This window comes from Brevundimonas naejangsanensis DSM 23858, assembly GCF_000421705.1.
Taxonomy (GTDB): Bacteria; Pseudomonadota; Alphaproteobacteria; order Caulobacterales; family Caulobacteraceae; genus Brevundimonas; species Brevundimonas naejangsanensis.
On the sequence record NZ_ATXN01000008.1, the window covers coordinates 109772 to 165630 of the forward strand.

A 55859-nucleotide genomic window follows, 5' to 3' on the forward strand; every position below is an offset into this window, starting at 1 on the left:
AGGCGCGCTCTTCCGGATGGTCGGGGAAGGACAGCTGGGCCACCGCGACCACGCCGTCGAGGTCGTCCGGCGTCATGGCCCGCCAGGTCAGAGGGGACAGCGGGCGTTCAGCTCCGCCCTGTTGAATCGCCATTGCACGCTCCGGTTCTCGTCGTCGTCCGCCCCTTCGATCCGGGCGGTCAGTATCTCCCCCAAAGGGCCGTCGGGGCGTTCATAGATGATGCGGTGCGGAAAGTCGTTGTCCGGATTGGCGAAAACCGCCCGCTGCGGGCCGCTGTCGATCAGACGGAAGGAGGTCGCGGGCGCCCCGTCGGGCTGGGCGAAATAGGCCAGGCCGCCGTCCTTCATGGGGGCGATGCGCGCGCTCTCGAAGCCGCTGCGGCCATTGCGCACAGTCACCGAGTGGCCGACGATCAGCCCCGCGCGCGGGTCGCTCCAGGTCTCGGACGCCTCGCGCCCGCCGGAGCAGTCCAGCCAATAGCCCGCCAGCCACGACAGGTCGGGCGCAGGCGCGGCGGTCTGCAACAGGGCGGCGGCCAGCAGGCTGGAAACGGACATGGGTTCTTCCCTCCACAAGGACGGAGGAAGGTTACGCCGCCCTCACGGCGCAGGCTTGTAGGAATGCGACGCCAGCCGTCGCGCCAACTCTGCCTGTTCGCGCGCCCAGGCAGTGGCGGTGCAGCCCAGGAAGCGACGGAAGTCGCGCGCCATCTGCGGCTGGTCGAAATAGCCTGCGGCCAGACCCGCCTCCAGCCAGGAGGCCGCGTCGGCCTCCTCGCCCATCGCATGATCGAAGATGCGGCGAAAGCGGAAGACCGAGCGCAGGGTGCGCGGCGCCACGCCGACGCGATCGCGGAACCGGCGTTGCAGGGCGCGGCGCTCGGCGGGACTCAAAGGCGGCCCCTCAAGATCGCTCTCGGCGGCGGCGACCTGGGCGCGAACGGCAGGGTCAATGCGCCAATCGCTCGCTCCGCGCTGATTCTCCAGCCAGGCGCCCAGTGCGGCGGCCTGCCCCGCCGGATCGCCCGGCGGCGCCGTGAAACCGTCCAGCCGGGCCACGAGGTCCAGCCGTTGGTCCGTCGCCTCGATCAGGGGGCGGCCGAGAAACTCCCGCGCGCCGTCCGGCTCGAACTTGGCGGCGACGATCTCGACCGGCCCCACTGGACGAATGGCCATGGGCCGGGTCATCTGACCGGCGAAGATCACCGACGGCTGAAGGCGGAAGACGCCGTCGACGTCCTGCTCCTCATAGGGGGCGGCCAGATCGACGATCAGTTCAGGACAGCCGTCCGGCGCGATACGCTGCACCCCGCCGCTGGGGCGCGGCGCGGCGTAGGTCCACAGCAGACGCACGAAAGGCCTCAAGGCGTCGGGCGGGGCGAATTCCTTGTAACGCTCCCCCTCCCCCATCTGCGGTCAGTTCGCCTTCTTGGGGTCGGGCGGCAGGCTGGGCAGCGGGGCGCAGGGCACGCCGTCGTCCTTCAGCTTCTTCACCTCGGCGGGGGTGGCCTCGCCGTAGATTTCGCGCTTTTCAGAGCGGCCCTCGTGGATGTCGCGGGCCTCGCGGGCGAAGGCGTCGCCGACGTAGTCGAAATTCTGCTGGACATGGTCCCGCACCTCACGCGCCGCCTGCATCATCATCGACTGCATCTGCTTCAGAGCTTCAGGTTTCAGGGCGTCGGGCGCGGTCTTCTTCGTGCCGGAGACGGCCGGGGCCATGATCTGCTTTCTCACGGCCGTCGAGCCGCAAAAGGGGCATTCGACCAGGCCGCGCGCCGCCTGATCGTCGTAGTCGGACGAGGAGCCGAACCAAGCCTCGAAGCCGTGGTCTTGGTCGCAGGAGAGGGCGTAACGGATCATAGGGGCAGGTCGAAGTCGCGGTCATGGCGCAGGGCGGGCACGCTGGCGCGCGCCTTCTCCACGGCCTGAAGGTCCAGCCGGGCGTGCAGGACGCCCGGTTCATCGTGGTCGAAGCGGGCGATGACCTCGCCCCACGGCCCGATGACCACAGAGCGGCCCCAGGTCTGGCGGCCGTCCTCATGCGTGCCGCCCTGGGCTGGCGCCAGCACGAAGGCGCCCGTCTCGATGGCGCGCGCGCGCAGCAAGGTCTCCCAGTGCGCCTCGCCGGTCGGGCGGGTGAAGGCCGCGGGAACGGCGATCAGGCCGGCGCCCGCCTTAGCCAGGGCGCGGTGCAGGTGCGGGAACCGCAGATCGTAGCAGATGGTCAGGCCCAGACCGCCCCAAGGGGTATCGGCGACCACCGCCGCCTCGCCCGGCCTGATCGAGGCGCTTTCGCGATAGGTCTCGCCGCCCGGCAGGTCGACGTCGAAGACATGCAGCTTGTCATAGCGCGCCGTGATCGCCCCGCTGGGGTCGATCAGCAGTGACCGGTTGGCGGCGCGCGGATCGTCCGCCACGCCCGAACGGACGATGGCCGAGCCGACCAGCAGCCAGACGCCCAGCTCGGCGGCCAGGGCCTTGAGCCCGGCGACGGCGGGATCGGCGCCCTCGTCCGACAGGGCGGCGTCGCGCAAAGCCCGGCGCTGTTCGAGGAAATTGGTCCCCTCGGGCGTCAGAATCAGTTGCGCGCCTCCGGCCGCCGCCTGACGGATCAGGGGCTCGACATGCGCCAGCCCTGCGGCCGCCGTCGCCGGCGTCCGCGTCTGGATCAGCGCCATGTCGAGCGTGTCGGTCATTTAAGCCGCCAGCAGGGCGTCCAGCTCGCCCTTGCGGTCCAGGGCGTGGATGTCGTCCGAGCCGCCGACGTGTTTTCCGTCGATGAAGATCTGCGGGAAGGTGGCGGCGCCGCCCGAGCGCTCGACCATCTCGGCCTTCTTCTCCGGGTCGTTGGAGGCGACGATGTTGGTATAGGCCGCGCCCTTGCGGTCCAGCAGGGCCATGGCGCGGATGCAGTAGGGGCAGCCGGGTTTGGTGTAGAGAACGACTTCGGCCAAGGGGAGCTCCTGAAGGCTGAGGGGAAGACTTCCCTTCACTTAAGCGGTTCGCGCGCGTTTTTCACCCTCGCGATGACGGCCAGGTCCACGGCGCGCGCTCCCGCCTCCAGCAAGACCCGCGCGCAGGCCTCGGCCGTGGCGCCCGTGGTCAGCACGTCGTCGATCAGAAGCAAGCGTCGCCCCTTGATGCGCCTGCGCCCGGCCTCGGTCACGGCGAAGGCCGCCTTGACGTTCAGCTGCCGTCCGCGCGCGGACTTGCCGCCCTGGCTGGCGGTCGGCAGGGGGCGGATCAGGGCGTCAGGCAGATAGTCGAGCCGCGCCGCGCGGGCCAGCGGCCGGGCGATCTCGGCAGCCTGATTGAAACGGCGCGACAACAGGCGGGCGCGGTGCAGGGGCACGGGGACCACGGCGTCCGCCGTCTCGATCAGGGGCGCCGCCGCGCGGCTGATCCAGCGGGCGAACAGGGGGGCGAACTGCTGCTGGTCGCCGTGCTTGAACTTCAGGATGATCCCGCGCGACGCCTCGTCATAGACGCAGGCCGCCCGCGCCCGGTCAAAGGCGTAGGGACTGGTCGCGCAGGCCGCGCACCGGTCCGCCGCGAAGTCGCCGCCGTCATATTCGAACGCCGCGCCGCAGCCGTCGCATACCGGCGCCTCCAGAAAGGCCACCCGGCTCCAGGCGTCGGGCGACAGGCCCGCAGAAGCCGCCGCCTCGCGGCTGTCGTGAGCGAGCGGCGGCAGCAGAATATCCAGCAGACCCCGGCCCGCATGGCGCGCGCCGGATGCTAAAGGCGAGCTCACGCCTTTCAATCGACCTCGCCAGCCCCCATCCTGAACCGACATGAGCGCCCCCTCTCCCTCCTCCGGTCCCCCGATCATCTTCGACGCCGCCCGCCGCGCCGCGCGTCTGAGCCGCGCCGAGCGACACTTCCCCGACGCCGATTTCCTGCATCTGCGCGCCGCCGACAATGCGGTGAACAGCCTCGAAGTGATCCTGCGCGAGTTTCAGACGCCCGTCGACCTGTCGCCCCACCCCGGCGTCTTCGCCCGCGCCCTGGCCGACAGCCCGGCGCGCGAACGGGTGGCTGAGGTCCGTGCTGTCGGCTCGACGGCCGAACGCGCCGCGCCCGGCGCGGGGCCGCTGGGGCTGGAGGACGGATCAGCCGATCTGATCGTCAACCTGCTGGGCCTGCACTGGGCCAACGACCTGCCGGGCGCGCTGAGCCAGATCCGCCGGGCGCTGAAGCCGGACGGTCTGTTCGTCGCCAGCCTGTTCGGGGCGGCGACGCTGAAGGAGTTGCGCGGCGTGCTGACCGAGGCGGAGCTGGAGGTCAACGGCGGCGCCCAGGCGCGCGTCTCGCCCTTCGCCGACGGCTTCGACGGGGCGGCCCTGCTGCAACGGGCCGGGTTCGCCCTGCCGGTGACGGACGTGGACCGGGTGACCGTGCGCTATGGCGACCCCTTCGCCCTGATGCGCGACCTGCGGGCGATGGGCGAGACCAATGTGCTGGCCGGGCCCATTCGACCGCTGAGCCGCGCCGTGCTGGCTCGCGCGGCCCAGCTCTACGCCGAGCGCCACGCCGAGGCGGACGGACGCATCCCCGCCACCTTCGAAATGGTTCACCTGGCCGGGTGGGCGCCGCACGAGAGCCAACAGAAGCCCGCCAGGCGCGGCTCGGCAAAGACGCGTCTGGCCGATGCGTTGGGCGTCAGGGAGCAGACCGGCGAGGAAGGCTGACCGTCAGCTTCCGGCGGCGAGCACGAACTGGCTGACCTTGCCGTAAATCACTTCCATCCGCCCGGAGAAGGCGCCGAGCGCGGCCAGGACCACCATGCCGATCAGGCCGCAGATCAGGCCGTATTCGACAGCGGTGGCGCCGCCTTCGTCGCGGAGCAGCCGGTGGATGAAACCCTTCACGCCCGGCCTCCCCTGTCGTCGGCCCGTCAGAGCAGATCGCGCAACCAGGCGATCAGCGGTTCATCGGCCGGAGGCATGGGGTAGGCCGACAGCTTGTCACGCTTCACCCAGGCCAGGCCCGCATGCTCGCGCGCCTCGACCACGCCGGACCAGCGCCGGCACAGATATAGTGGCATCAACAGGTGAAACGATTCGTAAGCGTGACTGGTAAACACGAAGGGGGCCAGGCAGGCCTCCTTCACGTCGATGCCCAGTTCTTCCTTCAGCTCGCGGATCAGGGCCGTCTCGGGCCGTTCGCCCGGCTCGACCTTGCCGCCGGGGAATTCCCACAGACCCGCCAACTGCTTGCCCTCGGGGCGTTTGGCGATCAGCACCCGGCCGTCTGGATCAATCAGGGCGACGGCGACGACGAGGACGGTGGGAACGGCGGGCGTCTCGCTCACGAGCGGTAGTCTCCGTTGATCTCAATGTAGCGCTTGGTCAGGTCGCAGGTCCAGACGGTAGCGGAGGCGCGCCCCGAGCCGACATGAACGGTGATGTCGATCTCGTCGTTCTTCATATAGGCGCTCATGACCGCCTCGTCGTAGTCAGGCGACGGCGCGCCGTCGACGGCGGCGACGTGGGGACCGAAGCGGATGGCCAGACGGTCGCGGTCGACCGCCTCCTCCGTCTTGCCCACAGCCATGACGATGCGGCCCCAGTTGGCGTCCTCGCCCGCGATGGCGGTCTTGACCAGCGGGCTGTCGGCGATCGACTTGGCCAGTTTGCGCGCCGAGGCGGGCGAAGCGGCGCCCTCGACCGTCACCTTGACGAACTTGGTCGCGCCCTCGCCGTCCTTGACCAGCTGGTGAGCCAGATCGAGCATGACGGCGTCCAGCGCGGCCGAGAATTCCTTCAGGCGGCGGTCGCCGACGCGGCCGATGCGCGGCGCGCCGGACGCGCCCGTGGCGAACAGCAGGGCCGTGTCGTTGGTGGAGGTGTCGCCGTCTACGGTGACGCTGTTGAAGGTGGTGCGGACGTGCAGGTTCAGCAGGGCCTTCAGCACCGGCGGGGCGATGTCGGCGTCGGTGACGATGAAGGCCAGCATGGTCGCCATGTCCGGCGCGATCATGCCGGAGCCCTTGGCGACCCCGGCGATCTTCACCTTGACGCCCTCGATCTCGCACTCGGCGTAGGAGCCCTTGGGGAAGGTGTCCGTGGTCATGATGCCCAGGCTGGCCCTGGCCCAGTTGTCGGCTTTCAGACCGGCCTGAACCTCGGGCAGGCGGGCGGTGATCTTCTTGTCGTCCAGCACCACGCCGATGACGCCGGTCGAGGCCAGCATGACGTCCCGCTGGCGGCAACCGAAGCGTTTGGCGAACTCCGACGCCGTGCGACGCGCCGCATCGGCGCCCGCCTTGCCGGTGAAGGCGTTGGCGCAGCCGGCGTTGACGATCAGCGCCCGAACCTCTTCGCCGCCCTTGTCGGCGTCCAGCTGGCGCTTGCACCAGTCGACGGGGGCCGAGCCGACCTTGTGCCGGGTGAAGACGCCCGCGCACGACGCGCCTTCGGGAAAGTGAAAGACCACCAGATCGTCGCGCTCATGCTTGTAGAAGCCCGCGCGCGCGGTCGCGATCTCGACCCCGCCGATCGGCGCGATGGCCGGAAAGGGCACGGCCAGCGGCGAAATCATCAGGCCCGGCTTGCCCGGCGCCGAGGCCTTGGACGGCGTCGAGCCGGCCGACTGGGCCGCGCGCTTTAGGGCCGACGCCAACGGGTCCAGCGCCTTTTCGATGGCGGTTTCGATCTTCTTGCCGGTCGAGGCGGACTTGGACGGCGGCTGGCTCATGGGGCGTTTCCGGCGGGGGGAGGAACGGTGACTTTATCGACGGGCGCAGCGACGGCGACGGCGGGCGGCGGCGCCTTCGCGTCATTCAGGCTGATTTCGACCTCGGCCTTGCCGCGAAGTTGCTCCAGCAACTGGCGCACGCCTTCATAGGTCAGATATCGGACAATCTGCGGCCGGGCCTGCTCCAGCGTCGGCGGCGTCTCGACGCGTCGGTCCTCGACCTTGAGCACGGCCCAGCCGGTCTCGGTCTGGATCGGGCCGACGACCTGACCCGGCGTCTTGCCCTGCAGGGCCGTCGCATAGGCCCCCGGCAGAACGTCCAGCGTCGAATAGCCCAGATCGCCGCCGGAATAGCGTGTGGCGTCGTCGATGGAGCGTTGAGCGGCTACGGCCTCGAACGCCGCCCCCTGCCCCAGCACGCCCAGAACGGCGTCGGCCTGCTCCTTGGTCGGCGCCAGGATCAGCCGCACGCGGACTTCTTCGGTGGCGCGCGCCAGACGCTGCTGCTCGGCGTAGAGGCGTTCGACCGCCTGTTCCGAAACAGCGCCGGAGACCACCTTTTCCACCAGCATGTCGCCCAGAATGCGTTCACGCACAGCCTGCAGGCGACGCTGGGCGGCCGGGCTGGAATCCAGTCCGCGACGCTCGGCCTCGGCGGCCAGAAGCTTCTGATCCACCACCTCGTCCATCACCCGGCGGAACAGTTCGGAGGAGACATCGAGAGGATCGTCCTCGCCGATCAGCCCTTGCGCCACCGCCTCGCGCCGCACGTCCGAGGCCCAGACGGCGCGGTCGTTGACCTTGGCCACCACCCGGTCGTTCTTTTCCGGCGCAGCCTCGTCGCCGCCCCGCCCACAGGCGGCCACGCCCATCGCCAGCCCGACGGCGACGACCAGAAACAGGCTTGTGAGGGGACGCCGCGCTCGCATCGGACGCTCCGGGCAAGGGTCTGGGGACAGGTCGCCGGGGCGACCGTTCGCGCCTGCGCGGCGCCGCCTTAAAAAGGCCCTCGCGTTGACAGGGGTAAGGGCGGTGCTTAAGTCCCGCCTGCGCCCAAGTCGAGGGATTTTCGATCGTATGCGCGGCCCTTCGCGCGCCCTGACTGCAGGGAAGGCCTGGGGCTGGCGTGATCGCGGCCTCCCGACCGGGCGAAACCTGTCTTTCTCAGAGCCTTCAGCCGCTCGACCGCCTGACCCGGATCGCCCATGCTCGGCTTCGCCAAGAAACTTCTCGGTTCCTCCAACGACCGCAAGGTCAAGGCCTTCCAGGCCCAGGTCCAGAAGATCAACGCCCTTGAACCCAAGTTCGAGGCCTTCTCTGACGACGAACTGCGCATGATGACGCAGACCTTCCGGGATCGCGTCGAAGCCGGCGAAAGCCTGGACAAGCTGCAGAACGAGGCCTTCGCCGTCGTGCGCGAAGCCTCCAAGCGCGTGCTGGGCCAGCGTCAGTACGACGTGCAGATGGCCGGCGGCATGATCCTGCACGAAGGCGGCATCGCCGAGATGCGGACCGGCGAAGGCAAGACCCTGGTGGCCGTGGCCCCGGTCTATCTGAACGCCCTGGCGGGAAAAGGCGTCCACGTCGTCACCGTCAACGACTACCTGGCCCGGCGCGACGCCGAGACCATGGGCAAGGTCTACCGCTTCCTGGGCCTTGAGGTCGGCGTCATCGTCAACGGCCTGTCGCAGGGTCAGCGCCAGATGGCCTATCAGGCCGACATCACCTACGGCACCAACAACGAATTCGGCTTCGACTATCTGCGCGACAACCTGGTTTACGACCGTCGCGAGATGGTGCAGCGCGGCCACCACTTCGCCATCGTCGACGAAGTCGACTCCATCCTGATCGACGAGGCGCGCACGCCGCTGATCATCTCGGGCCCGACCGAAGACCGCTCGGACCTGTACAAGATCGTCGACGCCCTGGTGAAGGAACTGGTCAAGGACAAGGACACCTACGACCTCGACGAGAAGCAGCGCCAGGCCCTGCTGACCGAGCTGGGCTCGGAACGCATGGAGCAGGTGCTGGAGGAAGGCGGCCACTTCGCCGAGGACACCGTCGACCTGTACGACCCGGCCAATGTCAGCCTGGTCCACCACGTCAACCAGGCCCTGCGCGCCAACACCCTTTATCAGCGCGACAAGGACTACATCATCAAGGACGGCGAGATCGTCCTGATCGACGAATTCACCGGCCGCATGATGACGGGCCGTCGTCTGTCCGAAGGTCTTCACCAGGCCATCGAGGCCAAGGAAGACGTCAAGATCATGCCCGAGAACCAGACCCTGGCCTCGGTAACCATCCAGAACTACTTCCGCCTCTACGAAAAGCTGTCCGGCATGACCGGCACCGCCGCGACCGAGGCCCAGGAATTCCTCGACATCTACAAGATGGACGTCCTGGAAGTGCCGACCAACCGTCCGATCCTGCGCAAGGACTACGACGACGAGGTCTACCGCACCTTCGCCGAGAAGAACCGCGCCATCGCCGCCCAGATCGCCGACTGCTATGTCCGCGGCCAGCCGATCCTGGTCGGCACGGTGTCGATCGAGAAGTCCGAAGAACTGTCCGACCTGCTGAAAACCTACGACTATCAGGTCGAGGTTTCGCGCAAGGTGAAGCCCGAATACGAAGGCCGCGAGAAGGAAGCCCAGAAGGTCGGCGACCTGGCCTATGATGTCGAATACGTCACCGGCCGCGGCATCCCGCACAACGTCCTGAACGCGCGCCAGCACGAGCAGGAAGCCTACATCGTCGCTGAAGCGGGCCTGCCGCACGCGGTGACCATCGCCACCAACATGGCCGGCCGCGGCACCGACATCCAGCTGGGCGGCAACCTGGACATGCGTATCCAGCGCTGGGTTCAGGAACAGCGCAACATGGCGATGGAGGTCCCGCCCGAGGCGCTGGCCGACAAGGAAACCGAGTTCAAGGCCGAGATCGCCGCCGCCCGGGAAAAGGCCCTGCTCGCCGGGGGCCTGTTCGTCCTGGGCACCGAGCGCCACGAAAGCCGCCGCATCGACAACCAGCTGCGCGGCCGGACCGGCCGTCAGGGCGACCCCGGCACCTCGAAATTCTACCTGTCGTGTGAAGACGACCTGCTGCGCATCTTCGCCGGCGACCGCCTGGACGCCATCATGCGCCAGTTCGGCGTGGCCGAGGGCGAGGCCATCAGCCACCCCTGGCTGAACCGCGCCGTCGAGACGGCCCAGAAGCGCGTCGAAGCCCGCAACTACGACATGCGCAAGAACGTGCTGAAGTACGACGACGTCGTGAACGATCAGCGCAAGGCCGTGTTCGAACAGCGCCAGGAGTTCATGGACTCCACCGACCTGTCGGAACTGGTCGCCGATTTCCGCAGCGACGTGATCAACGACCTGGTCGAACGCTATATGCCGCCCAAGGCCTATGCCGAGCAGTGGGACATCGACGGCCTGGACGAAAAGGTCCGCTCGACGCTGGGCCTGGAACTGCCCCTGCATGACTGGGCCGCCGAAGAAGGCGTCTCGAACGAAGAGATCGAAGAGCGCATCACCGTCGCCGCCGACGCCCGCGCCGCCGAGCGTCTGGAACTGATCGGCGCCGATCAGACGCGCGGCCTCGAAAAGCAGTTCATGCTGCAGATGATCGACATGCAGTGGCGCGAGCACCTAGTCCATCTGGATCACCTGCGCGGCGTCATCGGCCTGCGCGGTTACGGCCAGCGCGACCCGCTGAACGAATACAAGACCGAAGCCTTCAACCTGTTCGAGACGCTGCTGCACGACCTGCGCCACAACGTCACGCGCTGGCTGATGACGGTCGAGTTCCAGTTCCAGGCGCCGCCGCCGATGGAAATGCCCGAGTTCCAGGAAATCCACCTGAATCCCGGCACCGGCGAGAACGAGATGGCCAACCCTATGGCCCAGAACCCGGAAGGCATGCTGACCGGCGATGATCGTTCGAAACTGCCGGTCGAGGCCCTGCCCGCCGACTGGGAGCGCACCAGCCGCAACGCCGACTGCCCCTGCGGCTCGGGCCGCAAGTTCAAGCACTGCCACGGCAGCTTGATTTAAGGGCGCGCTGACGCGCGCGGCGCTACGCTCGCGCCGCGGTCGCTCGCTGCTTGAGCGCCGAAGACTGAGTTGAGAGAGGCGGGTTCGCGCAGGCGGCCCGCCTTTTTCTTTGGCCGGTGACGCGGCCCGTCATGCGCGTTAGCCTGCCCTCATGAACTACAAGCCCCTGTTCTCGCGCGCGCTCGGTCTTGATCCCGAGCGCCTGCATTTCGCCGCCCACAGCCACCACCTGTGGCCTGACGCCAGTTTCGACGGCCAGGTCCGGGCCTGGGCCGAGGCCAACCGTTTCGCCGATCGCAAATGGGACCTGATCTTCGGCGAGGTCATCCCCGAGGCTCAGGGACACGTCGCGCGCGAGCTAAGCCTGCCCTCTCGCGACAGCCTGATTTTCGCACCAAACACCCATGAGATCCTGCTGCGCATCGTCTCAGCGGTCGACAAGGCGCCCGTGCGCATCCTGGCCACCGACGGCGAGTTCCACTCCTTCCGCCGCCAGTCGGAACGCTGGGAAGAGGCCGGTCAGGCCGTCGTCACCCGCGTGCCCCTGGCCCCGTTCGAGACATTCGCCGAGCGGTTCGTCGCGGCGGCGCAGGCGGGCGGGCACGACCTGATCTTCGTCAGCCAGGTCTTCTTCCGTACCGGCGGCCTGTTCGATCGCATCGCCGAACTGGCGGAACTGGCCGACCCGGCGGGGCCGTGGGTCGTCGTGGACGGCTATCACGGCTTCATGGCGACGCCGACCGACCTGTCGACTGTGGCGGACAAGATCTTCTATCTGGCGGGCGGCTATAAGTACGCCATGGCGGGTGAAGGCGCCTGCTTCCTGCACGCCCCGCCCGGCTTCGGGCCGCGCCCCGTCGTGACCGGCTGGTTCGCCGAGTTCGGCCATCTGGAAGGCCCGCCCGGCGGGGTTCAGTACCGCACCGACGGCGGCCGGTTCTGGGGCGCCACCTTCGACGCCAGCGCACTTTACCGTTTCAACGCCGTGCGTGAGATGCTGGATCAGCATGGTCTGACCACAGCGATGATCGCCGACCACGCGCGCGGCCTTCAGGCGCGGTTCCAGGCGGCGATTGAAGGCGGAGAAGCGGGCGGCCTGTCACAGGCCGACATCCTGAACCCGGTCGACGGCGATGCTCCCCGCGCCCGCTTCCTGGCCCTTCGCCACGCCGACGCTCCGCGCTGGAAGACGGCCCTGCAGGAGATGAACGTCATCGCTGATGTGCGCGACGACGTCATCCGCTTCGGCTTCAGCATGTATCAGAGCGAGGAAGACGTGGAGCGGCTGATCCACGCCTGCGCCCGGCTGGACTAAATCTTAGAAGAACAGGCTGTCGGCGTCGCGGCGAGCCTCGGGCGGATCGGTACGGCGCGGTTGACGCTCGCGGCGGGGCGCCGCAGCTGAGGCAGGCGGCGTCGCCCGCGCGGCCGGTGCGGAAGTCGACGGCGCCGGATCGCCCGGCAGTCGTGGCGTCGGGGTCGCGCGTGGGGTCGGCGCGGCGGCTGCTGGCGGCGGGGGCGCGCTCGCCTCGGCTTTCGGCGGCGGGCCCAGCGTCGGATATTTCGGTGCAGGCGGCAGGCGCGGGCGGCGCGCGGGCGGCGGCGCAGCCGGGGCGGTCAGCACGGCTTCCGCGTCAGGCGACGAGGCCTCAAGCGCCTGACGCGCCTGTGTTCGCGCGCGGGGACTGTCGCACCGGCACAGAACCAGATCCTCGCCCTCGCGCCACAGGATCAGCGGTCGGCGCGGCGGCTCGGCCCAGCGTTGGGCCAGGCGAGCCAGATCCTTCTCCAGCGCCTCATCGGCGCCGGCCGGGATGGCGCGGACCTCATGCCCCTGCGCCTCCCATAGCGGCGCCGTCTGCGCCAGCCAGTCCCGCCCCGCGCCGTCCGGGTCGTAGACATAGACGGATGTCAGGCCGAAGGCCGCCGGACCCGCCGCCTGCTCCAGCCGCGCCTCCAGCCCTTCAGGCGGCGTCAGGCGTTGAAGATCGTGCCGCGCCACGCCCAGCCACCAGGCCGCCAGAACCACGCCGAGCAACAGCAGACCCAGCACGACGCCGATCAGCGTCCCGAGCAGCAGGCGCGGCCAGTCCGTATGAGAGGATGGGTTCAGGGCGGCGGAGGTCATCGCCGCCAAGGCCTAGCACCGAATGGCGCGGCTGTCAGACCGCCAGATCCAGCAGGGCGTCGCGCGTCAGCTCGACATGGGTCATGGGGAACAGGTGGCCGCCGCCCGCCACGGTCTCGACCTCGACATTCGGGCGGCGCGACGACGGCGCGACGGCGCACAAGGCCCCTGTCTCAGCCTTGAGAATCCGCACGGCGCCCGGATAGCTCGCCAGAGCCCGCCAGGGATCGTGCGCCTGTGCGGCGTAGTTGGACGCCTCCCAGGCCGGAGCGCAGGCCAGCTCCAGCCCGCGATCCGTCTCGACGAGACCGTCGGCCAGATAGTCGGCCAGCATCATGTCCGGCCAGCCCTTGAAAGCGCCGCGTCCGCGATAGGCGCTCATCGCCTGTTCACGGCTGTCGAACAGGGCCCGGCGGCGCAGGGTGTTGGCGACGATGGGAAAGCGCTGGGACAGCAGGCCGGCGAGCGGCAGGTTCATCGCCCACACCATCTCGCGACGCCAGACGACAGGATCGAGCAGCAACAGACGCGAGACCCGATCCGGGCGCTCGGCGGCGGCCATCAGGCCGCTGGTCCCGCCGATGGAATGGCCGGCCAGGGCGACGGGCGGGCCGTCGATCGCCTCCAGAAGGCAGATCAGGTCGTCGCGATGATCCTTCCAACTGCGGCGGCCGTCGGGAAGGGCGGGCAGACGCGTCCGGCCGTGACCGCGCAGATCCGGCGCCCAGATGCGCAGCGCGCCCGACAGCGGCTGTAGCAGGGAGCGGTATGTCAGGGCGTTGAAGCCGTTGGCGTGGACGAAGATCAGGTCGACCGGCCGCTTGGGATCGCCGAAGTCCAGCACGGCCATGTCGCCCGCGCCCCAGCGATTGTCGATCGGCACGCTGATCCGGCGCGGCGCCGACAGGGCCAGGGCGTCCATCGAGTTCAGGCCGCCACGCGGCAGGCGCCGCACCGGCCGTGGCCTTCGATCGTGGTGCGCTCGATCGCATAGCCCGCCTTCGCGGCCGCTTGGGCGATCACATCGGCGCCGGGGACCGCCACCTCTTCGGTGGCGCCGCAGCAGTCGCAGATCAGGAAGGCCGCCGCATGGCCGCCTGGCGCGCAGGCGTCGGCCGTGCAGGCGACGTAGGCGCTGATGGAGGCGATGCGGTGGGCCAGACCTCGCTTCTCAAGGAACTCAAGGGCGCGATAGACGGTCGGCGGCTTGGCCGCCTGACCATCGACGCCATAGCGGGCGATCAGGTCATAGGCCTTGACCGGCTCGGCGGCCGACAGCAGCAGTTCAAGCACGCGGCGGCGCGGGGCGGTCATACGGTCGCCATCGGCCGAAAACCGCGCCTCGACGGCGGCGATCGCCCGTTCGACCTCGGCGGCGCCGGGTCGGCTGTCGATATGATCATGATCGCAGGCGTCGCCCATGAGCTAAGAGCTAGGGGGTCCGGAGCCGCGCCGCAACCGGGACCGCGCGCCGCAGGCTCGATCGGGGCTCATTGTGGCCAAACAGCGGCGTTTGCGGCGGCCCCGGCCTTGGGCTAGAAGAACCGTCCTTTCTGTTCAGAAGACCCTATTTCATGACCGACGCGACCCAAGCGAACAGCCCCCTGTCGGGCACTGTCCTGTTCTATTCCCAGCCCGAGCCGCTGTCGGCTGACGTGCACGGCAAGCTGGGCGTGACGCCCGCGGACAAGCCCTACGCCTTCGTGGCCCAGACCCACGTCGTGCCGCTGACGGTGACGGAGTTCGCCCCGGCCGCCCTGTCCTATCCGATCATCTTCGTCGGCGACGCCAAGCAGCCGGTCGCCGCCATGGGCCTGAACCAAGCCGAGAACCTGTTCATCGAGAACGGCGACTTCCGCCCCGACGCCTATATCCCGGCCTATGTCCGCCGCTACCCCTTCGTCTTCGCCAATGACGAAGAGCAGAAGCGCATGGTGCTGTGCATCGACCGCGCCGCCCCCTTTGTGGTCGAAGGCGGCGAGACGCCCCTGTTCGAAAACGGCCAGCCCAGCGGCTACGTTAACTTCGGCATGGAGTTCTGCAACAACTTCGAGCAGGAGCGCGCACGCACCGAGTCCTTCGTCAACCTGCTCAAGGAACTGGACCTGTTCGAGGTGCGTGAAGCCACCTTCACCCCGCGCAACGCCGACGGCTCGGCCGGCGCGCCGCAAAAGATCGCCGAATACTTCGCCGTGTCGGAAGACAAGCTGAAGGCCCTGCCGGTCGAGAAGCTGGCCGAACTGCGCGACAACGGCGCCCTGGGCCAGATCTACGCCCATCTGGTGTCGCTGCTGGGCTGGGACCGTCTGATCGCCATGGCCCTAACCCGCTCCGCCTCGCAGCCGGCCGCCGCCAACGCTTGATCTAAGTGGGGCCTAACGCGCATTCGCGCTGCTTGAGGCTTCTTTGAAGCGGGCCTACCGCGCATTCGCGCTGCTTGAGGCCCGGATAAAGCGATGAAATGAAAACGCCCCGTCAGGCTGCTGGCGGGGCGTTTTTCGTCCATGCCACATGGAGAAGGGGTTTAGCGGCGGGCCACGAGGGCGCGGGTCAGGCAGGAGAAGACCAGTCGGCCCGCCTCGTCCAGAATGTCCTGCTGGGCGATGACCACGCCCTTTTCGTCACCGACCGGGTCCTTGCCCATCACCGTCAGCCGTCCGCGCAGCAACTCGCCCGCAGGAGGATTGCGCAGGAAGCGCAGGCCATCCACCGCCAGGGTCTTGGACCCCGCCCAGCCGCCCATGCGGTCGGCGGACAGGCGGCTCCACAGGGCGTAGACCATGGCCTCGGGCGCGCCATAGGCGACGTCCCACCCCGGCAGGAAGCGTTCGGCGAACAGGTCCAGCGCCGCCGCATCGACGGCGCAGGCGCCCAGCGGTATGACCTGGCCGATCTCGAGATCCTCGAAATGGACGTGCAGCGGTTCGGTCATGCGCGGTTCTTCCTCGCTCAGGCCGCCGGCTCCTCCGACACCCGGACCATCAGCTTGCCGTCATGGTCGCCGGTGAACAAGCGATTCAGCGAGCCGACCGCCCCTTCCAGGCCGTCGTCGACGTGCACCTTCCACTGGATCTTGCCGTCGGCCAGCCACGGGCCCATTTCGGCGACCATTTCCTTGGCGCGGTGGGCGTAGTCGAGGACCAGGAAGCCCTGCACGTCCAGACGGTGGGTGATGATGCGCGAGAAATTGGGCGAAGGCGGCATCCGCGTGGCGTTATAGGCCGAGATCAGGCCGCAGACGGCCATGCGGCCGTGCACCTTCAGCCGGTTCCACACGGCGATCATGATGTCGCCGCCGACGTTCTCGAAATTGAGGTCGATCCCGTCGGGCGCCAGGCGGTCCAGGGCGTCGCCGACGTCCTCGTTCTTGTAATCGACGGCGCCGTCGAAACCGAGCTCTTCGGTCAACCAGCGGCATTTCTCGGCGCCGCCGGCGATGCCGATGACGCGGCAGCCGCGCTGCTTGGCCACCTGTCCGGCGATGGAGCCGACCGCGCCCGCCGCCGCCGAGATGACCAGGGTCTCGCCCGCCTTGGCTTTCAGCACGTCGGTGACGCCGAAATAGGCCGTCATGCCGGTCATCCCCAGGACGGAGAGATTGGCGGTCAGCGGCAGGCCCGGCGCGCGGTGGACGGGGCGCAGCCCCGCCTCGGCCACGACGGCGTAATCGGCCCAGGCGCCAGACAGAGGCGTGACCAGATCGCCTTCCTTGAACCGCTCGCCGCGTGACTGCTCGACCACCCCCAGCGTCAGCCCGCGCATGACGTCGCCCAACCCCACCGGCGGCAGATAGCCTTCGGAATCATTCATCCACGTGCGGTTCGTCGGGTCGATCGACAGATAGATCGTGCGGACCAGGACCTCTCCGTCCTTCAGGTCGGGCACGACGCTTTCGGCCAGTTCCAGATCACCGTCCTGAATCAGCCCATGCGGTCGGCGACGCAGGATCCACTGTCGGTTGCGCAAGCTCATCAGTCTGTCTCCCATCAGGGTTTTCTTTCAGAACCCATAGTGGCGCCTCTCGCCCGCAGAGCAAGCCGGCGAACGGCGACGCCTGATCATCAGGCAAAAAAGAAGGCGGACCCTTTTTTGGGGATCCGCCAGGAGTCGCATCATCGAGAATGAGGCGAGAGCAAAGACCGACCGTGCGGTCGGCGGGGGAATCGCTCTCGGCGATCAGATAACGGCGCGCAGGCGAGTCAGTTCCCGTCGTCGAATCCGCCTGAACCCGCCGGATTGGAGCGGAACGGCCGGGCGCCCGCGACGTTCGCCTTGGGACACCGCCGATAAGACGAATAGACAAGGACGCGAGCCGATGACGCATCAAGACCCGCACTCCCACTCCGCCGACGCCGTGGAAGCCCATCACGCCGTCGAGGCCCAGTATGTACGCCAGGGCCGGGGCGGACGGCGCATCCTCATGCTGCTGATCATATCGGCGGGGGCGGCCGCTGTGTTGCTGCTCGGCCTCTGGGCGGTGAACAACGCCAGCCTGCGTCAAACCGCCGAGGACGCCAGCATGACGCCTGAGGCGCCGCCCGTCGTGGACACCGACCGGGCCGCCCGCAGCGCCGGCCCGGAGGCGACGCCGCCGCCGGTCGACGCTTCTCCCGCCGCCTGAGCTTCCGCCCGGCAAAAAAGGGCCCCGCCGCAGCGGAGCCCTTCAAAGGCGTCGGGGGCGCCGCCCTGGCTCAGGCGGCCGCCTTCTGGCGCGAGGGATGGAAGAAGAGCGCCTGGCTGATCGCCGCCTTCACCGTTTCCGGCTGGAACGGCTTGGTGATCAGGAAGGTCGGCTCGGGCCTTTCGCCGGTCAGCAGCCGCTCAGGGAAGGCGGTGATGAAGATGACCGGCACGTCGAACTTGCGCAGGATATCCTTGACCGCGTCGATGCCCGAAGACCCGTCCGCCAGTTGGATATCGGCCAGAACCAGCCCCGGCGCATGGCGCGAAACCGCGTCCACCGCCTCGTCGTGAGTGGTGGCGGTGCCGGTGACGCGGTGGCCCAGCTCCTTCACCAGGCTTTCGATGTCGGCCGAGATGATCGCCTCGTCTTCGATGATCAGCACGTCGGTGGCCAGTTCGGCGTCGATGTCGGACTGGGCCTCGGAAATCAGGCGCTCGACCGTGCGCGGATCGACGGCCAGGATCTGGGCGGCCTCGGACGGCGTAAAGCCCTCCAGCGCCGTCAGCAGGAAGGCCTGACGCGACTGAGGCGCAATGCGCAGCAGGCGACGCGATGCATCATCGCCTTCGGCCGCTCCGCCGCTTTCCAACTGGGCCCCGGTGCTGGACCAGATGGTGTGAAAGACGTGATAGAGCGCCACCCGCGGCGTCATGTCGGCGGGCAATTGCCGCTCGCCCGCCGCCAGCGCCTCAAGCGCGACGCGGACATAGTTGTCGCCCGTGCTCTGATCGCCCGTCAGGGCGCGAGCGTAACGGCGAACATAGGGCAGATGCGGCGCAAGTCTGGCCAGAAGACTCATATGTATTTCCCCGACGGCGCCCGTCTCCACTGATGAGACAGGCTTAGAGGACGACAACGTACCAGACACGCCACGGTTCCGTGAGCGTCGTCCAGCTTGAGCATAAAACCGCAACGGCGTAGGAACTCTATTGGCGAGGCGGCGTTCTGCGTCTCTATGAACGACTTCATAAGGCTTGGGCGGCGGCCGACACTCCATGATCGAACCTAAGGACAACCCCGCGCGTAAAAGCGGGTCAACCTCGAACGAACGTGATCTCGAAGAGGTCCGTCTGCGTCAGCAAGCCATCGGCGTGAAGCTGCGCCATATGTTCGACGAAGTCGTCAACGAGCCGGTGCCGGACGAATTTCTGGAAATCCTTCGCCGCGCCGATCAGGGCGCATCCGCCAAGGAGGGGCAGTGACCACCACGACCCCCGCCGCCCGGCCCTCGTCATCAGACGACAACGCGTTCAAAGCTGAACTCGTCACCCTGATCCCCCACCTGCGGGCCTTCGCCCGGACCCTGACCGGCGACCCGACGGCCGCTGACGACCTGGCTCAGGAAGCCATGATGAAGGCGTGGGACGCGCGCGCCAGCTATCAGATGGGCACCAATATGAAGGCCTGGACCTTCATGATCCTGCGCAACCAGTTCTATTCTGAAAAGCGCCGCTCATGGCGCCAGACCCAACTGGACCAGGAAGCCGCGGAGCGCACCCTGATCGCCGTCGACGACCCCGAAGCGCCCGTGGCCCTGGACGAACTGCGTCAGGCGCTGAAATCCCTGCCGGAAGAGCAGCGCGAAGCCCTGATCCTGGTGGGCGCCGGGGGCTTCGCCTATGAAGAAGCCGCTGAAATCTGCCAGTGCGCCGTCGGCACGGTGAAGAGCCGGGTGTCGCGCGCGCGCAAGGCGCTGCAGGCCACGCTGGAGCGCGGGGGCTATGCGCGTGACGGCCAATCGGCGGGCGACGCCATGCGCTCGATTCTGGCCGACGCGGACAGACTAAGCGGCGCCGGGCGCAAATAGAGGTGCGGGTCGGCCGGGTCCTGGGCCGAAAGCTCGGGCGCCGCAGCGTCCAGGGCATCCGATTCCGCCTGGGCCTGGCCATGGCGCTGGGTCTGCTGCCCATCCTGCTGCTCGGCGTGATCCAGACCGAGGCGGAGTTCCGCAAACAGGAGCAGGAACGGCGCATCGACCTGCAGCTGGCGGCCGAACGCAGCGCCTCCGACGCCAAGGCCCGGATCAACTCAACCGTCGTGCTGCTTCAGGCCCTGACGCCTGAAGGGGTCGGCTTCTTCTGCGAAGCGCGCCTGACCGCCCTCGCCGCCCGGATGGACGGAATTACAAGCTTGGCGCGCTACAGCGCGACAGGCGCTCCCGTCTGCGCGTCACGCAACGCCGGTCAGGCGCAAGAGGACGAAAGCGTCCTGGGTCAGGTCTGGCATCAGCGCCTGAGCGAGGGTGAGGACGTTGTGATGCAGCGCTCGGCCGACGGAGAATCCCTGATCGTCGCCGTCCGTTGGGAGCGCCCGATGGGCGCCTTTCAAGGCGCGCTGGCGGCGAGAGTTCCCTTCCGCGTGCTCCAGCCGGACATCCGCGACCCCGCCTTGCCCCCTGGTTCTCAGGCGGCGCTGACGGATGGTGCCGGAAACATTCTGATCGCCACCGACCCCGCGCCCTTCGCCTTGAAACGCGCGCGCCAGGCTGAAGGCTGGACCGAACGGGCGCGCGACGGCGCCGCCGTCATGTTCGAAGCGCGCGACGCCCAGGGACGACGCCATGTCTATGGAGGCGCGCCCCTGGCTGGACAGGACGTCTTCGTCCTGCTGTCGGCTCCGGCGCCGGGACTGCTGTCCTGGGCGCGGCTGAACCCGTTCGGCACCCTGTTGCTGCCTCTGGCGGCATGGCTGACCGCGTTTGCGGCCGTCATGTTGTTGTCCGAGCGGATCGTGGTGCGCTGGCTCGACTATCTGGAGCGGGTGGCCGCCATCTATGCGCGGGGTCGTTTCTCCATTCGCCCGGTCCAGGCCGAGCACGCCCCGGCCGAAATCCGCACCCTGGCCCGCACCCTGGGTCATCTGGGCGAGACCATCACCCGTCGCGACAAGGACATTCTGGACGCGCTGGAGGAGAAGGACGCCCTGCTGCGCGAAATCCACCACCGGGTGAAAAACAATCTGCAGATCATCTCGTCCCTGCTGTCGATGCAGCAGCGGGCGGTGACCGACCCCGGAGCACGCTCAGCCCTGGGCGACACGCGACAGCGCATCACCGCCCTGGCCCAGATCTATCGCGTCCTCTACCAGAGCGAGGACATCCGCGAGGCCGACGCCGACACCTTCCTGCGCGAGTTGGTCGGTCAGTTGATCGCAGGCGAGGCGGTGCGCGGCCCGCTGGTGACCACCTCCATCGAGGCCGATCCGCTGATCATCGACCCCGACAAGCTGGCGCCCCTGGCCCTGTGGCTGGTCGAGGCCGTTTCTAACGCCCAGAAACACGCCTTCGCCGGACGCGGCGGCGAACTGAAGGTGCGCTTCAAAGTCAATGGCGACACTAGCGTATTAGAAGTTGAGGATGACGGCCCCGGCCTGGACGACGCCATTGAGGCGGGCGTCGGCCGCACCCTGATGATGGCCTTCGCCAAACAGCTACGCGGCGAGGCCCGGATCGTTCCCGCGCCCGGCGGCGGCTCGATCGCACGGCTGACCTTCGTCACCCCCGAAGCCCGCGAAGCCGCCCATGTCCGAGAGGTCGCAGCCTTCCGTCTCAGCGGAACCGCACCCCAAGCGTAGCGTTGTATGGAGGACGGGCGCGGAGCCCGAACCAACAGGAGCCTCCTATGCGCAAACTCATCATTCTGGCCGTCGCTGCTGCAGCTTTGACCACCGCCGCCTGCAACACCATTCAGGGCGTCGGCAAAGACACCCAGGCCGCCGGCCAGGCGGTCGAAGGCGCTGCTCGCGACGCCAAGAACTAAAGGTCCCCGCCCGGATCGGGCGAACCCTTTTTCAGCCCCGCGGACGTTTCCGTCCGCGGGGTTTTATTTTTCGCTGGTGCAGCATGGCCCGCTTGTTTAGCGTCCGCCCGCCCCACGTTGGGGCCAGGACACTGAAAGAAAAATGCGCGTCGGTTCCCCCCGTGAAATCAAGACCAATGAACATCGCGTCGGCCTGACGCCGGCCGCCGCCGGCGAATACGTCGCCCACGGCCATGCCGTCCTGATCGAGACGGGCGCCGGTCTGGGCGCAGGCTTCACCGACGCCGATTATGTGAAGGCAGGCGCGCGCATCGCCCCCGACGCCGCCGCCGTCTTCGCCGACAGCGACATGATCGTGAAGGTCAAGGAGCTTCAGCCCGCCGAGTTCGCCCTGCTGAAGCCGGAACACATCCTTTTCACCTATCTGCACCTGGCGCCCGATCCCGAACAGACGAAGGCCCTGCTGGCCTCGGGCTGCGCCGCCATCGCCTATGAGACGGTGACCGACCGCAACGGCGGCCTGCCGTTGCTGGCGCCCATGTCCGAGGTGGCGGGGCGCATAGGCGTCTTCTCGGCGGCTGAAACCCTGCTGAAGCACAAGGGCGGCATGGGCCTGCTGTTCTGCGGCGTGCCGGGCGTGGCGCCCGCGCGGGTGCTGGTGCTGGGCGGCGGCGTCGTGGGGCTGAACGCCGCGCGCATGGCCGTGGGTCTGGGCGCCGAGGTCGTGGTGCTGGAACGCTCGATTCCCCGGATGCGCCACATCGACGAAGTGACCGGTGGGCGCGTCATCACCCGCTATTCCTCGCTGCACGCCATCGAGGAGGAACTGCCCAGGGCCGATGTGGTGATCGGCGCCGTTCTGACGCCGGGCGCAGAGGCCCCGACCCTGGTGCGCCGCGACCAGTTGGCGTCGATGAAGAAGGACAGCGTCCTGATCGACGTCGCCATCGATCAAGGCGGCTGTTTCGAGACCTCGCGCCCGACGACCCACGATGATCCGACCTATGTGGTCGACGGCGTCATCCACTACTGCGTCGGCAATATGCCCGGCGCCGTGCCGCGCACCAGCTCCGAAGCCCTGAACAACACTACCCTGCCCTATGGTCTGGCCTTGGCCGATCAGGGGCTGGACGCTCTGCGCGCCGATCCGCATCTGGCCCATGGCCTGAACGTGCTGAAAGGCCAGATCACCCACCCCGCCGTCGGCAAGGCGCTGGGAATGGCGTGGAGCGACCCCTTCGGCGTCTGGGCCAAAGGCTGAAGACACAGCTAAGATCGCACCCGCCTGTAATTCGTCGCGCTTCTGGGCCATAAGGCGCCCATGAAGTTCCTCGATCAGGCCAAGATCTATATTCGCTCCGGCAACGGCGGCGCGGGCTCCGTCTCGTTCCGCCGCGAAAAGTTCATTCCCAACGGCGGGCCGGACGGCGGCGACGGCGGCAAGGGCGGCGACGTCTGGGTCGAAGCGGCCGACGGGCTGAACACCCTGATCGACTTCCGCTACCAACAGCATTTCAAGGCCCAGACCGGCCACCACGGCCAGGGCCGCCAGATGCACGGCGCCAAGGGCGAAGACGTGGTCCTGCGCGTCCCCGTCGGCACCCAGGTGCTGGACGAGGACAAGGAGACGGTGCTCGTCGACCTTGATGAGGCGGGCATGAAGGTGAAGCTGCTGTCCGGCGGCAACGGCGGCTGGGGCAACACCCGCTTCAAGGGGCCGGTCAACCAGGCCCCGCGTCACGCCAACCCCGGCCAGGACGGCCAGGAGCGCTGGATCTGGCTGCGGCTGAAGTTGATCGCCGACATCGGCCTGGCGGGCCTGCCAAACGCCGGCAAGTCGACCTTCCTGTCGGCTGTCTCGGCGGCGCGGCCCAAGGTGGCGGACTATCCCTTCACCACCCTGACGCCGAACCTGGGCATGGTGGACCTGAGCCCGTCGGAACGCTTCGTCATCGCCGACATCCCCGGCCTGATCGAAGGCGCCAGCGAGGGCGCGGGGCTGGGCACCCGCTTCCTGGGCCACGTCGAGCGCTCGGCCAGCCTGATCCACCTGATCGACGGCACGCAGGACGATGTGGTCGAGGCCTATCGCATCATCCGCGGCGAGTTGGAGGCCTATGGCGAGGGTCTGGCCGACAAGACCGAGATTCTGGCCCTGAACAAGATCGACGCCCTGACGCCCGAAGCCCGCGAGGAAAAGGCGGCGGCGCTGGAGACGGTCGCGGGCCGACGCCCCATGCTGGTGTCCGGCGTCTCGGGCGAGGGCGTCACCGACCTGCTGCGCGCCGCCTGGGCGGAGGTCAAGCTGACCCGCGGCGAGGTCACCGACGAGGGCGAGGACGTCATCCCCGAAACGCCGGGCGGCTGGCAGCCCTAATCCATCACATGGCCGGATGACGGGGGCGTCGCCGCCCCCTATGTTCGCGCTATGACCGACGCGCCCGCCGAAATCCCCGCCCGCCCCCTCACTCAAGACGGGCCGCCCCTGCGGCTGTGGATGATCGACGCCTCGGCCTACATCTTCCGCGCCTACCACGCCCTGCCGCCGCTGACGCGCAAGTCGGACGGCCTGCCCGTGGGGGCGGTGCAGGGCTACTGCAACATGCTGTGGAAGCTGCTGAAGGACATGAAGGGCGAGGACGGCCCGACGCACCTGGTCGCCGTCTTCGACCATTCGGAGAAGACCTTCCGCAACGACCTCTACGACCAGTACAAGGCCCACCGCCCCCCGGCGCCCGAAGATCTGGTGCCGCAGTTCCCCCTGGTGCGCGAGGCGACCAAGGCCTTTGGCGTCCACTGCGTCGAGATGGTCGGATACGAAGCCGACGACCTGATCGCCACCTATGCCTGCAAGGCGCGCGACGCGGGCGGCGAGGCGGTGATCGTCAGTTCCGACAAGGACCTGATGCAGCTGATCGGCGACGGCGTGGTCATGTATGACCCGATGAAGGACCGCCGCCTCGAAGAAGAGGCCGTGTTCGAGAAGTTCGGCGTCGCGCCCGACAAGGTGGTCGAGGTTCAGGCCCTGATCGGCGACAGCGTCGACAACGTGCCCGGCGCCCCCGGCATCGGCCCCAAGACGGCGGCCCAGCTGATCCACGAATACGGCGATCTGGACACCCTGCTGGCCCGTGCGGGCGAGATCAAACAGCCCAAGCGCCGCGAGACGCTGATCAATTTCGCCGATCAGATCCGCCTGTCGCGTGAACTGGTCAAGCTGGACTGCGAGGCGCCGATCCCCGAACCGATCGACGACTTCATCATCCGCGACCCGGACCCCGAAACACTGTCGGCCTTCCTGGAGATGATGGAGTTCCGTTCGCTGGCCCGCCGCGTCGGCGACGGCAAGGCGCCGCAGAAGGAAGGCTCCGCCTTCACGCGCCAGCCGACCGCGCCGGTCGCCACGCCGCGCTATGGCCAGACCGAAGTCGCCACCCCGGCCGAAATCCACGCCATCGACCACGACCGCTATGAGTGCGTGCAGACGCTGGAAGACCTTGACCGCTGGATCGCGCGGGCCAAGGCGGCGGGCGTGGTCGGCTTCGACACCGAGACGGACGCCCTGTCCTCGACCCACGCCGGGCTGTGCGGCGTATCGCTGGCGGTCGGCCCGAACGAGGCCTGCTACATCCCCCTGACGCATGAGCATGAACCGACCGGCGACGGCGGGCTGGACTTCGGCGACGGCGGCGACGCGCGCCCGCCCCTGCAACAGATCGACAAGCCGACAGCCCTGGCGCGGCTGAAGACGCTGCTGGAAGACCCGTCGGTGCTGAAGGTCGGCCAGAACATCAAATACGACCTCGCCGTCATGGCTCGGCGCGGGGTGCGCGTCGCCCCGATCGACGACGTGATGCTGATCTCCTACGTGCTGGAGGGCGGACTGCACGGCCACGGCATGGACGAACTGGCGCGCCTGCACCTCGGCCACGAACCGATGACCTTCAAGAGCGTGGCCGGGACCGGCAAGAGCCAGAAAAGCTTCAAGCACGTCGAGCTGAAGTCGGCCGTCTGCTACGCCGCCGAGGACGCGGACGTGACCCTGCGCCTGCATCGCCTGCTGAAGCCGCGTCTGGCCGCCGAGGGCTTGTCGAGCGTCTATGAGACGCTGGAGCGCGGCATGCCCGCCGTCCTGGCCGACATGGAGCGGGCCGGCGTTCGCGTCGACCCGGACCGGCTGCGCTCCCTGTCCTCGACCTTCGGCCAGCGCATGGCCGAGCTGGAGGAGGAGGCGCACAAGCTGGCCGGTCGCCCGTTCAACGTTGGCAGCCCGCGCCAGATCGGCGAGATCCTGTTCGGCGAGATGAACCTGCCGGGCGGCAAGAAGACCGCCAGCGGTCAGTGGGGCACCGACGCCAGCGTGCTGGAGGAGCTGGCTCAGACGCAAGCCCTGCCCCGCACCATCCTGGACTGGCGCCAGTTGTCCAAGCTGAAAGGCACCTATACCGACGCCCTGGTGGCGGCGATGGACCCGCAGACGAACCGGGTCCACACCTCATACCAACTGGCGGCGGCGACGACGGGGCGTCTGGCCTCATCGGACCCCAACCTGCAGAACATCCCGATCCGCACCGAGACGGGACGCCAGATTCGTCAGGCCTTCATCGCCTCTCCGGGCCATGTGCTGATCTCAGCCGACTACAGCCAGATCGAGCTGCGCCTGCTGGCCCACATCGGCGACATTCCCGAGCTGAAGCGCGCCTTCAAGAGCGGCCTCGACATCCACGCGGCGACCGCGTCGGAAATGTTCGGCGTGCCGGTCGAGGGCATGCCCAGCGAGACGCGTCGCCGGGCCAAGGCCATCAACTTCGGCATCATCTACGGCATCAGCGCCTTCGGCCTGGCCGCCCAGCTGGGCATCGATCAGGGCGAGGCCGGAGCCTACATCAAGACCTATTTCGAGCGCTTCCCCGGCATCCGCGCCTACATGGACAGGACCAAGGCGCTGGTGAAGGAGCAGGGCTTCGTCACCACCGTCTTCGGGCGGCGCATCCACATCCCGGCCATCCACTCCAAGTCCGGCGCCGAGCGCCAGTTCGGCGAGCGCGCGGCCATCAACGCCCCGATTCAGGGCGCCGCCGCCGACATCATCCGCCGCGCCATGATCCGCATGCCCGGCGCCCTGCTTGATGCGGGGCTTCAGACCCGGATGCTGCTGCAGGTCCACGACGAACTGGTGTTCGAGGCCCCCGAGGCCGAGGCCGACCGCGCCATCGCCGTCATCCGCCGCATCATGGAAGGCGCCGCCCTGCCTGTCGTCGATCTCAGCGTGCCCCTGGACGTCGAGGCCAAGGCGGCCCCGAACTGGGACGGCGCGCACTAAACCCCTTCTTCAAGCAAGGATCACGACATGAGCCTGGACCCCGAAATCCGCGACAACGAAGAAGCCAAGCGTTACGAGCTGGACATCGACGGCGAGACCGCGGTGGTCATCTACAACCCCGTCGCGGGCGGGCGCCTGATCACCGAAACCCTCGTGCCGGTCCCGCTGGAAGGGCGCGGCATCGCCAGCCGCATGGCCAAACACGTCCTGGCCGATCTGAAGGACAAGGGCCTGCTGATCCTGCCGACGTGCACCTTCTTCTCCAGCTATCTGAGGAAGCACCCGGAATACGCCGATCAGGTGCATCCCACCTATCGGGCCATGCTGGGCCTCTGACGGTCGCTTCGCGCGCCTTGCCCTGCTAGGGCGAGGCGATGAAGTCTTCAGATATCGACGTCCTGATCGTCGGCGCCGGCGCGGCCGGCATGATGTGCGCCATCGAGGCGGGCAAGCGCGGCCGCCGCGTGCGCGTGATCGACCACGCCCGCGCGCCCGGCGAGAAAATCCGCATCTCGGGCGGCGGGCGCTGCAACTTCACCAATCTGGGGACGAGCGGCGCCAACTTCCTGGGCGAGAACCCGCGCTTCGCCCTGTCGGCCCTGCGGCGTTTCACCCAGCACGACTTCATCAAGATGGTCGATCGTCATGGCGTCGCCTGGCATGAGAAAACCCTGGGCCAGCTGTTCTGCGACGACAGCGCCAAACTGATCATCCGTATGCTGACGGATGAGATGAAGGCGGCGGGCGTGACCCTGTCGCTGCGCCTCGGCGTCAAGAGGGTCGAGCGCGCGGGCGAGCGGTTTCAGGTCGATTTGGACGACGGGTCGCGCGTGACGGCGACCTCTCTGGTCGTGGCCAGCGGCGGCAAGTCCATTCCCAAGATGGGGGCCACCGGCTGGGGCTATGAGGTCGCGCGCCGCTTCGGCCTGCGCGTCACCGACACCCGGCCCGCGCTGGTTCCACTGACGTTCGAGCCGGGGCTGCTGGAGCAACTCAAGCCGCTAGCGGGCGTGTCGGTGGACGCCGTGGTCCGCCACAAGGCGCCCAAGGAGACGGGTCCCGGCCGCCCCGCCAAGGAGACCGTCTTCCGCGAGGGCCTGCTGTTCACCCATCGCGGCCTGTCGGGGCCGTCGATCCTGCAGATCAGCTCCTACTGGCGCGAGGGCGAGGCGATCACCGTCGATCTGGCCCCCGACCGCGACGCAGCGGCCGAAATTCTGGCCGCCAAGACCGAAAACGGCAAGCAGGCGGTCCACACAGCCGTCGGCCGCGTCGTGCCCCGCCGCCTGGCCGAAGCCCTGTGCGCGCGCGAAAACCTGTCGGGCAAGCTGGCCGAGGTCGGCGACAAGAAGCTGCGCGCCCTGGCCGAGACGATCAACGCCTGGACGGTCAAGCCGGTCGGCTCTGAGGGCTATCGCACCGCCGAGGTGACGCTGGGCGGGGTCGACACCGCCGCCCTCGATCAACAGACGATGGAGGCCAAGGCGGTCCCCGGCCTGTTCTTCATCGGCGAGGTCGCGGACGTGACCGGCTGGCTGGGCGGCTACAACTTCCAGTGGGCCTGGTCGTCAGGCTGGGCGGCGGGCCAGCACTGCTGATCGAGTAAGGCCTCAGGCCGCCAGTCCGGCCGCCTGCATCAGGGGACGCAGGGCCTGAACCGCCTGCGGCTCGGCGCTGAGGGCGGCGCGGACGTCGGGGGCGCGCATCAGGCGCAGCGCCTCGGCGCGGGCGCGCTCCGCGACCGGTCCGCTCGGCCCCGTCTCCCCCGCCGCCAGACGCAGAAGGACCGCCAGCTTTTGCGGGACCGGAGCAGGCGCGCGGGCCAGTTGAGCCGTGAGCCGGGCATCGGCCTCGATCGAACCTCCGACGGCCCCGAGGGCCTCCACCACGCCCTGCGTCTCGCGCTCGAACAGTCCGGCCTTGCGCACGCCGCGCTGAAGCTCGGCCAGAGCCATCAGCCGCTGTCCCGGCGGCGTCGCGCCGGGCGTCCGGGCCCGCATTTCCGTCTCGAAACGCAGGGAGGCGACGCAGGCGTCCAGCCAGCGCGCGGCCGCCCGCTTATTGGCGCCGCCGGTGACGTTTTCACACAGGCGCGTCAGCCGCTCGGCTTCCGACAGGACGCTGGCGCAATCCTTGACATAGGCGGCGACGAAATCGGCCGCGACCAGCCCTTTCGACCGCTCGATGAAGGCGGTCTGCACCTCTTCCAGCGTCAGCAGACGCCCCGCCGTGGCCGTCAGCGCCATCGCCAGGACGCGCAGGATCTCGATCTCGCCGACCGCGTCGCCGGGCCGCAGGCGGCGCTGGCTCATCAGTTCGCGCAGCACCATGCGCGCCAGAGAGGCGGCCAGCAGGGGAAACTCGCCCGCCGCCAGTCGTTCGCCCAGACGCCGCACCGGCCCCTCGATCGGCGGGGCCAGAAGGCTGAGGCGCGCGTCCTGCGCCAGGACGGCGTCCACTTCGCGCGGGGCGGCCATGCGCACCACCGCCGCCAGGCTGGCGCCTTGATCCAACCCCGGCCCCAGCACCTGGGCCAGGCCGTGACGGGAGCCCAGAAGCTCGCACAGAATCTGCTCCACCGGCACCAGCACCAGGGCGCGCGGAGCGCCTTCGGCCGGAGCCTGATCGCAGATGTCCATCAGCCGCTCGACCCGCGCCCGCGCGCCGGGCAGGCCGCGCAGGGCGCCCGCCACCGCTCCGCCCATGATAAAGGCCCGGTCCGCCGCGCCCTGAAGCGCCAGGGCCGTCGCCGCGACCGGCCGATCCTCAAAGCTGGGAAATTGCTTCTTGCGCCCGGTGGTCAGCAGCCGCTCGATCGCCTGTTCGGCCAAGCGCTGATAGTGGCGCATCAGGTCGTGCACCGACTGGCCGGGGATGGCCTGCGCCTCGGGCACGGCGATCTTCTGAATCGCGTGCTGAAGCTCGACGCCGGACGCCTCCAGCCGCTCGGCCAGATCGGGGCGGTGCAGCAGTTCGAACGCCGTCGCGCCCTGACGGTTGAGCCAGTCCTCCAGCACCCGGCCGATGGTCTCGCGCGCATGGGGGGCGTACAGGTCGCCGACGCCGCGACAGGCCGGGCCGCGCTGATCGACGGCGGGCGGGCGCTTGCGCGACAGTTCCGGCGCGCCGCGCGTCAGGATGATGACGCTGGCGAACTCCATCGTCTCGGGGTCCAGCGTCTCCTTGGTGACGCGCACGGCGACCGCCTCGCGATCCCGCAGCAGGTCCTCGGCGGCGTCGACGGCCTGACGACGATCCTGCACCGCCTGATGCAGGGACCAGTCGGCCGGCGCCGTGCGGCGGATGTAGATTTCGTAATGAACAGGACCGGCCATGACGCCCTTCGCAAGCACAGACGCCTATCCTGCGCCCCCAAGCTTAAGGTCGGGTTTCGCTTTTGACTCCGGTGGTTGAAAGCCGCGACGACGCGCTCCATTTTGTGTGAACGTAAAGTCACCACGATCGAGTAGAACAGTTACGCTTGCCGTGCGTTGTGCAGACGACGGCGGACCGGACGTTCCCCGCCCGCACTAAGGAGAAGCCCTTGGCCAACATCACTCTGGTCGACGACGACGAGAACATCGTCGCCTCCGTCTCCCTGGCTCTGGAAAGCCACGGCCACACGGTGACCGCCTATCACGACGGCGCCTCGGGCCTGGAAGCGCTGGAGACGACCCCGCCTGACCTGGCGATCCTGGACGTGAAGATGCCGCGCATGGACGGCATGGAAGTGCTGCGCCGCCTGCGCCAGACCTCCGCCCTGCCGGTCATCATGCTGACGTCGAAGGACGAGGAGATCGACGAGATCCTCGGCTTCAACCTCGGCGCCGACGACTATATCCACAAACCCTTCAGCCAGCGTCTGCTGATCGAACGGGTGAAGGCCCTGCTGCGCCGCGCCGGCGTCGAAGGCCTGGACCCCATCGACCCGGCCGCCGCCGAAGCCGGCAAGGCGATCAAGCGCGGCAAGCTGTCGATGGACCCGGCGCGCCACGAATCGACCTGGGACGGCAAGCCGGTGAAGCTGACCGTCACCGAGTTCCTGCTGCTTCAGGCCCTGGCCCAGCGCCCCGGTTTCGTGAAGAGCCGCGACAACCTTATGGACGCCGCCTATGACGATCAGGTCTATGTCGACGACCGCACCATCGACAGCCATGTGAAACGGATGCGAAAGAAGTTCCGCATGGTCGACCCTGAGTTCGACGCTATCGAGACCCTGTATGGCGTCGGATACCGCTACCGCGAGAGCTGAACCTGAAACCGTCCGGGCGCGGCGCCGATTCCGCTTCGGCGGATCGCGCCTGGGCGGATTCATCCTGGCCCTCAATCTTCTCAGCCTGCTGATCCTGTTCGGCGGCGCCCTGCTGCTGAACGAATGGCGGCGGGGGCTGATCGAGGCGCGTCAGGAATCCCTCGGCGTCCAGGCCGAGCTTTTGTCCAACGTTCTGGGCGAACTGGGCATCACCCAGGGCGATCCCTATCCCATGCTGGATGATCGGGCGGCCGCATTGTGGCTGCGCGACAACTTCATTCCGGCGGGCCAGCGCGCCCGGCTGTTCGACGTCGACGGCATCGAGGTGTCCGACTCCTACCGGGTCAGCGACACCATTCCAGGCGCGCCCCTCCCCCCCGCCCATCCGGCCGGGACGGCCCTGGCCTCCGACGAGCCCTCGCCGCGCGAGAAAGCGCGCCTGGCCCGCGCCAACGCTGAACTGTCGGCCGAAGTGGAGCGCGCGCTTACGGGCGCCCCCCAGGCGTCCCTGCGTCGCAATGAAGAAGGCGAGCGCGTCGTCTCCGTCTCCCTGCCTGTGCGCCATGTGCAGCAGGTTCTGGGCGTGCTGACGCTGGAGGCCGGCGACGTCAACGCCACCCTGGACGCCCAGCGCCGCGCCCTAATGCCGTTCGCCCTGGTCGCCCTGGCGGTGAACCTGCTGGCGTCCCTGGTGCTGCACCTGTTCGTGGCCCGGCCGGTCATGCGGCTGTCGGCGGCGGCGGATCAGGTGCGTCTGCAACGCGCCCGCGCCATCTCCCTGCCCGACCTGGAAGACCGCAAGGACGAAATCGGCGACCTGGCCCGCGCGTTGGAATCGATGACCGACACCCTGTCGACGCGGATGGACGCCATCGAACGCTTCGCCGCCGATGTGTCGCACGAAATCAAGAACCCGCTGACGTCGATCCGTTCGGCGCTGGAGACCCTGCCTCTGGTCAAGACCGAGGAGCAGCGCGCGCGCCTGACCAATCTGCTGCAGCAGGACGTGCGGCGTCTGGACCGTCTGATCACCGACATCTCCAACGCCTCACGCCTGGACGCCGAACTGTCGCGCGACCGACCACGCGCCATCGACCTGAACGAACTGCTGGGCGACATCATCGGCGTCTATGAGGCCGGTCGAAAACCCGATGAGCCGACCGTGCGCTTTACGGCAGCGACCGAAAATGCCCGCGTCATGGGCCGCGACGTGCCGCTGGGTCAGGTGTTCCGCAATCTGATCGACAACGCCCGCTCGTTCAGCCCGGCTGACGGCGAGGTGCGCGTCAGTCTGTCTCGCGACGACAGCCAGCCCGATCTGCCGCTGCGTATCCGCATCGACGACGACGGCCCCGGCGTTCCCGCCGAGAATCTGGAGACGGTGTTCGAGCGCTTCTACACCTCGCGGCCCAAGGGCACGGCCTTCGGCGCCAACTCGGGGCTGGGCCTGTCCATCGTGCGCCAGATCGTCGACGCCCACGGCGGCCGGGTTCGCGCCGAGAACCGCAAGGGCGAAGACGGCGCCGTGCTGGGGGCCCGCTTCGAAGTCAGCCTGCCCGCCGTCGGCAAGCGCGCATGACCCCCGCCCGCCAGCCCGTCCACGCCAGCGTCGTCGCCGCCCGCACGTCGCAGGGGTGGCGCGGCGTGCTAATCCAGGGACCGTCGGGCTCAGGCAAGAGCGACCTGGCGCTGCGGCTGATGCAGGACGGGTGGCGGCTGGTCGGCGACGACTGGGTGGATGTCTTCGCCTGTCGCGGCGCCCTGTACGCGGCCGTACCCGACACCATCGCCGGCCGGATGGAGGTGCGCGGCGTCGGCATCGTCACCCGGCCTTTCCGCCCCTCTACGCGCCTGGCCCTCGCCCTGCGCCTGACCCGCGAACCGGTCGAGCGTCTGCCGCAGCCGACCTGGCGGACCATAGAGGGCGTGTCCCTGCCTCAGCTTGATCTGGACCCGCGACCGGCCTCGGCGGCGGCCGTCGCAATGGCCGCCCTTCACGCCGTTTCCGCGATGGCGCCGCCCGCTCTTTGATCCGCGCCGCGATTGCCCTATGAAATGAGGCTTGTCGCTCGCGCAAGCGAGCAGGGGATGTCTTTGGTGAAGCCTATATGATCGGGCTGGTGATCGTCACCCACGGGGGCCTGGCCTCTGAATTCCTGTCGGCGATGGAGCATGTGGTGGGGCCTCAGCGCGGCGTCGCCGCCATCTGTATCGGCCCCGAAGACGACATGGAGCGGCGCCGCCGCGACATCGTCGACGCCGCCGCCGCCGTCGATGAGGGCGAGGGCGTGATCCTGCTGACCGACATGTTCGGCGGCACCCCGTCCAATCTGGCCATCTCGGTCATGGAGCAGACCGGCGCCGAGGTGATCGCCGGGCTGAACCTGCCCATGCTGATCAAACTGGCCAGCGTACGCGGCCGCGAAAGCCTTGAGGCCTGCGTGGCCCATGCTCAGGACGCCGGGCGCAAATATATCTCGGTCGCCTCCTGGGTCCTGGCGGGCGAAAAATGACCGACACGGCCGATCCAGCCTCCAGCGCGACGGCGACCCTGAACATCTGCAACCAGCGCGGTCTGCACGCCCGCGCCTCGGCCAAATTCGTCAAGCTGGCCTCGGAATTCGAATCCGAGATTCAGGTCACGCGCGACGGGGTGAGCGTGGACGCCCGCTCGATCATGGGCCTGTTGATGCTGGGGGCGGGGATCGGTTGCGACGTGGAGGTGAAGGCACAGGGGCGCGACGCCCCGGAGGCCGTGGCCGCCCTTACCGATCTTGTGGCGCGTCGCTTCGACGAGGATCAGTAATCACGTCCGGCGGCGTCCGGACCACGCCCGCGCACTCGCCTTCCAGCGGCACCCTAACGCCGTCGCCTGACCGATCCGTGCGGTCGCGGAACAGAGCCGCACGGGCCAGAATGATCAGCGTCACCGGCGTCGTCGCCGTGAAGAAGACCGCCGCGAGCAGTTCCACCGGCATGAACCGCCCCTCGGCCCCGGTGAAATAGACGACCGAGCCGCACAAGACCGCGAACATGCCCAGCGTCGCCCCCAGAGTCGGGGCATGAACCCGCTCATAGAAGGTCTGCAGCCGCACAAGACCAAGCGCGCCGATGAAGGTCAGCCCGGCGCCGAACAGCACCAGCCCCGCCGCCAGCAGGGCCGCCCAGGCCGGGACATTGGCTGGAAAGCCGCTCATTCGATCACCTCGCCGCGCATCAGAAATTTGGCCAGAGCGACCGAAGAGGTGAAGCCCAGCATGCCGATGATCACGGCCGCATAGAAATACTGCTGGGTTCCCGTCCGCACGCCAAAGGCGACGATCAGCAGCATCCCGGCCTGATAAAGGGTGTCCAGTCCCAGGATGCGGTCCTGGGCGCGCGGACCCTTGGCGATGCGCCACACCCCGATCAGGGCCGCGCCCGCCAGAAACAGCTGCGCCACGACCAGCGCCCAGTAGAAGACGGCGCCGCTCATTCGAAAATCTCCATCAGACGGCGCTCATAACGATTCTTGATGCGCTCCGCCCAGTCGTCCCCATCCTGAAGGTCGAGGATGTGAAGCAGGAGCACGCCGGTCGCGTCCTCATACTCCACCCAGATCGTACCCGGCGTGCTGGTGATGACCACCGCCAGAACCGCCAAGCCATAGCGATCACGCATCTCCAGCGGAATGTGAACAAAGCCCGAGACGCGTTTGTCGCCCGACGGGTTCAGACCCAGTACGACCAGCGCCACCTCCCAGTTGGAACGGATGATGTCGCGCGTGACGACCACGGCGAAGCTCAGCAAAGTCAGCGGCTTTCTTAGCCGCACCGGCTCGACATCCAGCACGCGCATGATCTGAGGCGCCGCCAGAGCCATCAGCAGGGCCAGAGCCAGGGACGGCGGCGCCGTCGAGCCGCTGAGCAGCAGCGAGGCCCCGAACAGTCCCAGCGACAGTATGGGGTGAGGCAGAACCGCCCGGATCATGCGCCGCCTCCCAGCACTGCGCGGATATAGGCGTCAGGCCGCACCAGCCAATCGGCGGTGTGGTCGGCGTAGGTAAAGCCCGCCTCGCCAAAAACCGCCAGGAACAGGCAGGCCGCCAGCAGGCCCGCAATGGCCACGCCCTCGGCGGCGCCGACGACGATCGCCGGCTCAGCGTCGTCATCGCGCGCCCACAGCGCCGCCATGCCCAGCCGCGTCAGACCAATCAGCGCGCCCAGAGAGGCCAAGGACAGGGCCGCGATCACTCCGTACCCAGCCCAGCCGCCGAGACCCGACAGGGCCTCCATCATGGCCAGTTTGCCGATGAAGCCCGCCAGGGGCGGCAGGCCGGCGATCATCAGGGTCGAGATCAGGAAGGCTCCGCCCAAAGCCGCCACCGCCGCGGGAATGACCAGACCCGGCTCATTGCGCTCTTCGTCGTCAAAGGGATCGAAATATTCATCGTCGAAGACGGCGCGGCCCGAGCGGGCGCCCAGATCCTGGCCCCGGTTCAGCACCTCTGCCAGCATGAAAAGGGCGCCGCAGGCCAGGGTCGAGCCGACCAGATAGAAAACCGCTCCCCCCAAGACGTCGGCGTTACCGGTCCCGACCGCCGCCAGCACCGTGCCCGAAGAGACGATGACGGCGTAGGCCGCCGCGATCGACAGGTCGCGCGCCGCGATCAGGCCCGCCGTGCCGAAGCCGATGGTCGCCAGCCCGCCCAGCAGGATCCACAACTGGCCGAACCCGGCCGAGTCGCCGCTGTCGGGCGCGAACAGCAGGAAGCTGAGACGGATGATCACATAGGCGCCGACCTTGGACAGGATGGCGAAGACGGCCGCCGCCGGCGCGCTGGCCGCCGAATAGGTGGTGGTCAGCCAGAAGCCGAGCGGCCACATGGCGCATTTGGTCAGGAAGGCCACGCCCAGCACGGCCGCCCCGACGTGGAACAGGCCCCGGTCCGCCGCGGCGATCTGGGGGATGCGCACAGCCAGATCAGCCATGTTGAGGGTGCCGGTCACGCCGTAGATCAGGCTGACCCCGATCAGGAACAGCATGGAAGCCGTCAGGTTGACGGCGATATAGGCCAGCCCGGCGCGAATCCGCGCCTCGCCCGAACCATGCAGGGCCAGGCCGTAGGAAGCCGCCAGCATGATCTCGAAGAAGACGAAGAGGTTGAACAGGTCGCCGGTCAGGAAGGCCCCGTTGACGCCCATGACCAGCAGCAGGAACAGGGCGTGGAAACGCGGCCCGGCCCGGTCCCATCGCGCCAGGGCGAAGATCATTGAACAGGCGCCCAGCACGCTGGTCAGGGCCACCATCAGCGTCGACAGACGATCCGCCACCAGGACGATGCCGAACGGCGCCGGCCAGTCGCCCAGTTGATAGACGCGGGCGGTGTCGCCGCCGCCCGCCGCCCCGGTCGCGCTTTCATGCAGCAGGGCCAGGGCCATGACCAGGATGGCGGCCATGGCGAACAGGCTGAGGCCGCCCTTCAGCAGACGGCGCCGCTCGTCAAACAGCAGCATGGCCGCGGCGATGACCATGGGCAGAACAATCGGCCCGATGATCAGATGTTCCTGCCAATCGGTCATTCGGGCGTCTCCTGTCCGTCGACGTGGTCGCTGCCCGTCTCGCCGCGCGAGGCCAGCAACACGACCAGGAACAGGGCCGTCAGGGCGAAGCTGATGACGATGGCCGTCAGCACCAGAGCCTGAGGCGTCGGGTCGGCGTAGAGGGCCGGATCCTCGGCGCCCTTGCTGGTGAAGGCCGCCGCGCCCGAACGCAGCCGCCCCATGGAGAAGATGAACAGGTTGACTGCATAGGAGACCAGCGACAGGCCGATGACGACCTGAAAGGTGCGCGGGCGCAGCATCAGCCACACCCCCGAGGCGGTCAGCACGCCGATGGCCAGGGCCAGGACGATCTGGGTCATTGCGCCCCTCCCTTCTGCTCGGCCTCTGCCTCAGCCTCGGCTTCCTCGATGCGCGCGCGGCGCAGCGACTGGTGAGCCAGGGCGACCAGCACCAGAACGGTGGCGCCGACCACCAGCACCACCACGCCCAGGTCGAACAGCACGGCGCTGGCCAGCGGCACACGGCCCAGCAGCGGCAGGTCGGCGTATTGGAAATAGGAGGTCAGGAACGGTTGGTCGAAAATCCAGCCCACGGCGCCGCTGATCGCGGCGATCAACAGACCGACGCCGATCCAGATGATCGGGCGGATCTCAAGCCGCTCCTCCACCCAGCGGGCGCCAGACGCCATATATTGCAGGATGAAGGCGATCGACAGCGCAACCCCTGCAGCGAAGCCCCCGCCCGGCAGGTCGTGCCCGCGCAGAAACAGATGCACGGCCAGAAGGATGATGAAGGGGAAGAGCCAGCGCATCACCACGCCGGGGATCAGCATGGTGTCGCTGAGGGTGTCGCCCTCGCTGCGGCCTTCGCGGGCGCGGTCAGACGCATCCTGGACGCGTTTCTGCATCGGCTGGGACAGGCTGTCGCTGGCCGGGCGGAAGCGGCGCAGCAGGGCCAGCACCGTCAGGCCGACGACGCCCAGGACGGTGATCTCGCCAAAGGTGTCAAAGGCCCGGAAGTCCACCAGGATGACATTGACGACGTTGCGGCCGCCCGCCTCCTCATAGGCCTTCTCGACGAAGAAGCGCGACACCCCCTCGACCGGCGGCCGCACCATGACGGCCCAGGAGATCAGAGCCACGCCCGCCCCGGCGAAGATGGCGATGCCTCGATCCAGCCGACGACGCCAGCGCGCACGGCGCTTCTCGGACTCGGGCACATGGATCTCGGCCAGCCGCTTGGGCAGCCAGCGCAGGCCCAGCAGCAGCAGCACCGTGGTCACCACCTCGACCACCAGCTGGGTCAGGGCCAGATCCGGCGCCGACAGCCAGACGAAGGTCAGACAACTGGCCAGCCCCGCCCCGCCCATCAGAATGACAGCGGCGAGGCGATGGTATTTGGCCTGCCAGGCCGCGGCCAGGGCGCAGGCGCCGCCTGCCAGCCACAGGGCGGCGAAGGCCAGGTTGTGCGCCTGGGGTACGCGGAACTCGGGCCAGGTGAGGACGAAACCGCCCGCCGCCGCCACAGCCGCCGAAAGCAGGGCTGTCAGCAGGATCAGGCGCAGCTGCGGCTGCAGGCGCTGCGCGCCCAGGTGGCGCACGATCCACTGCGACAGGTCCATCAGCATGACCTGGGAGCGCTCGAACAGATAGCCGCCGTTGAGCCGCTTCATGCCCCAGGGTCCGCCGCGCGGATTGGCGTTCAGCGCCTTGCCGAAGACGACATAGAGGCCGATCCCGCCCGCCATGGCGATGACGCTGAGCAGCAGCGGCAGATTGAAGCCGTGCCACAGGGCCAGGCTGTAATAGGGCAGGTCGAAGCCGAGCATGGTCACGGCCGCGCTGCGCAGAAAGGGCCCCACGGTGACCGCCGGGAAGACCCCGACCAGCAGACACAGGGCCACCAGCACCTCGACCGGGCGCCGCATCCAGCCGGGCGGCTCATGCGGGACACGGTCCAGCTCTGTCGGCGGCGGGCCGAAGAAGGTCGTATGAATGAAGCGAAGCGAATAGAGCACGCTGAAGGCGCTCGCCAGGGTCGCCAGCACCGGCAGGGCCTGGTTCAACGCCGAGGTCTGGGTGCTGGCCAGGGCCTCGGCCAGGAACATCTCCTTGGACAGGAAACCGTTCAGCAGGGGCACGCCCGCCATGGCGGCGGCGGCGACCATGGCCAGGGTGGCGGTGATCGGCATGAAGCGGATCAAACCGCTGAGCTTGCGCATGTCGCGCGAGCCGGCCTCGTGGTCGATGATGCCCGCCGCCATGAACAGCGAGGCCTTGAAGGTGGCGTGGTTGATGGTGTGGAAGATGGCGGCGATGGCCCCCAGGTCCGACCCCAGCCCCAGCAGCAGACAGATCAGGCCCAGATGGCTGATGGTCGAATAGGCCAGCAGGCCCTTCAGGTCGTGCTGGAAGATGGCGCACCAGGCGCCGACCAGCAGGGTCGTCAGCCCCAAGCCGCCGACCACGAAATACCACATCTCGGTCTCGCCGAAGACGGGCCAGAACCGCATCAGCAGGAAGACGCCCGCCTTCACCATCGTCGCCGAGTGCAGATAAGCGCTGACCGGCGTCGGCGCCGCCATCGCGCGCGGCAGCCAGATATGGAAGGGGAACTGGGCGCTCTTGGTCAGGGCCCCGATCAGGATCAGACCCAGAGCGACCGGATAGAGGGGGCTGGCCAGGATGACGTCGCGCGCGGCGATGACGGCGTCCAGCTCATAGCTGCCGACGATGCGGCCGATCAGGATCATGCCGACCAGCAGGGCCACCCCGCCCGTGGCGGTGATGGTCAGCGCCATGCGCGCGCCCTCGCGCGCTGAAGCGTTCTGGTGCCAGTAGCCGATCAACAGGAAGGAAAAGAGGCTGGTCAGCTCCCAGAAGACCACCAGTTGGATCAGATTGCCCGACAGCACCACGCCCTGCATGGCGCCCATGAAGGCCAGCAGGAAGGAAAAGAAGCGCGGCACCGGATCCTTCGGCGACATGTAGTAGCGCGCATACAGCACCACGAGGGCGCCGATCCCCAGGATCAGCGCGCTGAACACCCAGGACAGGCCGTCCAGCCGAATGGTGAAATTCACCCCCAGGGACGGCAGCCACGCCAGCGTCAGCTTCAACACCTCGCCGTCCTGGAATCGGGGCCAGAGCACCGCCAGACAGCCAACGCTGATCAGGGCGATGATCCACGACAGAGCAGCCGCAGAGGTCCGCGCGTGACGCGGCAGCCCCGAGGCGATCATGGCCCCGACGAAGGGCAGGACGAGTATAATTAGCAGGAGGAAGCTGGCGGGCACGGGCGTGTCGATCATCTCCGATAGGTTGTGGGACGGCGCTGCGGAGGACGCCCCACGCGCCTCACCGTTCTGCCAGACTTTTTCCTAAGGGAAATGACGCCCTTGCGTCAAAGCGACGAGTTGGCGCGATTGTGACCGTAGCAGGAACGGTTTAGCCCCCGCCGAACCGCAGCGCCGCCCCTTCGGCCGCGCCCCTGCCCTGCCCTGGCGATCAGACGCCTGTTATCGCCCCGTCTGCGCGAATCACCACGACCTGCTTCAGTGCGCTGACCTCGAACGGCTTGGCGAACAGGGTCGAGACCTGCATCAGCGCCGCCTCGGCCCGATCCTCGGTCAGGGTCAGCAGAATGAAGCCCTTGGCCGACTGGTCACAGAAACGCACCTCGTCATTGGCCTGCATCAGGGCCGCGCCGAGAGGGAAGCCGCCGATGGCGTCGCCGATCGAGGGGCTGGAGATCGCGCTGGTCCCGAACTCGATCGCACGACGCGCGCCGCCCGCGTCCTTCAGTTCATTGACCCAGAAGGCGTGGCTGTCGCCGGACAGGACGATGGGCTGCACCCCCGCCTCGGCGAAGGCCGCGTAGAGGCGCTCGCGGCCAGCCGGATAGCCGTCCCAGGCGTCGAGGTTGAACGGCAACCCCATCTTGAACAGGAACAGGGCCTGTTCGAACTGGTCGCGATAAGCCTCAGGAATCCGGGCCATCAGGCCCTGAACCTCGGCCTCGGTCAGGGTGCGCGACACGTCGGGCCCGGCCACGCGCGCCATGACGACCTGATTGCCCAGCACCTGCCACGGCCGCCCCCTGGCCTTTGACGCGGACAGTTCGCGCTTGAGCCAGTCGCGCTGCTGGGCGCCCATCAGATCGCGCACGGGGTCGTTCAGCTTGGCGCGAAAGGCGTCCAGGTCCAGCACCGGCTCGCCGTCCGGACCGTCTTTGGCGGTCAGATCCTTGGCGTAGTCCAGCGGCTCGGTGCGGCCGGTCAGCCGCGTCTCGATCATCATCAGGCTGGCCAGGTCGCCGAAGTGGAAGCTGCGGTGGATCGCCTCCTTCAGCGCGCCGGGCTCAACCTCGCGGATCGGCATCCACTCGTAATAGGCCTTCAGCGCCGCCGCCTTGCGCTGTGCGAAGTCGCCTTCGGTCTCGGGCTGATGGTTCTCGGCGCCGTGCATCCAGGCGTCATTGGCCGTCTCGTGATCGTCCCAGACGCAGATGAAAGGGGCGCGGGCGTGAGCGGCCTGAAGGTCAGGGTCGGTCTTGTACTGGGCGTGACGCAGCCGATAGTCGGCCAGGGTGACGATCTCATGCGACGGCTGCGGCTCGCGACCCAGCTTCGCCCCCGTCGCCATGCCATAGGCGTCGTCTTCCGCCCCATATTCATAGATGTAGTCGCCCAGATGGACCACGGCGTCCAATGACGGCAGGGCGGCGATGGCCTCATAGGCGTTGAACAGTCCGCCGGGGTGCAGTTGACATGACGCCACCGCCAGATTGACTGGCGCCACGCCGTCCGCCGCCAGCGTCCGGGTCCGGCCCAAAGGCGACTGCGTCTCGCCGACAGCGAAATCGTAGCGATAATCCCGGCCCGGCTTCAGCCCGGCCGCATCCACCTTGACCGTATAGTCGCGTTCCGGCCCCGTCATGACGCGGCCCGTGGCGACCACGCGGTCGCCCTCGCCTTCCAGCACGCGCCAGACGACCGACACCGGCCCGGCCTGTCCGATCTCGGGCGTCACCCGCGTCCACAGGATGACCCGATCCGTCGCCGGATCGCCCGATGCGACGCCGTGGACGAAGGCGACGGCGACGTCTTCGCCCGAGGGAAGCGTGGCGCAACCGGCCGCCGCCCCCGCCCCGAACAGGCCCAGCAGGCCGCGACGGTTCATGCTCATCTTCGCGGCCCTCAGTAGCGCAGGGTGAAGGCGACGCCATAGCTGGCCCCGCGCCCGGCGATGAAGGTCGGCAGACCCAGCGCATCGCCGGTATTGCCTGCATCCTTGATGTATTTCTCATCCAGGATGTTGTCGCCGAAGGCCTCGACGCCCCAGTTCCCGCTCGACGGGGCGTAGCGCACCCGCAGGTTCAGCAGGCCATAGCCGTCCTGATACTCGTCCTGGATCAGGTCGGGCACGAAGTTGCCGGTCTGCAGGTCCGGACGGTCGTTGTCATCGTCGAAGAAGACCTTGGACTGCCACGTATAGGTCGGCTGGACCTCGAACGCCCCGCCTTCGACCGGCAGGCGCCAGGTCGCGCCGATCGAAGCCATGTGATCCGGCGACAGGCGGAAGCGGTTGCCCTTGCGCGCCCCGCTGTCGAAGCGCGAGTGGTTGTAGCCATAGGTGGCGAACAGGTCGAACGTCGGCGCCACGGCGAAGGCCGCCTGGCCTTCAAAGCCATAGGCGCTGGCCTCGCCCGCATTGATGGTGACGAAGCGGGTCCCGTCCTGCTCGGTCGTCTGGAAGTTGTCATAGGCGTAGTGGAAGACCGCCGCATCCAGACGCAGGCGCCGATCCATCAGCGCCGTCTTATAGCCGACCTCGAAGCTGTCGACCGTTTCGGCCGCGACCACCTGGAACTGGGGCGCGCCCAGCGGAGCCGAGGGGCCGCGCACTTCCAGCACCTCCGGGCGACGGCCGCGCGCATAGTTGGCGTACAGGCTGGCGTCTTCCGACAGGGCGTAACGGGCGTTCAGCCGCCAGGTGAAGCCGTCGTCCTTGTGATCCGCGTCGATACGGTTCCCATTGCCCGCCGTCGGCTGGCTGGTGATGCCGAACAGAGGAACCATCGTCTCGGGCAGTTGGCCGTACATCGGGTTGGCCAGCGCCGCCAGCAGGGCCGGAACCTGTGCGGGCGGCACGGCCCCCTGCGCCACGGCCAGCAGGCCGCCCAGCGTCGAGCGCCCGTTCAGCACGGCGGCGGAATAGCCCGTCGTCTTGTCGTCGGTGGTCCAGCGCAGGCCGCCCGCGATCTCCAGCCGGTCCGTGACCTGCACGTTCACATCGCCGAACACGTCCCACGACGTCAGTTCGCCGAAGTTGGTCGAGGTCTCGATATGAGCCGACTTCAGATTATCGGCGATCGGGCCGGCCAAAGCGCCTCCGCCCAGCGGCGTCAGCATCTGCGCCAGAGCCAGCCGCGCCAGCGTCGGATAGGCCGCCATCGGCAGGGTGTTGCGCCCCACGTCCGTCGGGCTCCCGTCCAGCAGCCCTGCCAGTTGCACCAGCGCCAGACGTTCGTCGAACTGGGTCGGCATCCGCTGGAAGCCTTCCTCGCGGAACCACCCGGCGCCGACGAAGCCGCTGACGCGCCCGCCGTTGTCGTAGTTCAGGCGCAGTTCCTGGCTCCACTGCTTGCCGTGGGCGTGCTCGGCCGCCGTCAGCAGCGGCAGAGACAGACCGTCCGGGTCGAAAACCTCGGTCGAGTCGAAGGTGCGGTAGGCCGTGGTCGAGTTCAGCGTCAGCGACGGCGACAGCCGCCATTTGGCCAGCCCCGTCACGCCCCACACTTCCCGATCCAGTCCCAGACCCACGCCGCCGTCGAAGTCGGCGCCCGGCGTCAGGGCCGCGCCCTCCCACGGATCACGTCCGCCCAGCACGGCGCCGGTGTTCGGGTCGGCCGGATTATAGGCGATGGATTTGAACGAAGTCGCCGAAGCGTCATCGACCTGATAGTTGGCGATCAGGTCGAACGACAGGTCTTCGGTCGGCGCCCAGGCGCCTGACAGGCGCACGGCCTTCGTCTCGATGGAGTTGTAGTTCTCGCCGCCCAGCAGGTTCTCGACCGTGCCGTCGCGCGTCTTCATCCGCGTGGCCAGACGCAGGGCGCCCGTCTCGCCCAGCGGGGCGTTCACAAAGCCCTCGACCGCGCGATAATCCATGTCCCCCGCCTCGATGCGGGCGGCGCCGCCGTACTGGCCGGGGCGGGCGCGATTCTGCACCAGATTCACCGCGCCGATCAGGGCGCCGCGACCATACAGGGTCGACTGCGGCCCCTTGGCCACCTCGATACGCTCCATGTCGAACAGTTCGACATAGGAACCGCGCGACTTCGAAATCGACACCCCGTCCTGATAGACGGACACGCGCGGCTCGGCCGTGGCGGCGCCCGAGTCCGAGGTGATGCCGCGCATCACAAAGCCCGGATTGTTCGGCGACTGGTTTTGCACCAGGAAGCCCGGCACGAAGGCCGACAACTGATCGAACTCCTGCACGCCCAAGCTTTCCAGGAAGGAACCGCTGTAGGCCGTCAGGGCGAAGGGCACCTCGATCGGATCCTGAGCGCGCAGCTGGGCGGTCACGACGATGTCGTCCACGGCGGTCGTCGCTTCGGCAGGCGATGCGGTCTGGGCGTGCGCGACCCCAGCCGCCATCAAACCAGCGACGGCGACGCCCGCCAGAAATCCCCGCTTGAGACTGATCGGCTTCATGATCCTACCCCTTGAAAAAGCGGGACAGACCTAGAGGCGCGCAATGTCGTAGACGCGACGGCGCCGTCACGGCGCGATGAAGCTGCGGCGGCGGTTAGGCGAAACTCCTTCGCCCCACGGCCTATTCCCGCCGTCCGATCGCCCGGCGATCCGCAGCCTCGGGCGAACGCAAGTCGTCGCCGCGCATTCCATCTGACAATGGAGGATCACATGGCCGCTCGCCCGACCTGGCAAGGACATCTGAAACTGTCGCTCGTCACCTGTCCGGTGGCGCTCTACACCGCGACGACCAGCGCCGCCGACGTGCGCTTTCACCTGATCAATCCGGACACCCACAACCGCATCCGCATGGTGCCGACCGACCCCGACGCCGGGCCGGTGGAGCGCAGCCATCTGGTGCGCGGCTATGAGGTGTCGAAGGACGAATACGTGCTGTTCGACGACGCCGACTTCGACAAGGTGCGGCTGGACAGCACCAAGACCATCGCCATCGACAAGTTCGTGGACGAGGCCGACATCGACCGTCTGTACTGGGACGATCCCTTCTTCGTCGTCCCGGAAAAGGGGGCGGGCGTCGAGGCCTTCGCGGTGATCCGCGACGCGATGCAGAAACAGGGCAAGGTGGCGCTGGGCCAGTTGGTCCTGCGCGGCAAGGAGCGTCAGCTGGCGCTGGAGGTGCGGGGCAAGGGCCTGCTGGCCTACACCCTGCGCGCCCATGACGAGGTGCGCGACGCCGACGACTATTTCGACGACGTCCCCAAGGTGAAGGCCGACGCCGACATGGTCGAGATCGCCGCCCGCATCATCGCCCAGAAGCAAGCCGACTTCGACCCCACCGCCTTCAAGGATCGCTATGACGACGCCCTGCGCGAGATGATCAAGGCCAAGACCAAGGGCGGCAAGGGTCTGGTCGACGTGGCCGAGCCGGACGACACCAACGTCATCGACCTGATGGCGGCGCTGAAGAACAGTCTGAAGGGTTCGGCCGGCGGCGCGCGCAAACCGGCGGCGAAGAAGCCCGCCGCCAAGTCGGCGCCGCGCAAGAAGACCGCCTGAGGGTCAGTCCACGCCCATCTTTCGCAGGGCGGGCCTCAGGCTGACGGCGCCGTCGCGGAAATCGGCCCATGCGTCGGGCCGCTCAAGCAACTCGGACCAGACCCACAGATTGTAGTCGGCCGGGTTCAGCCCCGGCTTCACCTGATCCCACGACAGGGGAAAGGCGATCCCCGCCCCCGGCCGGGCGCGCGGCGACCAGGGCGCCACAGCGGTCGCCATCCGGCCGTTGCGCAGATAGTCGATGAAGATCTTTCCGCCGCGCGCCTTCTTGGCCAGGGTGGTGGTGAAACGGTCCGGCACCTCGGACTTGATGGCCTCGGACACGGCCTTGGCGAAGGCCTTGTTCTGATCCCAGCTCACCCTCGAACGCCCGTCGGCGCGGATCGGGACGACCAGATGCAGCCCCTTGCCGCCCGTCGTCTTGACGAAGGGATTGAGGCCCAACGCCTCCAGCTTCGCCCTCACCACGAGAGAAGCGGCGATCACGTCGTCGAAGTCCAGCCCCACGTCGGGGTCCAGATCGAAGGTGATCTGGTCAGGCGTCTCCGGATCGCCCGGCTTGCAGCCCCAGGGATGCAGCTCCAGCCCGCCGGATTGGGCGATGGCCGCCAAACCGCCGACATCGACGACGGCGACATAGGGCGTGCGCGCCTTGACGTCGATCAGCTTGAGCCGCGGGTTCGACCCGGCCATGGCGTGACGCTGGAAGAAGGTCTCGCCCTCTATGCCGTCCGGGGCGCGGATGATGGAGACGGGCCGGTCCGCCACATGGGCCAGCAGCCGCTCAGCCGCCGCCTCGTAATAGCGCGCCAACTCGGCCTTGGTGATCGGCGGGCGCCCATCAGCGCCGGGCCACAGCACCTTGTCGGGGCTGGAGATGGCGACGCCCGCCACCGTGACCTTGCCGCTCTTGCGCGGCGCCTGCGACGCGGCAGGCGCCTGCGGCGCGTCCGTGACGTCCTCGGCGGCCTTGTCGTCGCGCAGGCCCTTGAACGCCGCCTGCCGCAAGGCGCCGGACTCGGTGTAGCCGCCGTGCTCGATCTCGGCGACCAGCCTCGGCTTCACCCAATGGATGTCCTTGCCGCCCTTGGGCGCGCCGGGACCGACGAAGCGGCTCCTGTCCGCCGCCTCGGCCTTCAGTGCGGGCATGAGCAGCCGCGTGGCCGTCTCGCCGAAACCCGTCCCGACCCGGCCGAGGTATTTAAGCCCGCCCTTCTCGCGCACCCCGACCAGCAGCGAGCGGAACCGGCTGCCGCCTTCCGACGACCAGCCGCCGATGACGACTTCATCGCGGCCCCGGCATTTGGACTTCACCCAGCTTGACGACCGGCCCGCGTGGTAGGGCGCGTCCAGCTTCTTGGAGATGACGCCTTCCAGATGCATCCGGCAGGCGCTTTCCAGCACCGCCTGCCCCGTCGAGGCGAAATGCTCGACGTAGCGGAGACGCGCGGCGCCCTTCGCGCCGATGCGGTCGATGTAGGCCTGCAGCCGCGCCTTGCGGTGCGACAGCGGCAGCCTGCGCAGATCCTCCGCCCCCTCGAACAACAGGTCGAAGGCGAAGTAGACGAGCCGGCCCGTCTCTCCCTCCGATATCGCCGCCTGAAGGGCGCTGAAGTCCGGCATATGATCATCATCGAGTGCGCATAGTTCGCCATCGATCACCGCATCGGGCCAGCCCGCCGCATCCGCCGCCAGCTCAGGGAAACGATCGGTCCAGTCCAAGCCCTTGCGGGTCCGCAGCACCGCCTGGCCGCCGCCGACCCCGATCTGCAACCGATAGCCGTCGAACTTGATCTCATGCGCCCAGCCCGCCGCCGAGGGCGGATGGTCGACCGCTTTGCACAGCTGAATCGGGACAAAGGCGTGCGGCTGCTTCGCCTTGGACGCCGCCCTGGACGGCGCAGGCTTCGGCGGCGCCTTGCGGCGGGTCGGCTTGGAGGAGATCCATTGCGCGTCGCCCTCAGCGATCTGAGCCAGGGAGCGGCCGCTTGTCACCGAGGCGTCGATCTGCGCGAGGGCGTCGCCTTCGCCGGCGACGGCGTGCTCGTCCTTCTCCTTCAGCAGCAGCCAGTTGTTGCGCTTGGAGGGCTTGCCCCGGTCGCTCTTCAGCCGGATCAGCGCCCATTTGCCTTTCAGCCGCTCGCCATGAAGGATCATCTTGATCTGGCCGCGCGCCCAGGCCGCCTCAAGGTCCGGCTCCTGCGGCTTCCAGGTTCCGACATCCCACAGTTGCACCGTACCCGCGCCGTAGTTGCCCGCCGGGATCGTCCCCTCGAACCCGCCGTAGTCCAGCGGATGATCCTCGACCTCAACGGCCAGCCGCTTGACCGCCGGGTCGCGCGACGGGGCCTTGGTCACGGCCCAGGACTTCAGCACACCGTCTGCCTCGATACGGAAGTCGTAGTGCAGCCGCGTCGCCGCATGGCGCTGGATCACGAAACGCCGCGCGTCCTTGTTCCCGGTTCGCCGAGCGCCCTTGGGTTCCGGCGTCTGCTCGAAACGCCGCTTGGCCTGATAGGTCTTCAGTTCGCCGCGCATGGACGCTTAATCCGTCCGCGTGAAAACCGTTGCGATGCGACAGCGTCCGCACCCGGCCTGACGTCAGCCGAAGCGTTCGATCCGCAGGGCGTCGGTCCAGTCGGGAGCAGGCCGGCCCAGCGCCATCTGCTCGATGATTTCCGCCGTTCGCGCCGCCGTCGTCAGGCCCAGGTGCTGGTGGCCGAAGGCGTAATGCACCTGAGGGTGAGCGTTCAGCCGTCCGATGGCGGGCAGATAGTCCGGCAGGGTCGGCCGGGGACCGCACCACCGGTCAGGCTGCGCCGAAAAGGCCACGCCCAGCTCCCACAGATGCGCCTCGATGCTGCGCCATTTTCGCGGATCGGGCCGGGCTGAAGGGGCGCCGAACTCGACATGGCTGGAGGCGCGCAGGCCCCCGTCGAAGCGGGCGACCGCCAGGGCCCGGTCCTCGAACACGGTCAGAGGCAGGTCGTCAGGCCAGTCATGCTGGGCCGACTGCACCGAATAGCCCCGCTCGCCGACCAGAGGCGCGCGCACGCCCAACGGCGTCATCAGACGCTCCGACCAGGCCCCGGCCGCGACGACGACGCGATCAGCGTCGATGACTGTTCCGTCCGACAGGGCGACCTCGGCGGCGTCGGCCACCGGCCGGACGGCGGTCGCATCGGCGTGGATCGTCTGCCCGCCTTTGGCGGAGAAGGCGGCCAGCAGGGCGTCGCGCACCGCCTGCGGTTCGCTGACTTGGCCCGTGCCGGTGAACCGGATTCCGCCTGCCGGGCGTTGACGCAGGACGGCGTCATAGGCGGCCAGTTCCTCAGCCTCCATCACGCGGAAGCGCGCCCCGCCCGTGCGCGCGGCGCTCCAGCCGGCCAGCCCGCGCCGGGCCGCTTCAGGCGTGGACCAGACCACAGAATGGCCGGTCGCCCGGATCAGTCCGTCTGGCGCCTCGGCCAGGGCGGCCAGACGCATCCAGGCGCCGACCGGATCATCCAGCAGATGCGCCAGAACCTCGGCGCCGTGAGCAACCGCCGCCGGACGGGACGCCGCCAGAAACCGCAGCGCCCATGGCCCCCACAAGGACGCATCGCGCGCACGAAAGTCCAGCGGCCCGCCAAAGGCGAACAGCCGCCCCAGGGCGCCCCTGAGGGTCGCGGGCGAGGGCATGGGCTCGCATTGCTCGGCGGCGATATGGCCGATGTTGCCGAAGGAGGCGCCGCGTCGCGGGTCGCCCCGGTCGATCAGCGCGGTCTCAAAACCCGCCGCCTGAAGCCGAAGCGCCGTCGCCGCCCCGACCAGTCCCCCGCCGACGACGGCCCAGCGCCGGGCTGCCGTCATGCCGCCGCGCCCTCTGCGAACGGGTCGTCCAGACTGTGCGACGGCTCGGTGAACCAGACCGGCCCGGCCTCGGTCATGTAGAAATGGTCTTCGAGGCGCACGCCATACCGGCCGGGAATGACCAGCATCGGCTCGTTCGAGAAGCACATGCCGGGCGCCAGCGGCGTAACATCGCCGCGCACCAGATTGGGCGCTTCGTGAATGTCCAGGCCGATGCCGTGGCCGGTGCGGTGGGGCAGGCCCGGCAGCCGGTAATCAGGGCCATAGCCGAGGCCGGTCAGATAATCGCGCGCGGCGGCGTCTACGCTGGCGCAGGTTGCTCCCACGGCGGCGGCGGCGAAGGCGCGGGCCTGCGCCTCCTTCTCATGCGTCCAGACGCGGCGGAAGTCCTCCGTCGGCTGGCCGAAGACATAGGTGCGCGTGATGTCCGAGTGATAGCCGTCCACCAGGGTCCCGGTGTCGATCAGCACCACATCATCCACCGCCAGGGCGCGGTCGCCCTCGCCCCCGTGCGGCAGGCAGGTGTCGTCGCCGAAGGAGACCAGGCAGAACCAGGACCCGCCCTCACCGCCAAGCGCGCGATGTTCGGCGTCGATGAAGGCCTTGACCTCGGACGTCAGGACGCCCGCTTTCAGCCAGTGGCGGGTGCGGCGCTGGACTTCCAGAGTGATGGCCTTGGCGCGGGTCAGAAGAGCGATCTCGGCCGCCGATTTGATGCTGCGCTGGGCCACGATCAGCGGGCCGCCGTCCGTGACGCGATCGGCGCCCAGAACGCGGCTGAGGCCCAGCCAGATGAAGGCCGCCGCCTGATCGTCGATCGCCAGCACGCCGCCCTCGGGAAGGCTGGCCGCCGCCAGCGCATAGGGGCTTTCTTCCTCTTCCCAGGTCAGGATGTCGCCCGCGACCGCGTCCGCCGTCAGCCCGGCCACCTTGTCCAGCTCAAACCGGGGACAGATGTACTGGACCCGGCCATCGGCATGGATCAGCGCGCCCGTCAGCCGCTCGGACGGATGCCAGTCCAGCCCCGTATAATAGCGCAACGACGCCGTGGGCCCGACCAGCAGGGCCGCCAGTCCCTTAGCTTTCAATCGCTCGGCTAGGACGGCGACGCGGTCCTGTCGTTCGGCGACGGTGATGGGCGGGGCGCTGGGCGGAAGAAAGGTCATGGAACGAATGTATATTGTATCTGATTTCTAGTCATGTTTTCTTTCATCCCTCGGATCGCTCGTAAAGGGCGGCGAGGACCTCGGGGGAGGGAAACATTATGATTATAGCCGTTCTGTTGACGGCGCTGGCGCTGCTGGCTGCCTTTTACGCCGTCCAACTGGTCCGCACCGCCAAGGCGCGCGGCGCGCTGAAGCCCAAGGCCGAAGGCATAGCCATCGGCGCGGTCGCCAACTTCTTCGATGCGCTGGGCATCGGCTCCTTTGCCCCGACCACGGCCTGGCTGCGGTTCCGTAAACTGGTGCCGGACAGCTTTCTTCCGGCGGTGCTGAACGCCGGACACTGCCTGCCGACGGTCATGCAGGGGCTGGTCTTCATGAAGCTGATCCAGGTCGACCCGGTTCTGCTGATCGCCTGTATCGGCGCCTCCATCCTGGGCGCGGTGATCGGCGCGCCCATCGTGTTGCGCCTGCCGGTGCGCGCCGTTCAGATGGTGGTCGGCGCGGCCCTGCTGATCGCAGCCGCCCTTTACGCCATGACCAATCTGAACCTGATGCCCGCAGGGGGCGAAGCGCTCTCCCTGGACGGAAACATGTTCCTGATCGCCGTCGTGGCCCATGTGCTCATGGGCGCCCTGATGAGCTTCGGCATCGGGCTTTATGCGCCTTCGCTGATCATGCTCAGCCTGATGGGCATGAACCCCACGGCGGCCTTCCCGATCATGATGGGCGCCTGCGCCTTCCTGATGCCGGTGTCGAGCCTGCGCTTCATCAAGAGCCAGCGCATCGATCTGCGGCTGGTGCTGGGCATGGCCATCGGGGGGATACCGGCAGTGCTGCTGGCCGCCTTCGTCATCACCTCCCTGCCGCTGACCGTCCTGCGCTGGGGCGTGGTGGTGGTGGTGCTCTACGCCGCCGTCAATCTGTTGATGACCGCCCTGAAGGCCCGTCAGGCGCCCGTTCCGGCCGAACAGGGCTGAGGTTTCGGGCAAGACTAAGACTGGAGGCAAGGCTGGCGATCAGCCTTGCCCGTCGCCCTGTGCGAACTCCTCACGTAGATCGGACAGGGTGTGCTGCAGGTGGTCGGCCACCAGACGGCGCACCGTAGCGGCGTCACGGGCCAGCCACGCCTGCAGGATGTCCTGATGCTCGGCCTCGGCCGTCAGATGGCGTCCCTTGTGCTCAAGGTGCTTGCGCACATAGCGGTCGGCCATGACATGAAGGCGGGTCGTAATTTCTGTCGTCAGGGCGCGCTTGCCCGGCTGCACCAGGGCGATGTGGAAAGCGCGGTTCAGGGGGCCGACCGTCGGCATGCCCCCAGCCGCCGCCGCATTCAGCTGCGCCAGCACCCGCCGGGCCTCGTCCTGCCGGGCCTCATCAGCGACAAGGCAGGCCTCGGCCGCCGCCTCCGGCTCCAGCTTGAGGCGCAGTTCGTAAATTTCCTCGGCCTCGGCCGCGCTCATGCCGCGCACGAAGAAGCCCCGGTTGGCGTGCGACACCACCAGCCCGTCCTGCTCCAGCCGCACAAGGGCTTCACGCAGGGGAATCTTTGAGACGTTCAGGTCCGCCGCCAGGGCGTCCTGACGGATCGGCACGTCCGGCGCGATCGCGCCTGAGAGGATCATGTCGCGCACCACCTCCATCAGGCGGTCGGACAGGGTGCGGACTTCAAGCGGAGATGCGGCCATGCGGTTCATCGAGTCGAAAAGGCTGGGCCGGTCGCCCGACCCAGCCATAACGCGCGCCGAACGCAATTACGACGCGCAAGTCGCTCAGACGACCTGGAAGCCCGCCCAGAAGGGATCCTTGCGGTCCACCCAGATGGTGTTGAAGCCGGTGGCGACGGCCGAACCCTCGATCGAGGGCACGATCGCCTTGTGGTCGCCCACCGTGGTCTCGGCTTCGACGCGGCCGATGAACCGGCTGCAGATGTAGCTTTCGTGGACGAAGGCGTCGCCGACCTTCAGCCGCCCCTTGGCGTGCAGATGAGCCAGCCGCGCCGAGGTGCCGGTGCCGCAGGGACTGCGGTCGATAGCCTTGTCGCCATAGAAGACGGCGTTGCGGCCGTCGGCGCTCTCACCCTTGGGCTTGTCGGCCCACAGCACGTGGCTGACCCCGTTGATCGAGGGTTCGTCCGGGTGCACCGGGTGGAAGGCCGCGCGCACCCGTTCGCGCACCAGACCGCTCAGTTCGATGATGCGGCTGGCGCCCAGATCGTCCAGGCCCGTGTAGGCGCCCTGCGGCTCGACGATGGCGTAGTAGTTGCCGCCGTAGGACACGTCGACGCTCAGCGGGCCAAGGCCCGGCACGTCGATCTCGATGCCTTCCGCCGCCAGATAGGCGGGGACATTGCGGATGCGCACCGCGGTGACCTTGTCGCCCTCAGTCTCATAGGCGATGTCCAGAACGCCCGCCGGGACCTCGATCTTCAGACGCCCCGGCGTGCGCGGCCGGATCAGGCCGTGCTCCAGCCCGAAGGTGATCATGCCGATCGTCCCGTGGCCGCACATGGGCAGGCAGCCGCTGGTCTCGATGAACAGGATGCCCGCGTCCGCATCCGGCAGGGTCGGCGGATACAGGAAGCCGCCGCTCATCATGTCGTGGCCGCGCGGCTCGAAACACAAGGAGGTGCGGATCCAGTCGTAACGGCTCAGGAAGTCGAGCCGACGCTCGGCCATGCTGGCCCCTGACAACAGGGGCGCGCCGCCGGCGACCAGGCGAACCGGGTTGCCGGCGGTATGACCGTCGATGCAGAAAAAGACGTCGCGCATCTGGGCTCCGGATCAGGTGATCTTGATGGCCTTGCCCGAGCCGATCGGGCGCGTTTCCGCCGCCTTTTCGACCATGGCGATGACCTCGGCGCGGCGGGCGCCGGCCAGCGGCATGCGCGGCATCCGGACCCGTTCGTTGCCGCGACCCATGATCATCTCGGACAGTTTGATCGACTGCACCAGATCCGCAACCGAATCCAGGTGAAGCAGCGGCATGAACCAGCGATAGATCTCAAGGGCGCGGGCGATGTCGCCGGCTTGGACCGCCTTGACCAGGGCCACCGACTCTTCGGGGAAGGCGTTGGTCAGACCCGAGACCCAGCCCTTGGCGCCCAGAATCATGCCTTCCAGAGCCACATCGTCCAGGCCGACCATGACCGAATATCGGTCGCCCAGCTCGTTGAAGATGTCGGTGATGCGACGCGAATCCGGGGCGCTTTCCTTCAGGGCGACGACGTTCGGCACGTCCGACAGACGGCGCAGATCGTCGTTGTTCAGCGTCTGACGATACATCAGCGGGTTGTTGTACAGCATGTTCGGCAGGCCGCTGGCGGCCGCCACGGCGCGGAAATGCGCCTCAAGCTCGGCTGCGGTGGGCACATAGACCATGGCCGGAAGCACCATCAGGGCGTCCACGCCGATGTCCTCGGCGTCCTTGGCATAGGCCTCGGCGCGCGCCGTGGTCAGTTCGCTGACGCCGGTGATGATCGGCACGCGATTATCGACGACTTCGACCGCCGCCTTGAGGACAGCGCGCTTTTCTTCAGGCTCAAGCGAGTTGTTCTCGCCGACCGTGCCCATGACGATGATGGCGTCGACGCCATCACGGATCAGGCCGTCCAGAACCTTCTGGGTGGAGTCGAAATCGACCCCCAGGCTCTCATTGAACTGCGTGGTGGCCGCCGGGATCACCCCGGTCCAATCCAACTTCATTCCCGCCATTTGCTGCTCCTCCCGAGCTGGCTAATTTCGTATACGTTATATGATTAGGCCGGAAGCGATGATCGATCAAGGCCCTGAAGGACCTTTAAAAATCCGCTCTCACGCCTGCTGGTCGGCTTGGCCGCCTCGCGTCAGAATCCAAGGGCCATGATCTGGTCGTACAGGACCTTGGGGGTGCGCACGCCGTTGGCCAGACTGCGCGCACGGGCTTCATAACGGCGCTGCGACGGCAGGCGCGCGCCCTGGTCGGCGAAGGCTGCGAACAGGGCCTCGGCCCGCGCAGCGTTCGCCTCGGCGTCGCCGCCGCCCATCAGGCCGGGATCGAAGGCCAGGATCAGTTCGCCATGCATGGGCGCCGCCTTGGCGCCGTCATCAAAGGCCATCGATTCGCGGCTGGTCAGATCGCCGATCAACGGGCCCGCCATCAGTTCGATCATGGTCGACAGGGCCGAGCCCTTATGCCCGCCGAAGGTCAGCATGGCGCCGTCCAGAGCGGCGCGCGCATTCGTCGTCGGCCGCCCCTCGGCGTCGACGCCCCAGCCCTCGGGGATCGGCTTGCCGGCGATGTCGTGCAACGCCATGTCCCCGCGCGCGATGGCGCTGGTGGCGAAGTCGAAGACATAAGGGTTAGGCCCCGGACGCGGCCAGCCGAAGGCGATCGGATTGGTGCCCAACAGGCCCCGCCGGCCGCCCGCCGGCGCCACCCACGAATGGCTGGGGGTCATGGCCAGGGCCGCCACGCCCATACTGGTCAGTTGTTCGATCTCGGGCCACAGGGCCGAGAAATGGAAGCAGTTGTTGATGACCAGCGCAGCCACCCCGACCTCCTTGGCCTTCTGCGCCAGCAAGGGCGCCGCCCGCTCAAAGGCCAGAAGGGAATAGGCGTAACGGGCGTCGGCGCGCACCAGGGCGGGCGAGGCGTCGGTGATGACCGGCTCGGCGTCCAGCGACATCTTGCCCGAGCGGATGGTCATCACACAGCCGGGGAGACGATAAAGCCCGTGCGAGGCGCACTCGTCCCGCTCGCCCGCCGTAATGGCCCGCGCCACCGCCTCGGCGTGCGGAACGAACAGTCCCGCCCCCGTCAGCACCCGTCGCGACAGGGCGAACACCTCGTCGATCGACAAGGCGACCGTTTCCTGGGCCTCAAACACGCTCATATCGCTCTCCCGCAGCACAATCGTATACGATATGGACGCAGGCGAAAACTTCAAGCCGTTTGGCGTCCGTTTTTTAGAGCGCGTCGCGGGCCACGGTCAGATCAGTCAGGAAACGGGTCCGCTCCTCGGCGCGTCGCGCCGCATCGGGCAGGCGCAACAGGTAGGACGGGTGAACCGTCAGCAGCACGCGCGCGCCATCCTTGGTTGTGAGAACGCGACCGCGTTCGGCCTGAACGGCGGGCTTTCGTCCCAGCACCGCAAGCCCCGCCGTCGCGCCCAGAGCCAGGATCAGCTGCGGCCTGACGAGGCGCCGTTCATGGTCCAGCCACCAGCGGCAGGCCTGGACTTCGCCCGCATTGGGCGTCTTGTGCATACGGCGCTTGCCGCGCGGCTCGTGCTTGAAATGCTTGACCGCATTGGTGAGGTAGAGGTCGCGACGATCCAGCCCCGCCTCTTCAAACGCCGCATCCAGAAGACGCCCGGCAGGGCCGACGAAGGGCCGACCGGCCAGGTCCTCCTGATCGCCCGGCTGTTCGCCGACCACCATCAGGGCCGCGCGCCTCGGCCCCTCGCCGCAGACGCCCTGGGTGGCGTCGCGCCACAATGGGCAGCGGCGGCAGCCCTGAACGCCGCGCGCCAGCTCGTCCAGACTGTCGGGGACCAGATCATCCGTCGCCGCGCGATCCACCACCGGCGCGCGAACGCGCTGGAACCTGTCATTGGGCGTGGGCGTAGGCTGGTTCACCATGG

The 55859-nt window shown here is 68.2% G+C and carries 55 protein-coding genes (2 of these 55 running past the window's edge); 21 read left to right on the top strand and 34 right to left on the bottom strand.

The window, feature by feature from the left end:
* The 7 genes in view from H556_RS0114745 to H556_RS0114775 are tightly spaced (at most 42 nt apart) and all read right to left on the bottom strand, a layout consistent with a single transcriptional unit that may run on beyond the window.
* On the bottom strand, window positions 1-133 hold the 5' portion of the coding sequence (locus tag H556_RS0114745; RefSeq protein ID WP_081650968.1) for a GNAT family N-acetyltransferase. It extends 401 nt beyond the left edge of the window; only the first 133 of its 534 coding nucleotides appear in the window; its start codon is at window positions 131-133; its stop codon lies beyond the left edge, outside the window.
* The gene (locus tag H556_RS0114750; RefSeq protein ID WP_024355177.1) at window positions 88-558 is read right to left on the bottom strand and encodes a DUF6265 family protein; all 471 of its coding nucleotides are present in this window, start codon (window positions 556-558) and stop codon (window positions 88-90) included. Before H556_RS0114750 ends, H556_RS0114745 begins: the two co-directional genes overlap by 46 nt.
* A gap of 42 nt (window positions 559-600) precedes the next feature.
* Window positions 601-1410: an AraC family transcriptional regulator gene (locus H556_RS0114755; RefSeq protein ID WP_024355178.1), complete on the bottom strand. Its 810-nt coding sequence runs from the start codon at window positions 1408-1410 to the stop codon at window positions 601-603.
* Between the two features lie 6 nt (window positions 1411-1416).
* Entirely contained in the window at window positions 1417-1860 is a 444-nt protein-coding gene (locus H556_RS0114760; RefSeq protein WP_024355179.1) for a DUF1178 family protein, read from the bottom strand.
* Window positions 1857-2696 (bottom strand): carbon-nitrogen hydrolase family protein, encoded by an 840-nt coding sequence (locus tag H556_RS0114765; protein WP_024355180.1) that lies wholly within the window; start codon window positions 2694-2696, stop codon window positions 1857-1859. The genes H556_RS0114760 and H556_RS0114765 overlap by 4 nt, the downstream gene beginning before the upstream one ends.
* A complete protein-coding gene (grxC, locus tag H556_RS0114770; RefSeq protein ID WP_024355181.1) occupies window positions 2697-2954 on the bottom strand; it encodes a glutaredoxin 3 in 258 nt (85 codons plus the stop codon).
* Between the two features lie 35 nt (window positions 2955-2989).
* Window positions 2990-3796, bottom strand: coding sequence for a ComF family protein (locus tag H556_RS0114775; protein WP_024355182.1), 807 nt, complete (start codon window positions 3794-3796; stop codon window positions 2990-2992).
* Between H556_RS0114775 and H556_RS0114780 the strand changes: the two genes are divergently transcribed.
* Complete coding sequence (locus H556_RS0114780; protein ID WP_024355183.1) at window positions 3795-4691, top strand: methyltransferase domain-containing protein; 897 nt, start codon at window positions 3795-3797, stop codon at window positions 4689-4691. The two genes, H556_RS0114775 and H556_RS0114780, sit on opposite strands and share 2 nt — an antisense overlap.
* 3 nt (window positions 4692-4694) lie before the next feature.
* Here H556_RS0114780 and H556_RS0114785 read toward each other — a convergent pair whose 3' ends face one another.
* Genes H556_RS0114785 through H556_RS0114800 form a run of 4 tightly spaced genes read right to left on the bottom strand, consistent with a single transcriptional unit; the run spans window position 4695 to window position 7628 of the window.
* A complete protein-coding gene (locus H556_RS0114785) occupies window positions 4695-4871 on the bottom strand; it encodes a Flp family type IVb pilin (protein ID WP_024355184.1) in 177 nt (58 codons plus the stop codon).
* 26 nt (window positions 4872-4897) lie between these two features.
* Window positions 4898-5314 carry a (deoxy)nucleoside triphosphate pyrophosphohydrolase gene (locus H556_RS0114790; RefSeq protein WP_024355185.1) on the bottom strand — a complete coding sequence of 139 codons (417 nt, stop codon included), beginning with the start codon at window positions 5312-5314 and terminating at the stop codon, window positions 4898-4900.
* Window positions 5311-6699: a bifunctional glutamate N-acetyltransferase/amino-acid acetyltransferase ArgJ gene (gene argJ, locus H556_RS0114795; protein WP_024355186.1), complete on the bottom strand. Its 1389-nt coding sequence runs from the start codon at window positions 6697-6699 to the stop codon at window positions 5311-5313. The genes H556_RS0114790 and argJ overlap by 4 nt, the downstream gene beginning before the upstream one ends.
* Window positions 6696-7628 (bottom strand): peptidylprolyl isomerase, encoded by a 933-nt coding sequence (locus H556_RS0114800; RefSeq protein WP_024355187.1) that lies wholly within the window; start codon window positions 7626-7628, stop codon window positions 6696-6698. The genes argJ and H556_RS0114800 overlap by 4 nt, the downstream gene beginning before the upstream one ends.
* A gap of 276 nt (window positions 7629-7904) precedes the next feature.
* On the opposite strand from H556_RS0114800, the gene secA reads away from it, so the two are divergent.
* Window positions 7905-10757 carry a preprotein translocase subunit SecA gene (secA, locus tag H556_RS0114805; RefSeq protein WP_024355188.1) on the top strand — a complete coding sequence of 951 codons (2853 nt, stop codon included), beginning with the start codon at window positions 7905-7907 and terminating at the stop codon, window positions 10755-10757.
* A gap of 151 nt (window positions 10758-10908) precedes the next feature.
* Complete coding sequence (locus H556_RS0114810; protein WP_024355189.1) at window positions 10909-12072, top strand: kynureninase/PvdN C-terminal domain-containing protein; 1164 nt, start codon at window positions 10909-10911, stop codon at window positions 12070-12072.
* A 3-nt stretch (window positions 12073-12075) separates the two neighbouring features.
* On the opposite strand, the gene H556_RS0114815 is transcribed toward H556_RS0114810, so the two are convergent.
* The 3 genes from H556_RS0114815 to H556_RS0114825 are packed head-to-tail and all read right to left on the bottom strand — an operon-like array spanning window position 12076 to window position 14307.
* Window positions 12076-12885: a hypothetical protein gene (locus H556_RS0114815; protein WP_024355190.1), complete on the bottom strand. Its 810-nt coding sequence runs from the start codon at window positions 12883-12885 to the stop codon at window positions 12076-12078.
* A 34-nt stretch (window positions 12886-12919) separates the two neighbouring features.
* Window positions 12920-13807, bottom strand: a complete 888-nt coding sequence (locus tag H556_RS0114820; protein ID WP_024355191.1) for an alpha/beta fold hydrolase — start codon at window positions 13805-13807, stop codon at window positions 12920-12922.
* Between the two features lie 5 nt (window positions 13808-13812).
* Window positions 13813-14307, bottom strand: coding sequence for a Fur family transcriptional regulator (locus H556_RS0114825; protein WP_024355192.1), 495 nt, complete (start codon window positions 14305-14307; stop codon window positions 13813-13815).
* Between the two features lie 152 nt (window positions 14308-14459).
* On the opposite strand from H556_RS0114825, the gene H556_RS0114830 reads away from it, so the two are divergent.
* Entirely contained in the window at window positions 14460-15248 is a 789-nt protein-coding gene (locus H556_RS0114830; protein WP_024355193.1) for a SapC family protein, read from the top strand.
* 161 nt (window positions 15249-15409) lie between these two features.
* Here the strand turns inward: H556_RS0114830 and H556_RS0114835 are convergent, their stop codons facing one another.
* The gene (locus tag H556_RS0114835; RefSeq protein ID WP_024355194.1) at window positions 15410-15817 is read right to left on the bottom strand and encodes a MaoC family dehydratase; all 408 of its coding nucleotides are present in this window, start codon (window positions 15815-15817) and stop codon (window positions 15410-15412) included.
* A 17-nt stretch (window positions 15818-15834) separates the two neighbouring features.
* Entirely contained in the window at window positions 15835-16857 is a 1023-nt protein-coding gene (locus H556_RS0114840; protein WP_024355195.1) for an NADP-dependent oxidoreductase, read from the bottom strand.
* A 343-nt stretch (window positions 16858-17200) separates the two neighbouring features.
* On the opposite strand from H556_RS0114840, the gene H556_RS0114845 reads away from it, so the two are divergent.
* On the top strand, window positions 17201-17506 hold the full coding sequence (locus tag H556_RS0114845; protein ID WP_024355196.1) for a hypothetical protein: 306 nt from the start codon (window positions 17201-17203) through the stop codon (window positions 17504-17506).
* A gap of 70 nt (window positions 17507-17576) precedes the next feature.
* On the opposite strand, the gene phyR is transcribed toward H556_RS0114845, so the two are convergent.
* Window positions 17577-18368 carry an anti-anti sigma factor/receiver protein PhyR gene (gene phyR, locus H556_RS0114850; protein WP_024355197.1) on the bottom strand — a complete coding sequence of 264 codons (792 nt, stop codon included), beginning with the start codon at window positions 18366-18368 and terminating at the stop codon, window positions 17577-17579.
* A gap of 196 nt (window positions 18369-18564) precedes the next feature.
* On the opposite strand from phyR, the gene nepR reads away from it, so the two are divergent.
* The 9 genes from nepR to H556_RS0114895 all read left to right on the top strand — a co-directional run bounded on the left by nepR (window position 18565) and on the right by H556_RS0114895 (window position 28248).
* Window positions 18565-18771, top strand: a complete 207-nt coding sequence (gene nepR / locus H556_RS0114855) for an anti-sigma T factor NepR (protein ID WP_024355198.1) — start codon at window positions 18565-18567, stop codon at window positions 18769-18771.
* Window positions 18768-19376 (top strand): sigma-70 family RNA polymerase sigma factor, encoded by a 609-nt coding sequence (locus H556_RS0114860; RefSeq protein ID WP_003169827.1) that lies wholly within the window; start codon window positions 18768-18770, stop codon window positions 19374-19376. Before nepR ends, H556_RS0114860 begins: the two co-directional genes overlap by 4 nt.
* A gap of 80 nt (window positions 19377-19456) precedes the next feature.
* A complete protein-coding gene (gene phyK / locus H556_RS0114865) occupies window positions 19457-21142 on the top strand; it encodes a sensor histidine kinase PhyK (RefSeq protein ID WP_245559515.1) in 1686 nt (561 codons plus the stop codon).
* Between the two features lie 47 nt (window positions 21143-21189).
* A complete protein-coding gene (locus H556_RS0114870; protein WP_024355200.1) occupies window positions 21190-21327 on the top strand; it encodes an entericidin A/B family lipoprotein in 138 nt (45 codons plus the stop codon).
* Window positions 21328-21469: 142 nt separating this feature from the next.
* The gene (gene ald, locus H556_RS0114875) at window positions 21470-22588 is read left to right on the top strand and encodes an alanine dehydrogenase (protein ID WP_024355201.1); all 1119 of its coding nucleotides are present in this window, start codon (window positions 21470-21472) and stop codon (window positions 22586-22588) included.
* A gap of 60 nt (window positions 22589-22648) precedes the next feature.
* A complete protein-coding gene (gene obgE, locus H556_RS0114880) occupies window positions 22649-23704 on the top strand; it encodes a GTPase ObgE (protein WP_024355202.1) in 1056 nt (351 codons plus the stop codon).
* 51 nt (window positions 23705-23755) lie between these two features.
* A complete protein-coding gene (gene polA / locus H556_RS0114885; protein WP_024355203.1) occupies window positions 23756-26650 on the top strand; it encodes a DNA polymerase I in 2895 nt (964 codons plus the stop codon).
* Between the two features lie 27 nt (window positions 26651-26677).
* Window positions 26678-26986: a GNAT family N-acetyltransferase gene (locus tag H556_RS0114890; protein ID WP_024355204.1), complete on the top strand. Its 309-nt coding sequence runs from the start codon at window positions 26678-26680 to the stop codon at window positions 26984-26986.
* Window positions 26987-27024: 38 nt separating this feature from the next.
* Window positions 27025-28248: a BaiN/RdsA family NAD(P)/FAD-dependent oxidoreductase gene (locus H556_RS0114895; RefSeq protein WP_024355205.1), complete on the top strand. Its 1224-nt coding sequence runs from the start codon at window positions 27025-27027 to the stop codon at window positions 28246-28248.
* Window positions 28249-28260: 12 nt separating this feature from the next.
* Here the strand turns inward: H556_RS0114895 and H556_RS0114900 are convergent, their stop codons facing one another.
* Window positions 28261-29985, bottom strand: a complete 1725-nt coding sequence (locus H556_RS0114900) for a hypothetical protein (RefSeq protein ID WP_024355206.1) — start codon at window positions 29983-29985, stop codon at window positions 28261-28263.
* Between the two features lie 209 nt (window positions 29986-30194).
* On the opposite strand from H556_RS0114900, the gene H556_RS0114905 reads away from it, so the two are divergent.
* The 5 genes from H556_RS0114905 (at window position 30195) to H556_RS0114925 (ending at window position 33708) form a co-directional block, all read left to right on the top strand.
* Complete coding sequence (locus H556_RS0114905) at window positions 30195-30902, top strand: response regulator transcription factor (protein WP_024355207.1); 708 nt, start codon at window positions 30195-30197, stop codon at window positions 30900-30902.
* On the top strand, window positions 30871-32481 hold the full coding sequence (locus H556_RS0114910) for an ATP-binding protein (protein ID WP_024355208.1): 1611 nt from the start codon (window positions 30871-30873) through the stop codon (window positions 32479-32481). The genes H556_RS0114905 and H556_RS0114910 overlap by 32 nt, the downstream gene beginning before the upstream one ends.
* The gene (locus tag H556_RS0114915; protein ID WP_024355209.1) at window positions 32478-32933 is read left to right on the top strand and encodes an HPr kinase/phosphorylase; all 456 of its coding nucleotides are present in this window, start codon (window positions 32478-32480) and stop codon (window positions 32931-32933) included. Before H556_RS0114910 ends, H556_RS0114915 begins: the two co-directional genes overlap by 4 nt.
* A gap of 77 nt (window positions 32934-33010) precedes the next feature.
* Window positions 33011-33415 carry a PTS sugar transporter subunit IIA gene (locus tag H556_RS0114920; protein WP_024355210.1) on the top strand — a complete coding sequence of 135 codons (405 nt, stop codon included), beginning with the start codon at window positions 33011-33013 and terminating at the stop codon, window positions 33413-33415.
* The gene (locus H556_RS0114925) at window positions 33412-33708 is read left to right on the top strand and encodes an HPr family phosphocarrier protein (RefSeq protein ID WP_024355211.1); all 297 of its coding nucleotides are present in this window, start codon (window positions 33412-33414) and stop codon (window positions 33706-33708) included. The genes H556_RS0114920 and H556_RS0114925 overlap by 4 nt, the downstream gene beginning before the upstream one ends.
* Here H556_RS0114925 and mnhG read toward each other — a convergent pair.
* From mnhG to H556_RS0114965, 8 genes are all read right to left on the bottom strand, one after another.
* A complete protein-coding gene (mnhG, locus tag H556_RS0114930; protein ID WP_024355212.1) occupies window positions 33668-34099 on the bottom strand; it encodes a monovalent cation/H(+) antiporter subunit G in 432 nt (143 codons plus the stop codon). The two genes, H556_RS0114925 and mnhG, sit on opposite strands and share 41 nt — an antisense overlap.
* Entirely contained in the window at window positions 34096-34377 is a 282-nt protein-coding gene (locus H556_RS0114935) for a K+/H+ antiporter subunit F (protein ID WP_003169845.1), read from the bottom strand. Before H556_RS0114935 ends, mnhG begins: the two co-directional genes overlap by 4 nt.
* Window positions 34374-34871 carry a Na+/H+ antiporter subunit E gene (locus H556_RS0114940; protein ID WP_029673695.1) on the bottom strand — a complete coding sequence of 166 codons (498 nt, stop codon included), beginning with the start codon at window positions 34869-34871 and terminating at the stop codon, window positions 34374-34376. The genes H556_RS0114935 and H556_RS0114940 overlap by 4 nt, the downstream gene beginning before the upstream one ends.
* Window positions 34868-36463, bottom strand: coding sequence for a monovalent cation/H+ antiporter subunit D (locus tag H556_RS0114945; protein WP_024355214.1), 1596 nt, complete (start codon window positions 36461-36463; stop codon window positions 34868-34870). Before H556_RS0114945 ends, H556_RS0114940 begins: the two co-directional genes overlap by 4 nt.
* Window positions 36460-36804, bottom strand: a complete 345-nt coding sequence (locus H556_RS0114950) for a Na+/H+ antiporter subunit C (RefSeq protein ID WP_003169848.1) — start codon at window positions 36802-36804, stop codon at window positions 36460-36462. The genes H556_RS0114945 and H556_RS0114950 overlap by 4 nt, the downstream gene beginning before the upstream one ends.
* Window positions 36801-39755 carry a monovalent cation/H+ antiporter subunit A gene (locus tag H556_RS0114955; RefSeq protein WP_051130291.1) on the bottom strand — a complete coding sequence of 985 codons (2955 nt, stop codon included), beginning with the start codon at window positions 39753-39755 and terminating at the stop codon, window positions 36801-36803. Before H556_RS0114955 ends, H556_RS0114950 begins: the two co-directional genes overlap by 4 nt.
* A gap of 196 nt (window positions 39756-39951) precedes the next feature.
* On the bottom strand, window positions 39952-41631 hold the full coding sequence (locus H556_RS0114960) for an alkaline phosphatase D family protein (RefSeq protein ID WP_024355216.1): 1680 nt from the start codon (window positions 41629-41631) through the stop codon (window positions 39952-39954).
* Window positions 41632-41642: 11 nt separating this feature from the next.
* Window positions 41643-44165 (bottom strand): TonB-dependent receptor, encoded by a 2523-nt coding sequence (locus tag H556_RS0114965; protein WP_024355217.1) that lies wholly within the window; start codon window positions 44163-44165, stop codon window positions 41643-41645.
* 210 nt (window positions 44166-44375) lie between these two features.
* Between H556_RS0114965 and ku the strand changes: the two genes are divergently transcribed.
* Window positions 44376-45221 carry a non-homologous end joining protein Ku gene (gene ku, locus H556_RS0114970; RefSeq protein ID WP_024355218.1) on the top strand — a complete coding sequence of 282 codons (846 nt, stop codon included), beginning with the start codon at window positions 44376-44378 and terminating at the stop codon, window positions 45219-45221.
* A 3-nt stretch (window positions 45222-45224) separates the two neighbouring features.
* On the opposite strand, the gene ligD is transcribed toward ku, so the two are convergent.
* The 3 genes from ligD to H556_RS0114985 all read right to left on the bottom strand — a co-directional run bounded on the left by ligD (window position 45225) and on the right by H556_RS0114985 (window position 50239).
* Complete coding sequence (ligD, locus tag H556_RS0114975; RefSeq protein WP_024355219.1) at window positions 45225-47759, bottom strand: DNA ligase D; 2535 nt, start codon at window positions 47757-47759, stop codon at window positions 45225-45227.
* 63 nt (window positions 47760-47822) lie between these two features.
* On the bottom strand, window positions 47823-49073 hold the full coding sequence (locus tag H556_RS0114980; RefSeq protein ID WP_024355220.1) for an NAD(P)/FAD-dependent oxidoreductase: 1251 nt from the start codon (window positions 49071-49073) through the stop codon (window positions 47823-47825).
* Entirely contained in the window at window positions 49070-50239 is a 1170-nt protein-coding gene (locus H556_RS0114985) for a M24 family metallopeptidase (RefSeq protein WP_024355221.1), read from the bottom strand. Before H556_RS0114985 ends, H556_RS0114980 begins: the two co-directional genes overlap by 4 nt.
* A 98-nt stretch (window positions 50240-50337) precedes the next feature.
* Here H556_RS0114985 and H556_RS0114990 point away from each other — a divergent pair, with 98 nt between their 5' ends.
* Entirely contained in the window at window positions 50338-51216 is an 879-nt protein-coding gene (locus tag H556_RS0114990; protein WP_029673696.1) for a TSUP family transporter, read from the top strand.
* A gap of 39 nt (window positions 51217-51255) precedes the next feature.
* On the opposite strand, the gene H556_RS0114995 is transcribed toward H556_RS0114990, so the two are convergent.
* The 5 genes from H556_RS0114995 to H556_RS0115015 form a co-directional block, all read right to left on the bottom strand.
* Window positions 51256-51924 carry a GntR family transcriptional regulator gene (locus tag H556_RS0114995; RefSeq protein ID WP_035303194.1) on the bottom strand — a complete coding sequence of 223 codons (669 nt, stop codon included), beginning with the start codon at window positions 51922-51924 and terminating at the stop codon, window positions 51256-51258.
* An 84-nt stretch (window positions 51925-52008) separates the two neighbouring features.
* Complete coding sequence (locus tag H556_RS0115000; RefSeq protein WP_024355224.1) at window positions 52009-53007, bottom strand: 4-hydroxyproline epimerase; 999 nt, start codon at window positions 53005-53007, stop codon at window positions 52009-52011.
* A 12-nt stretch (window positions 53008-53019) separates the two neighbouring features.
* Window positions 53020-53949 (bottom strand): dihydrodipicolinate synthase family protein, encoded by a 930-nt coding sequence (locus H556_RS0115005; RefSeq protein ID WP_081650969.1) that lies wholly within the window; start codon window positions 53947-53949, stop codon window positions 53020-53022.
* Window positions 53950-54080: 131 nt separating this feature from the next.
* The gene (locus H556_RS0115010) at window positions 54081-55109 is read right to left on the bottom strand and encodes an Ldh family oxidoreductase (RefSeq protein ID WP_024355226.1); all 1029 of its coding nucleotides are present in this window, start codon (window positions 55107-55109) and stop codon (window positions 54081-54083) included.
* Between the two features lie 73 nt (window positions 55110-55182).
* A protein-coding gene (locus H556_RS0115015) for a UdgX family uracil-DNA binding protein (protein ID WP_024355227.1) crosses the window boundary here: on the bottom strand, window positions 55183-55859 show its 3' portion. 751 nt of this gene lie beyond the right edge of the window; the window shows 677 of its 1428 coding nt (coding positions 752-1428); its start codon lies beyond the right edge, outside the window; the stop codon is at window positions 55183-55185.

Coding starts and splice junctions, on each gene's coding strand:
- H556_RS0114750 (WP_024355177.1), bottom strand. CDS start 558: ATGTCCGTTTCCAGCCTGCTGGCCGCCGCCCTGTTGCAGACCGCCGCG.
- H556_RS0114755 (WP_024355178.1), bottom strand. CDS start 1,410: ATGGGGGAGGGGGAGCGTTACAAGGAATTCGCCCCGCCCGACGCCTTG.
- H556_RS0114760 (WP_024355179.1), bottom strand. CDS start 1,860: ATGATCCGTTACGCCCTCTCCTGCGACCAAGACCACGGCTTCGAGGCT.
- H556_RS0114765 (WP_024355180.1), bottom strand. CDS start 2,696: ATGACCGACACGCTCGACATGGCGCTGATCCAGACGCGGACGCCGGCG.
- H556_RS0114780 (WP_024355183.1), top strand. CDS start 3,795: ATGAGCGCCCCCTCTCCCTCCTCCGGTCCCCCGATCATCTTCGACGCC.
- H556_RS0114775 (WP_024355182.1), bottom strand. CDS start 3,796: ATGTCGGTTCAGGATGGGGGCTGGCGAGGTCGATTGAAAGGCGTGAGC.
- argJ (WP_024355186.1), bottom strand. CDS start 6,699: ATGAGCCAGCCGCCGTCCAAGTCCGCCTCGACCGGCAAGAAGATCGAA.
- H556_RS0114800 (WP_024355187.1), bottom strand. CDS start 7,628: ATGCGAGCGCGGCGTCCCCTCACAAGCCTGTTTCTGGTCGTCGCCGTC.
- secA (WP_024355188.1), top strand. CDS start 7,905: ATGCTCGGCTTCGCCAAGAAACTTCTCGGTTCCTCCAACGACCGCAAG.
- H556_RS0114810 (WP_024355189.1), top strand. CDS start 10,909: ATGAACTACAAGCCCCTGTTCTCGCGCGCGCTCGGTCTTGATCCCGAG.
- H556_RS0114815 (WP_024355190.1), bottom strand. CDS start 12,885: ATGACCTCCGCCGCCCTGAACCCATCCTCTCATACGGACTGGCCGCGC.
- H556_RS0114820 (WP_024355191.1), bottom strand. CDS start 13,807: ATGGACGCCCTGGCCCTGTCGGCGCCGCGCCGGATCAGCGTGCCGATC.
- H556_RS0114825 (WP_024355192.1), bottom strand. CDS start 14,307: ATGGGCGACGCCTGCGATCATGATCATATCGACAGCCGACCCGGCGCC.
- H556_RS0114830 (WP_024355193.1), top strand. CDS start 14,460: ATGACCGACGCGACCCAAGCGAACAGCCCCCTGTCGGGCACTGTCCTG.
- H556_RS0114835 (WP_024355194.1), bottom strand. CDS start 15,817: ATGACCGAACCGCTGCACGTCCATTTCGAGGATCTCGAGATCGGCCAG.
- H556_RS0114840 (WP_024355195.1), bottom strand. CDS start 16,857: ATGAGCTTGCGCAACCGACAGTGGATCCTGCGTCGCCGACCGCATGGG.
- H556_RS0114845 (WP_024355196.1), top strand. CDS start 17,201: ATGACGCATCAAGACCCGCACTCCCACTCCGCCGACGCCGTGGAAGCC.
- phyR (WP_024355197.1), bottom strand. CDS start 18,368: ATGAGTCTTCTGGCCAGACTTGCGCCGCATCTGCCCTATGTTCGCCGT.
- nepR (WP_024355198.1), top strand. CDS start 18,565: ATGATCGAACCTAAGGACAACCCCGCGCGTAAAAGCGGGTCAACCTCG.
- phyK (WP_245559515.1), top strand. CDS start 19,457: ATGGCGCTGGGTCTGCTGCCCATCCTGCTGCTCGGCGTGATCCAGACC.
- H556_RS0114870 (WP_024355200.1), top strand. CDS start 21,190: ATGCGCAAACTCATCATTCTGGCCGTCGCTGCTGCAGCTTTGACCACC.
- ald (WP_024355201.1), top strand. CDS start 21,470: ATGCGCGTCGGTTCCCCCCGTGAAATCAAGACCAATGAACATCGCGTC.
- obgE (WP_024355202.1), top strand. CDS start 22,649: ATGAAGTTCCTCGATCAGGCCAAGATCTATATTCGCTCCGGCAACGGC.
- polA (WP_024355203.1), top strand. CDS start 23,756: ATGACCGACGCGCCCGCCGAAATCCCCGCCCGCCCCCTCACTCAAGAC.
- H556_RS0114890 (WP_024355204.1), top strand. CDS start 26,678: ATGAGCCTGGACCCCGAAATCCGCGACAACGAAGAAGCCAAGCGTTAC.
- H556_RS0114895 (WP_024355205.1), top strand. CDS start 27,025: ATGAAGTCTTCAGATATCGACGTCCTGATCGTCGGCGCCGGCGCGGCC.
- H556_RS0114900 (WP_024355206.1), bottom strand. CDS start 29,985: ATGGCCGGTCCTGTTCATTACGAAATCTACATCCGCCGCACGGCGCCG.
- H556_RS0114910 (WP_024355208.1), top strand. CDS start 30,871: ATGGCGTCGGATACCGCTACCGCGAGAGCTGAACCTGAAACCGTCCGG.
- H556_RS0114915 (WP_024355209.1), top strand. CDS start 32,478: ATGACCCCCGCCCGCCAGCCCGTCCACGCCAGCGTCGTCGCCGCCCGC.
- H556_RS0114920 (WP_024355210.1), top strand. CDS start 33,011: ATGATCGGGCTGGTGATCGTCACCCACGGGGGCCTGGCCTCTGAATTC.
- H556_RS0114925 (WP_024355211.1), top strand. CDS start 33,412: ATGACCGACACGGCCGATCCAGCCTCCAGCGCGACGGCGACCCTGAAC.
- mnhG (WP_024355212.1), bottom strand. CDS start 34,099: ATGAGCGGCTTTCCAGCCAATGTCCCGGCCTGGGCGGCCCTGCTGGCG.
- H556_RS0114935 (WP_003169845.1), bottom strand. CDS start 34,377: ATGAGCGGCGCCGTCTTCTACTGGGCGCTGGTCGTGGCGCAGCTGTTT.
- H556_RS0114940 (WP_029673695.1), bottom strand. CDS start 34,871: ATGATCCGGGCGGTTCTGCCTCACCCCATACTGTCGCTGGGACTGTTC.
- H556_RS0114945 (WP_024355214.1), bottom strand. CDS start 36,463: ATGACCGATTGGCAGGAACATCTGATCATCGGGCCGATTGTTCTGCCC.
- H556_RS0114950 (WP_003169848.1), bottom strand. CDS start 36,804: ATGACCCAGATCGTCCTGGCCCTGGCCATCGGCGTGCTGACCGCCTCG.
- H556_RS0114955 (WP_051130291.1), bottom strand. CDS start 39,755: ATGATCGACACGCCCGTGCCCGCCAGCTTCCTCCTGCTAATTATACTC.
- H556_RS0114960 (WP_024355216.1), bottom strand. CDS start 41,631: ATGAGCATGAACCGTCGCGGCCTGCTGGGCCTGTTCGGGGCGGGGGCG.
- H556_RS0114965 (WP_024355217.1), bottom strand. CDS start 44,165: ATGAAGCCGATCAGTCTCAAGCGGGGATTTCTGGCGGGCGTCGCCGTC.
- ku (WP_024355218.1), top strand. CDS start 44,376: ATGGCCGCTCGCCCGACCTGGCAAGGACATCTGAAACTGTCGCTCGTC.
- ligD (WP_024355219.1), bottom strand. CDS start 47,759: ATGCGCGGCGAACTGAAGACCTATCAGGCCAAGCGGCGTTTCGAGCAG.
- H556_RS0114980 (WP_024355220.1), bottom strand. CDS start 49,073: ATGACGGCAGCCCGGCGCTGGGCCGTCGTCGGCGGGGGACTGGTCGGG.
- H556_RS0114985 (WP_024355221.1), bottom strand. CDS start 50,239: ATGACCTTTCTTCCGCCCAGCGCCCCGCCCATCACCGTCGCCGAACGA.
- H556_RS0114990 (WP_029673696.1), top strand. CDS start 50,338: ATGATTATAGCCGTTCTGTTGACGGCGCTGGCGCTGCTGGCTGCCTTT.
- H556_RS0114995 (WP_035303194.1), bottom strand. CDS start 51,924: ATGGCCGCATCTCCGCTTGAAGTCCGCACCCTGTCCGACCGCCTGATG.
- H556_RS0115000 (WP_024355224.1), bottom strand. CDS start 53,007: ATGCGCGACGTCTTTTTCTGCATCGACGGTCATACCGCCGGCAACCCG.
- H556_RS0115005 (WP_081650969.1), bottom strand. CDS start 53,949: ATGGCGGGAATGAAGTTGGATTGGACCGGGGTGATCCCGGCGGCCACC.
- H556_RS0115010 (WP_024355226.1), bottom strand. CDS start 55,109: ATGAGCGTGTTTGAGGCCCAGGAAACGGTCGCCTTGTCGATCGACGAG.